Here is a 56,049-nt window from a genome sequence, read left to right on the forward strand (position 1 = left end):
CGCCCGTCTACGTCGTACTCGTCGACAGCCGAGGCCAGATCATGGACGTGAGTGCCAAGTCCGGCGCGGCTGAGGGCAATCAGAAGGTTGCTCTCGCTCAATATCCCGTGGGCGACTCCTATTTCGATCATTGCGATGCTGATCATCGCGGCGAAATCCAGTCACTGCTCAAGCGCAAGCGCAATCTCATCTCATTCGTCGTGCCGTCGCGGCCGAAGCAGAAGCAATGGTTCGTCGTGATCGGAGTTCCTGTGAGCTCAGATCCAGCCACCGGAGCGGTTCTCATGCACGTGGACATCGCCGGGTGGGTTCCCGATTCCAAAGAGACGGATGCGAAAACGAAAGCTCCAGTCACTCCAGCGACGCTCAATCCGGGCCTCATTCAAGACACCATCGTACGCGCGCTTTTCCAGCAGTTCGGTCCTGGTTTCAGCGAGGCGCCCGTTACGCCGATCGTGCCTCCGGACGTGGAAACGCTGAGCCCGCGCCAGCGCGAAGTGCTGATGCTGCTTGGTGCCGGCAAGAGCAATGCCGAGATTGCGGACGAGCTTTCCTGCTCGTTGAATACCGTCAAAAGGCATGTAACGGCCGTCTTGCAAAAGCTGCGGCTGCCCAATAGGACGCGCGCTGCGATGGTTGCCAACCAGCTCAGCCTCCAGACCAAGAATTAGCGCGACTGGTTTCATGGCGCCGGCACGAACATCTTGCCTCGGCCATCAAAGCGCGGCCGTCGCATGTGCCGCCGCTGGCGCCTATTTGGCGACACGACCGCCTCGATAATATCCGGGCTTCTCGTTTCCTTCATGAGATGGACGATCGTTCTGGCCAGAGCACCTTCGTCAGTGGAGGCGTCTTCCGGCGGCGACACGATGGACATGCGCACGCAGGGTGCTTCGCCCAACTGCATCGTTGCGAACTTGGCTGCGAGAAAGGCCGTCGCTATGGGTATACCGGCGGGGCCGGAGGCGGGGCCCACACATATCAAGTGCAGATCACGACCGGCGTACGGCAAGACGGCATCAAGGCAATAGAGCAATCTGCGTGTCCCCAGCTCGATGGCCTTGTCCGGCGTCATGCGCTGCCGCTTCGAGGCGCCCAGTTCGAGGACGACAACATCGATGCGTTCGAACTGCGCAAAGGCGATGTGGAAGAATTCGCTCATCGAGGCTGGACGGTCTAAGTCTACAGGCTGGCAGTGGGCGCCTTCGCGGCCGTCAATTCTCCCGTCGAGCGCATCAAATCGAAGAGGCGATGCACCGAGCGCGACCCGGCCGCCCTCGCACAGGATGAGTTCCGTGATCGCTTCGCCGTACGAGGTGGTCGCACAGGGAATCGCCGCGACTTTCCCCGCCATTTCTTCAGAACACCCGACGAATTCTTCGTACATAGCCCATTGGCCTCCACAATCACCGATTGCGACGTGAGTTAAGTCACCACCCAGATTAAGGCAACTATTGGTTGTACTCATGCTTGCAATTTACGGTGGATTTCTAATTGGTGTTACTGGCTCGCTTTCACGTACGCCGCATACGCAGCCGGGAAGCCGCGCGTCGAAAAAGTCAAATTTAGCGGCTCTTTGGAGGTGCTCTGCACGACAGCAGAGATTTTAGATGCCTTGCCCATTTGGCCCAGCATCGGCTCCGAAACATCGAACGGGGCGAAGCATCCCGTGTGATGGCAGGTGGCGTACGGCAGGGTCAGCGGCGCTGCCTGGTTCTCAAGGCCTAACACCACGCCGGCCTGTAGTGCTACGCCCACCGGCAGCCGCAGCGAGCCCTTGAGCTTGCCTCCATCATCCCTGCTGATCATCAGCACGCCAACGGGCTTCTTCAGCTTCGCGCTTATGAGGGTTTGGGACAGCACGCAGGTTTTCCGGCCTTTCGCCGGCGCCCCACATGTCACCCGCCAGTCCCCAATAATTTCGTTCGTCGCTTGCGCCTTGGAGGTATCAGTTGAAGTCGCGACCCCGGCCTGGGCGGCACTGGCAAGGCCGGCAAGCAGAGCGAAGGCGGTGAAATGTAAAATTCGGGCGTTCATCGAGCATCTCCAATTCATGACTTCAGTGAGCGGCAGAGGGCGACCGGGAGCTGATCGCCCTCTCCCGCCCCCCTTCACCAACCAACCCTGACGCCGACGCTTCCGCCAAACCCGACAAAGTCATCCTTGCCGAATTGCACGTTGCCCTTGGCGAAGCCTGTGATGCCGTCGCCGGTCAGGCTGAAGACGTTCACGCCGCCCGAGACCTCACCAAGCGCGCCTGTCAGGTTGTCTTCGGCCTTCAGCACATAGTTGCCGGACGTCACGTCCGCCGTGTTGTCCCCCAGGAACTCGTAGAGGGCGCTGACCCCGATGAACGGTTCATACTTCGCCTTCTCCCTCGCAATCGAAGTTCCGAGGCGAACGCCGACGCGGCCGCGCAAACTGTCGCCGCCGGAGAAGTCCACCGTCGTACCGTAGAGATCCAACGTATCGATGCTGGCGTTGACGTAGGAGAGCGTCGCGCCAGGCTCGATAAACGTCGTGCCGTAGCTCATGCGGTAGCCGGTATCGATGACACCGCCGAGCGCCGTCACGTTTGCATGTTCGCGCACGGACTGGCTGCCGGAGTATTTGACGCTTCCGAGGTTGGCCATGAACTGGCCGTCGAGGAACCAGCCGCCTTGCAGGTAGGTCACGTAGGCGCCAACGGCTCCGCTTTGGAAATCGGCACTGTTTGCAGAGTGCTCGAAGTTCAAGCTCGATCGCAGATAGCCGCCCATAATGCCGGCCATCCAGACGCCAGTTCCGGCTTCCGTGCTGCGGAGGATGTCGTAGCCTCCCATGAAGCCGCCACCATCGAGCTGGGTGTCAACCGTATGACGCTCACCTGAGAACGAGTGACCTGCCGATCTCGACTCGGAGGATCCGAGCACCTTCGCCCAAACGCCCGACGAAGGCCTTGCGCATCCGGCATTGGGATCCTTGGGATCAAACAGGGCACACGTCTCATTCAGCGCCGTGCGCAAATCCGCCGTCCGGTCGAGCCAAGCACCTGCCGCGTTGTGCCAGATCGATTGAGCCGCAGACGTCAGGCTTGGCAATTCGAAGAACGTTTGATTGGGTGCGCTCGCCAGGACCCATTCGTTGGATCCGTTGAGATAAAGATCATACGTGAACATGCCGGTCTCGATCGGCCCATTCGCGAGGTAAAAGCTTCCTGGCGGCAACGAACCCGACGCGCTCACAACCTCGATGCCCGTCGGATTGTAGGCGCCAAAGCCTTTGCCGACCTTATTGACGTAGATGGCAGTGCTGCCGGTCACGTCGCCATCGATCACGAGCATGTCCGAGGACGACTGCGATGGGCTGCTCAAGAACGCATCGACTTTCAGTGCGCTCTGTCCATCCGCACCGTGATAGGCCAGCGTACCTCCTTCCGTAGGCGCGAGTATGAAGACGTCGCCGGTATAGCCGTCCTGCAGGTCGATCGTGCCGGTCTCGCCGCCGCCTCCGTTGTTGAAGTACTCAACACCCGTCAAGATCGTCGTGTCATTGAAGGCAGGATTATCCGGGTCGGTCGTGTAGATCGTGCCCGTGTTGTTGTAGATGTCCTCGAAACCATCACCGAGATTGCTCGTGCCGGTGAAATGCCAGCTGTCATTGCTGGTATTATTGAAGACGTTTCCAGCTTCCGTGTAACCGGCCGAAGAAAGGTCGATGCGACCGATCATCGTTCCGTCGTTGTTGATGGTTACGGCACCGCCGCTCGCTTCGATGATGAGATCGCCGGTTCGTCCGCGCGCGGTGCGAATGAGGCCATCGGCGTAGTTATTGATCGTCGCACCATCGTCGGTCGATAGCTCGATCGTTGCGCCACGGCGTCCCGAGTTCTCGATCAATCCGGATGAATTGATGGTTGCCGATTCCGATCTGATCGATATTGCGCTATCGCGGCCCTTTATCGTTCCGTCACCGTTATCGATGGTTACGTTGTCATCAGCGCGGACATCGATGCCGTCGCCTCGCCGGCCCTGAATAGTGCCGCCATCATTGTCGATCCAAACATCGTCGTCGATGCGGCTGAGCTTGATGCCATCGTCGCGACCTTTGATCGAACCGCCGCGATTGGAAACTTCGACATCGCCGTCAACATTGCTGACGTCGATACCGTCACCCCGCTCGCCGCGAATCCTTCCGCCGTAATCGTTGTCGATATAGACATCCTCGTCGACATTGCGGATCTTTACGCCGTCATCGCGGCCCGTGATCTTGCCGCCAAAGCGGTTGTCGATTCCCACATCTTCATCGACATCGCGGATGTTGATACCGTTATCGCGTTCGCCTTTGATGCTGCCGCCGAAACGGTTGTCGATGTGCACATCATCGTCGACATTGCGGATCTTTACGCCATCGTCGCGGCCCGCGATCTTGCCGCCGAAACGGTTGTCAATGCTGACGTCATCATCGGCATCGCGGATATCGATGGCATCGCCGCGCTCGCCTTTGATTCTGCCGCCGTAGCGATTGTCGATCGCGACCTCGTCTTCAGCACCGTCTATTTGAATGCCATCTTCTTGGCCAACAATGCGGCCGTGACGCTTGTTGTCGATGCTGACAGAGCCGTCCGCATCCTCGATGGAGATGCCGTGGCCATTCCGCCCGCGAATGCTGCCGCCCGAGCTGTTGGCAATTCTGACATCATCGGTATCTTCGATCTTGATGCCGTCATCGCGCCCCGTGATCCTGCCACCGAACTGATTATCGATGCGAACGTCATCAACATCCTCAATATCGATGCCATCGTCGTGCCATCCGGTGATGACGCCGCCGAAGCGATTATCGATGGCGACATCATCGCGAACATCGCGAATGTGTATTCCGTCCTCGCTGCCGGCAATTTCACCGTCGCGGTTATGAATGTCTACGTCGCCGCGCACGTCACGCACGCGCACGCCGTCCTCACCGCCGGTGATCTTGCCGCCGTCGCTGTCGATCGTCACATCGCCGCGGACATCGGAAACATCGACACCGCTGTCGCGCCGGGCTTCGATCCGGCCGTCGTCGGTGGAGATCGTTACGTCACCGCGGACCCGCGATACGGCGACGCCGGAATCACGTCCGGAGATCCTGCCGCCGGACCGATTATCGATCATGACGTCGTCGCGGACGCCGCTGATATCGACACCATCGCCATTCCGGCCCGTGATGCGACCGCCCCGGCTGTTCTTGATCGTTACATCGTCGTCGACGTCGCGAATTTTGATGCCGTCGTCGCGCCCACTTATCTGGCCGCCGAAGCTGTTATCGATGCGCACGTCATCACCAACATCTTCGATGTCGATGCCGTCGTCGCGCCTGCCTGATATGTTGCCGCCGAAGCGGTTGTCGATCATGACGCGGTCGTCGACGTCGCGGATGTGCACGCCGTCGTCTCGCCCCCTGACCCTACCGCGATAGCGGTTGTCGATCGAAACATCGGATCCGGCATCGTCGATATAGATGCCGTCGTCGCCGCGGCCCGTTATTTCGCCCCTGAAGCTATTATCGATGCGGATGTCGCCGCCGACATCCGTGATCCGCATGCCTTCATCGGAGCCCCAAATTTCCCCGTTGCGGTTTCTGACAGATGCGTCGCGGCGGATGTCGTCAATTCTAACACCGGGTCCATCGCCGTTGACGATGTAATCACCATTGTTGTTCACCCTCGCCCGGTATTTGTCGTGGATATAGACGCCGCCTCCTGGATCGGCTGCTGCCATTCCGCTGCCGATGACAAGTGTGAGCGCCAATGCCGAAATGAAGCATGACGGCGGCGTCAGAATCTGAAGAAGAGGCCGGTCCGGCCGAAAGCCGGGTATCAATGATTTGCCGAGGCCATTGCTTTGGCCGAGTCTGCTGAGCGCAGAGCCGCGCTTGCGATCCATTAAGAAGTCTCCCCAGATGTTCGGAACGCAGCACACGCAGCTTCGCATTCGGAAAAGCGGGCGCCTTTCCGTTGATTTTGTCAGCGCAGTCACCGCAACCGCGAATCGCGCGCTGTAGTTCTTAGGTACTATATGAGTAGTACCTGGAAAAGCGCCTGCGTACGGCCTTTCGGATCACCCTCACAGGAATCGCATCACCGTGAGCAATTTGCGGGGCACCGTGGCTGGATTAGCGCAGCTCAGCGGCGCTCGCGCCTCGCGCCGCAGGCGAATGCCATGGCGGTGCGCCGGCGCAGCCATGGCAGTCAGTGGATGGTGAATCGGGAGAGCGGCTTACCGTTAGAACTTGCGAGCGGCGCGGGCGGGGAGCCTGATGCTCGAACCCTGCTCCACTTTGCGAATTGCGTTCGTCAGTTCGCGCTCGAGAGACCCAGTTACTCGGACGGCGGCAACGGATCCGTCAGCTCCCGTGCCGCAACGTGCGGCCGGCAAGTCCTCCAGAGCGAAGGACGAATACTCGCTTGCAGCCAGGCTCACTGACGTCGACGTCAGAGATACGCGCCACGCGTCCAGTTCCAGACAGAAGCTCGCGACGTCGAACGTTATCCGGCCGGGACTTTCGACCCCGTAGCCTTGCGACCGTTCTGCCGTCAGAAGGGCGCCAGAGCGCCGCCCTATAATCGACCCATGACGCGCAGCGCCTCGGGCAGCCCGAATGTCAGTGTTTTCAAGAATTTCGGAGCCGATTTCAGAAACTGAAGAGGCGCGGCCGGTCGGCCAGGCCACTTGAGTGACGTTGCTTGTCATCTCTGCGATCTCGGCACACACGCGCCTGACAGGAGAAAGAAAAGTTTTCATGCTTTCGTTCTCGCCGGGACAGTCCACGCACCCCTTCCCGGGATGCCGATCGATGACATGGATTATTAAGGGTGCTTGATCATGAGGCGTTCTCTCGGCCACCCTGCCGGGCTGCGCGACTGCGCACCTGCACGTTCGAGCGTCCGGCAGCGACTACATTTGCCTTAGCGGTTGGTGAAAATCGAAGCGCGCCAGTTCGTCCGTGCCTTGCCGGTAGTCGCGCTCCTCCGCGGCCTTGATCGTGTGGCGGCTGACGACTTGCGACAGCTCTTGGATGGTGCGTTTGCGGGCAGCACCCGTCACGGCAAGGACGGTGAGGATATCCTGGATCAATTGCTCCTCGACGGCGGCGTCCTGCCGGTACGCCTCGAGAACAGCCTCAAGCTCTGGTCGCATAAAATTCTCCTCGAATCAGAAGTATTAATCTTAATTAACTAGTACTCGGCGAAAAAATGCAACGATTGGCTCGGTTGGATATTAATAGGTGTGTGGAATGGCCCCGTCTCGCTCCGGTGTAACCTTCCAATAATTTATTGCATAGTACCTAGGGACTAATTGTCTTTCATTCATAGCGGAACGGTGGGACCCCATGCGGCCGATGTCCTTGGCTCGAAATTTCTTGCGACGGCGCGACGAACGCCAAAGGGTGAACTTCACCGCCATCCTGGAGTGCCGCGGCGTATCGCAGACGGTACGCGTCGCCGACTTTTCAGTCTCCGGCTTGCGCGTTGACGGGATCCAAGGGCTGGCCGCGGGAGACCCGATCCAAATCTGCCTGACCCCGGACATGATGCTCGAGGGCGAGATCATATGGGCCGTGTGGCACAAGGCCGGGATCAAGCTTTCGCGCGAGCTCGATGTGACTCATCCCGCGTACCTCTTTCTCACCGAGCAGGCGGCTGGGCTGGAGCAGCTGCGCATTCGTGCGCTTTCAGCCGTCGCGAAGGAGCGCGCGAGCAGCATGGGACCCTCAGGCCGCGGATCGCTTTAGCTCTCGGTCTCTCCGCCTCCGGCGACAGGCTCGCGCAGGGTTGCCCATCTAAATCGGATACGCGCTCCGCACTTTGGCGGTGCTCGATTGCGCTTGTCCGGAGAATAGCAATGAACCAGTGGCCGTCGCTGTCCGATCTGATCGATGCGGACTCCGAGCATGCGCCCGGTCCTCAGAGCAAAGCTTCGCCATTTGACCCTCGTGCGGCATCGGCCACGGAATTGCTGTTCCATGGGCTCGAGGTCGCGCGTGCGGGCGAACTTGATGCCGCGGCGGAGCTTTTCGCGAAGGCGATCTTGAAGGAGCCCGATTCGGCGGACGCCTATGAAGCTCTGGCGACGGTGCTCATCCCGCTCGGCAAGCTGGAGTTTGCGGCGCGGGCCAAGGGCAAGGCCATCAGCCTCGGCTACAATTCCGCCTCGTCGTGGGAGATGCTCGGCGACATCTTGGCCAAGCTCGAACAATTCGATGGCGCTGCCGAAGCCTTTGCTGCTGCACTCGAGCTTGATCCCACATCGACTGTGGTGCAGGGCAAGCTGCAAGGCGTCGTGGCGCGCCGGTCCGCCGTTCAGCCGCCGCCTGCTACGGCCCCTTCTGCGCCCGCTGCCGAACCAGCGGCGCGATCGGATGCGGATCTTTTCGAACTTGATTTTCTGAGCACCGATCTCATTCCGCCCGCTTGGCGGCGCGTCAACCTCGTTACGATTTCTCCGGAAGGCAATCCGCATTCGGCCGGATTTAACGATCTCGCGACTGGGTTTGAGAGCGGCCTGCGTGCTCTTGGCGTCGACGTCGTGCGCAAAACCAACGCGCTCGAGACCTCGGGCATCAATCTGCTGCTCGGCGCTCATCTGATCGATACGCAGGAACTCGCGGATCGCGTTCCATCGAATACCGTCATCATTAATCTCGAGCAGGTCACGGGCTTCGACGTGCGCTCGCGGCCGATTTACCTCAGTCTCTTGAGCCGTCTCGCTGTTTGGGATTACAGCGTCCGCAACATCGATGAGCTGCGGCGGCTGACGGGTAGCCCGTATATTCGCCATGTCAGCATCGGGTACATGCCGGAATTGACGCGCGCGCTTCCGCTAGGTGAGCAACCGGTTGACGTGCTTTTCTATGGAAGCATCAACACGCGCCGGCAGGCGGTGCTTGCTGCTATCGGCGCCACGGGCCTCAACGTCAAGCATCTCTTCAGCGTCTATGGCGAGGCCCGCGACCGGACGATTGCGGAGGCGAAAGTCGTCCTCAATATGCACTTCTATCAGGACAGCATTCACGAGATCGTCCGCACTTCTTACCTCCTCGCGAACCGCAAAGCGGTCGTTACCGAATGCGGGCCGCGCACCGAGATCGATGAGGACGTGAAGAGCGCAATGGTTGCTGTTCCGTATGATGAACTCGTGTCAAGCTGCGTCGCGCTCGTTCGCGATGAGCCGCGCCGGCGCCAGCTTGAGCAGCGCGCGTTCCAAGTGTTCGCCAAACGCGATCAGGCGAAGATCTTGCGCGAGACGATTGCAGCGACCGTTCTACCGGGCGCTCCCTAACTTTCCGAGAAGGGGTGAAATCAGGCGGCGTTGCGGAGGATGCCGCTCAAGGCTGCGAGTTTCGACCAGCGTCCATCAAGCTCGGCGATATCGGCCTGATGCTGCGCGCCGAAACCGTTCTTGACGTCGAAGCTGTCGCGCCGCTCAGAAATCTGCAGCTTGCGCGCCTTGAAGGCATTCGACCACGGACTGAAGCCGTACCATCGGATCGACCCGAGTTCACGGCTGCCATTGCACTGGCGCGGCAGCTGCGAAGAATGCCGTCCGGGCGTGTAGGCGCCAATGGCGTAGCGATGATAGAGCCTGGTGCGAGTCGGAAACGTCAGGCCCGGAATTGCCAGGGAGGCAAAATCGATCTCGTCCTCCCAAATGCCTGTCGGCTTTTGCTCGGTCAAGGGCCGCGACGGATCAGGCGGGTTCTGCGGATTGGTATCGACCATCACGGCACCCGGCAGGCGGACGCCGATCAGGTCGTGCTGCGTGATGAGGCGCTCCATTTTTTCCAATCCTGGAGCGACGAAAAACTCGGTGGTGTTGAGGGCGAGCTTCCAGGCATCGGGAAAGCGCTGCTCGTGCTTCATCACTTCAAAGTCGCAAAGAAGCGCGGCGAACGTTGCGTTCTCTGAAGATACGACTTCCCAATGGGGCACGAGCTCGCGACAGATCGCAACGGAGTCATCGGTGGAGTGGTAGTCGATCAGAACGCCGTGGTCGAAGATCTCGCGATGATGACGAAGCCACCATGGAAGCAGATAGGCCTCGTTGAAGAAGTGAGAGATGACGACCCGCTTCGGCATTGCCGCCTCACCCGATCTCACGAAGCTGCGGAAAATAGATTATGAACTTCGGCGACGCGCCGGCGCTCTGCTGCGTGATCTTGCGGATGAGTTCATCGGCGAAGTTCCACGCTCCGATCACAAACGTCGTATCGGCTGCGAGTTCCGCAGCTTTGCTGAATGGCTCGATCGCATGTTGTGTGCCTGGAACGGTCAAGCCGACCTTTAGGGCCGCTTCGTCGAGGTAGACATCGGGCGCGATTCCGGCGGCGCGGACGAACGTCAGCGCTTTGGCTGCAACGCCCACAAGCGCAATCTTGCGGCCTGCTGCGCGGTGCCGGTTCACAGCTTCCGCTGCGGTCGCCATCGCCCGCTTAGCGCCATCGGCAAATGTTGCATACGCCTTTGAGACTTCAGCGCCGGAGAGGTCGCGCGCGAGGGACGCGGGCACCGGAGACGGCCATGCCGCTGTGAATGGCTCGCCGCCGTCGAAGGAGAACGGCGGGGCCGGATCGTCCGACCGTCGCAAGAAAGAAAGAAGGCTGGTGCCGTGCACGGACGTCAGCTGGGAGGCTTCCACGCGCAGGCCGCAGATCTCGGCCAGGCGCGCCATCGAAGCGACCGTGTAGAACGAATAATGCTCGTGGTAGACGGTGTCGAACTCGCCGTTTGCAATCATCAGAGCCTGGCTGGTCTGGATGATTGCAACGCCGCCGGGTGCCAGACATTCGCGCACGCCGCGCATGAACGTCGCCGGGTCAGGCGTGTGGGCGGCAACGTTCATCGCGATGATGATGTCGAACTGCCCTTCGGGCCGCGCTTCAGGGAAAAAGCCGGTGACCACTTTGCGGCCAGCGGCTGTCGCGACCTTGTTGAGGTTCTCTGCCGGATCGACACCGATCGCATCGAAGCCTCGCGCCTCCAAGCAGCCCAAAAGGCTGCCGTCGTTCGAAGCGATCTCCAGCACGCGCGCGCCGGGCTTGCTCGCGCGCAGCAGCGTATCGGAGAACCATTCAAAATAGGCTTTGAGCGTTCCGCTGGTTCCGCTCGCATAAAGGTAATGCTTGAAGAGCTTCGCCGGATCTACGAAGTGGGTCAGCTGGCCATGTGTGCACTCGGGGCAGATTGCCAAGCCGAGTGGAAAGGCTTCGTACGGCTCGTCAGGCGTTGCGAGCAGCTGATTGGCAGGCGGCTGGACGTCCAGATCGAGCAATGGCTGAACGATGCCATTGCAAACAATGCAGGTCCGCTGTGGTTCGCAGTCTGCAATCATGATGCGGCTTTCAGCTCAGGCCGGTAGCTCTGGCTGAAGCGCTCGCAGCGTTCGGCCATGCTGATTGCGGGTGCCGCGCCGCATAGCGATTGTATTTTCTGACAGTTCATCTGGAACGAGTAGGTCGTTGCGTTTCCGTGGTCGATCACCGGCACGCCGTGGAAGGCAGCGATGCTATCCGCGAGCTGGCCGATACTGATGTTGAGCGAGCCGGTATTGAGGATCGGCGGAAGATCGTCGCGCAGCTCGATGAGCCGAAGAACGTAATGGGCGAGATCCTCAAGGAAGAGGATATTGCGATAGGAGCGGCGGTTGCGGACCTGCACGCATCCGTCGCGCATCGCGGCGATGTTCATCGCATTGAAGATCAGCTCCGGGCGAAGGTACGGGCTCATGCCGCAAACCGTGCCGAGGCGAATGCCCGTTATCGCGTTCGCAAAACAGCGCGCGAGCGCGTCCATCGACACTTTCGAGCAGTCGTACGGATTGACCGGATCGAGCCGCGTCTCGGACTCGTCAAGAGCGGGCGGCGCGATGCCGTTCTCCGACATCATCACCGAATAGACGCTCGCCGTGCTGGCGTAGATCAGTCGCGCATCAAGCCGTTTGCGCCGGGCGAAATGGAGAAGATCGAGGCAGTTGTTGGCGAGCGCGCCGTCGGGATCGCCAAGCGACATGGGAACGCTCGAATGCCCGGCGAACCACAGGATGACATTGAAATCGGCGAGGTCGGAGACCGTCAATTCCTGGTAGCGGCAGCGCATGGCATTCGGCACGCCGGCGAGGCGATCGACGTTCTGATCGCAGACCGACACGTCAAGGCCAGCTTGAACTAGGACCGGCAACAGGTAGCTGCCTACGTAGCCATGGCCGACAAGAAGAATTTTCACGGCACACCCCGTCAGGTCCCACACTGACTGATCTGTTTCAGGTTTGGCTTGCGCGTGCCTTGTGATCGGGCCGGTTTTAGGCGTGTGACACCGGCCCAACAGCGGGCGTGCAGCCGTCTCCAAGGCCGCAGGGGACATCTTCGCTGACTTCCAACTGGAAGGTCGCGTGACGGATCTCGAATTCATCGTGCAGCATTTTCGCTGTTCTTTGCAGGAACGCATCGCCCGGGTGGCCGCTCGGCATGACGAGATGGCAGGTCAGCGCCGTTTCCGTCGTGCTCATCGGCCAGATGTGAAGGTCATGGATGCTGACGACGCCGGGAAGCTCCAGCAGCCGCTTCTGCACTTTTGCGGCGTCGATGGTGACCGGCACGCCCTGCATCGCGAGGCGCATGGAATCCTGCAGTAGCCCCCACGTGCTCCAGACGATCACGCCCGCGATGACGAGGCTGACGACGGGATCGATCCAGTTCAGACCCGTGAGAACAACGGCGATACCGGCGATGACAACGCCGAGCGAGACGGCAGCGTCCGCTAGCATGTGCAGATAGGCGCCGCGGATGTTGACGTCGCGCTCGCTGCCCGAGACGAAGAGCCAGGCGGTGAAGCCGTTGATCAGGATGCCGATAGCGGCGACGATGATCATCGTGCCGCCTTCGACGGGGGCCGGCGTGATCAGACGCTGGATGGCTTCAAGCACGATTGCGCCAACCGCGACGAGGAGCAAACCGGCATTCGCCAGCGCCGCCAAAATCGTCGATGAACCAAAACCGTAGGTGAAACGGGGCGTCGGGGGACGCTTGACGAGCACGCTCGCGCCCCAAGCCAGGACGAGTCCCAGCACATCGCTGAAGTTATGGCCCGCGTCGGCGACGAGCGCCATTGAGTTGGAGAGAAGACCCGTAACCAGCTCGACGAGGACGAAGCCGATGTTCAGCGCCGTGCCCAGCGCGAAGGCAAAGCCGAAATCCTTGGGCGCGTGTATGTGGCCCATGTGGCTATGGCTATGCGCGTGATCGTGGGAAGCGTCATGCTCGTCATGCCGGCTGTGGACTTCGGTCATGCGTCACTCGCAAGGTTTTTACGCGCTCAAACGTAGTGCCTAGCCGGCCGGGCTCAAACGGTCATTTGGGCCAGCGCGGCAATGCCGGAAACGCTCAGGCCCCTTGTTGCGATCCAACGGGTGTGACGATCCCTAGCGTTTGTCGATGCCGCTGATGCGCTCCAGCAGGCGAGGCCGCTGAGGCGGCAGCGGCTGCGGGCTCGCGTTTTCATGAGCTTCGTCAGCTGGGAGTGGCGGCGGCTTGTCCGCAGCTCCCTCGGCCGTGACGCCCGCGCCATTGCCGTTCACGCCATTGCTGTTGAGCGCGCGAATATAGGCTCCGTGGCGCTGCTGCTCTGCAGTTTCGGGTGCGTGGTCGTTCGAGGCTGCTGCTGGCTTCGGGCCGCGGTTCGACGAAATTCGTTCGGCAAGAGATGGCCGCGGCGATGGCGCCTTTTCGGCCGCCGTTTCCCCGGCCTGTTCGGGGTTGATCCGGCGAAGCTCTTCATGGAAGCGCAGGGCTTGGCGCGATAGTCGTTCCTGGCCGGATGCGATTTCCGCGCGAAGCTCGGTGATGACGCGCCGCTGATTTTCAAGTTCGGCTTGCAGCGCGTTCAAATCCGCTTTTTCCGCGAGACTTGGCGGTGCAGCGTCCTTCTCCTCGTAGACTTTGAGCGCCGCCTTCAGCTTCGCCGTCTCGGCGGACTTTGCGTCCACCGCGGTTTGGAGATCGGAGATCCGATCTTCGAGCGCCATCTTCTCCGCATCTTCGCTGCCGATCGAAGACTTAAGAGAGGCGAGTTCTGCTTCCGTCTTTGCAAGCGTCAGCAACAGCCGCTTGATTTCGGCGCTCTGCTCGTCGCGATCGGGCGCTTGGGCCAGTGCGGCTGCCCCTTTCAAGCGCTCGATCAGAGCTGCCTGTTCACGCGTCTTCTCGCGCATGGCCTCGAGTTCGGTGCGCAGCGCGATGTCGCTTTCCGCTGCTGGGCCTCCGGCAATGACGCGATTGCGGACGGCGCGTGTTTCAAGCGTCGTGCGCAGCTGCGCGAGTTCGCGTTCGCGCTGCTTGTTGAGCTGAGTGGCTTCCTCCAGCGCGGCGGCCTGCTTGGCGCTCGTCGCCGACAAAGTCTTGATCTCGCGGTCGCGCACGGCTAGCAGCTTGCGGGTCTCGGCGAGGCGCTGCTCGACCTTGGGCAATCTGTCGAGGATCGCCTGTTCGAGAACGCGGCGGGCATTCTCATGCTCCTCCACGCTCATCTTCTGGTCAGCGATGGCCTCGGTCAGTTCCTGGATATTGGCGTCGCGGCGATTGACCTCGACCCGTTGGCGCGCGGCCGTCAGGCTCGCTTCTTCCAGCTTGGATTCGAGGCGGTGGACCTCCATGGCGAAGCCGGCGCGCAGGCGATCCTTATCGGCGCGGATTTCGGCTTCGGTGAGCGGCAACGTCTGTTTCAGCGCTTCGGAGGTGAAGCGTTCGATGCGCCGCCTGTAGGCAGGCAGAAGCAAAACCACGATCAAGGCCGCGATCAAGAAGCCCAGCACTACGAGCATCGCGGCGGAAAGGGTTATCAAGAAAAGTCGCCCTGAATTGAAAAGCTTCGCGGCCCCCGCCGGCGGTACCATTCCCAAACACGCAGTGAAGCCCGGGTCTGAGCTTCACCGCAATTCCCAACCCGCAGTGCGCTGTCCACCGCCATCAGAATGGGTTCCAGGTCGGGCTTCTTGTATACTTCAAATAGCCGACGTTGGCACCCAGCCTTAAGCCCACACCCGCCCTTATAGGCGCCAATGTAACATGGCCGGATTTCTGCAGCTGAACGCTGACGCCGCCGACGAGATAAGCGCTGCCTTCAACGCCTCCGAATCGATCAAAAATGTCATTAGGATCGCGGAGGTTGTAAACCAAGGTCATGACTTTCGAACCGTCCGCACCGAAATCATAGCCGACGGACGGGCCCTGCCAATAGACCCGGAACGAGCCCGCGTCCTTCGTGTAGAGCGTGCCTTCGCCATAGGCGAGACCGGCTACGAAGGCGCCCGCCGCGTCCTGGCCCAGGATGTAGCCGTTTGGCCTGCCGGCCTTCTGGAAAGCCCATTCGATGGCCGAGGCCAGTCCGCCGCTGACCTTGCCAAAGAAATGCTGGCCGGCACCGATGATTTCGTCTTGCGAATAGGAATTCCGGTCCACCGCTGGCCCGGGATCGTAAGGTCCGTCGCCACGGCCCGCCGTTGGGGGCGGCGGCGCGTATGGGATGCCATAGCCGCCTGGATCGCCTCCCTGGTCGCGTGGGCCATTATAGGGGCCGTAGGGATCGCCGCCTCCCGAACTGCGCGGCGGCGGCGCGGCGTAGCGATCATCTGGCGGAGGCGTGCGGTAGCTGTCGACGCCGCTTTGGCCCGTGTACGTGTCTGCAGGCGGCCTATAGGCGTCGTCCTGCGCGCCCGCGGTCGAGCCGCCCACGATCAAGCACGCAACCATGCCGAGGATGGATGCGTAGGCCGCACCTTTCGTTCGCGTTGTTCTGTCGAAGCCGCGGTGCCGCATCGGCTGAGACCCCTCATTGTTCTTATTCGACAAAATTCTCGTACAGCCGCTGCACGCCGTGCGTGCCGCCCCCGGCCGCAAACGAGTGTTCGCCTCTATTTTACAGATTCGCCGCTATGTGTTGCTAAAGTATGGCCAATCCGCGTTGCCTATGCGCCTGGCGCGGGCAATCCGGCCTCACCGCCCCGCCACAACGGTTGCCGCCCCCAAGCAATGAAGTACGGATTGCGATAGCCGCGATCGAAGTGCCCATACGTCAACGGTGTGCCGTCGATTTTCGCGACCGTGCCGCCTGCCGCCTCGAGGATCGCTTGGCCGGCGGCGGTATCCCATTCGTAGGTTTCACCAAATCGCGCGTAAAGGTCCCCCTCGCCCGCCGCGATCAGGCAGAACTTCATCGAGGAGCCCAGCGGCCTTGCGTCTTTCACGCCAAGCACGTCGAGCAGGCTCGCGCTGGCGCTGCCGGTGCCGCGGCTGTTGAAGGCGACGAGTGCTGAAGGATCTGGTTTGCGCGTTTGCAGGCGCTTCAACTTCAGCGCTGCGAATGGCGTTTCATCGGACGGGGCCATGCGCGCTTCGTAGGAGCCGCCATCGGACCGCGTCACGAACAACCGCTCGGTGGGCGGCACATAGATCAAGCCGAAGCGTGTCCTGCCGTCCTCGACGAGCGCGATGTTGATTGAAAACTCGGGCTTGCCGCGAATGAAGAGCCGCGTTCCGTCGAGTGCATCGACGAGAAAGAAGCGCTTGGCGTATTCGCATGCGCCTCCTGCTGCAATCTGCTCTTCCGCGACGACGGGAACATCGGGCGCGACTTGAGCGAGGGCTGCGAGAAGAATAGCCTCGGCCTCCTGATCGGCGGCCGTCACGGGAGATCTATCGGCCTTCTTCTCGAACTTCACGCCGTTGGTGAAATGCGCCATCTCGAGGCGGCCTGCGGCACGGACTGCGGGAAGCAAGGCAGCGATCAATGCATCGTGATCGTTGACGTCGATTGGCGACATCGCGAAGCTAACCTCAATTCGAATCAGTTTGCACGGAGCGAGCCCGCGATACGAAGAGGTCTACTGCGCCGCAGCTGCACCGTGGCGCGTAAGACCCATGTCTTCCAGGAAAATCCGGGCCTCAGGAGCCCATTGGCCGCAAGACTTGGCAACCGTCGTTCGGCGCATGTATCAGAGCATAGGGCATTATCGCAAGCGGCCCCCGCCAGTTCGCGTCGCGCTGTCGCGCTTGAGCTGACGCACGCTCTGGCCAAGAGCATCTCAGAAAAGGGCTTCCAATGAACCAGCGCGTTCCGCCGACAGATCTCGAACTCGCGGCCATGATCTCAAGCAAGATCTGTCACGACATCATCAATCCGGTCGGCGCCATCTTCAACGGACTGGAGATCCTCGACGAAGAGGAAGACGAGCAGGCCAAGAATTATGCGCTGAACGTCATTCGTAACGTAACGGAGCAGGCTTCCGCGCGACTGGAATTCGCGCGCTTTGCGTTTGGCGCTGCGGGCTCGGCTGGCAGCATGATCGATCTTGCGACCGCGGAGAAGATCTCGCGCGGCTTCGTCAGCATCACGCAGGGCAAGCACAAGCTCATCTGGCGCGGCGCGCCGGGCCTCATCGTCAAAGACAAGGTGAAGTTGCTGCTCAACCTTATTGCGTCTGCCGTGACGGCGTTGCCGCGCGGCGGGGAGATCGACGTTTCGATCGGCGGGTCGTTCGAACAGCCGACCTTTCTCATTCGCTGCAAGGGCACGGCCGCGCGGCCGCCGCAATATCTGACGGACTTCGTTGCGGGCAAACCGCTCGCTCTGGATGCGATTACGATCCAGGCTTACTACACGTGGCGCATTGCGCCATCGGCAGGCATGAGGCTCGAGATCCTCAAGGACGGCGCAGACATCCTTCTCGTCGCGAAGCCTGCGGGGTGAAGCGAAAGGCAGCGATCGGCCATCGCTGGTCGCTGCCCATTCCCGCCATACGTCTTAAGAGCACCTTAATAAATTTGGCGCATTTTTCAGAACATCGTCCGATTGTTTCTGGTCGCCTTGCTGTCGATTGGTGCAGCACTCTGCTCGCGAGACGCCCTGCATATGCTTCATTGCTTTGTCATTGATGATTCAGAGATCATCCGGAAATACACCCGGCTCATTTTCGAGAACCTAGGCTTCAGAGTCAGCGAAGCCGACGGCGCCATCGCAGCGATGGAGCGTTTGAGGTCGGAAGCGCCGGATTATATCCTCGTCGATTGGCGGATGCCCGGCTCAAACAGCCTCGAGCTCATTGCGAAGATGCGCGCGCTGCCGCTCGATAGCCGGCCCTACATCATTTATGTCGTCACTGAAAACGATCCGCTGGAAATCAAGCGCGCGTTCGCGCACGGCGCCGACAATTTCCTTGTGAAGCCGTTCAACCGGCAGATCGTCGAGATGAAGCTGCTCGAGATCCGAACCGCCGCCTGAGATCATCGGCGGTTCGCAATCACTCGCGAGCGGACTGCGCTCTAATTACTGCGCGTCGCCACCCTCTTGCGGCGGCAATGGCGTCGGATAGCCGGCGTCGTCATCGCTGCTTGCCTCCGGCTTGGCAGGCACCGTTGCCGGTGAATCGACGACGGGCTTCTGATGCGTTTTGTGTTTCGCGGCCGTCGCAGGCACTTCAGGCAACGAACCGGTCTCAACTCTGCTCGCACCACCGATGGGCGCAACGGTTGCTTCAGCTGCCGTCGCTTCCGCGCTGTCGTGCGGCGTGGTCGCGAGTTGCTTCACCTCTGACTTCTTCTTGGTGAAGACCGACTTCGGATCCGGCACAGGCTGAGCCGTCTTACGGACAGCTGGTGCTGCCGTATCGGACTGCCCGGCTGCTTGCTTGGTCGCCTTCTTCTTCGCCGGCTTCTCTTCGGCAGGTGCGGTATCGGCTACCGCTTTCGCTGCCGGCGCGGCATCGTCCGCCGATGACTGCTCGGAGCTGGGAAGCGTGGAACCGCCCCAGCAAACGGTCGCTTCGGCGGTGCAGGTGTGCTCATCGAAAACGATGAAATTCAAAAACAGCTCGCACGAGACGCTCTTCTTGCCCGTGCGGTAGTCGCTCACGCCGCGCTCGGCCATCTTCGACTGAATGAGCTTGTCGAGGAGATCCTTGGCGTCTTTGGTCGGACCTTCTTTGCCGTAGTCGTTGACCGTGAAGCCGTAGCGCTTGCACTCCGCATTTGCAGATACCGTCGTTGCAACAGCGAAGGTCGCGGCCAATGCCAATGCGGAAACTAAGTTGACCGAGCGCATAACGTAATTCTCCCTCAAACCCCACCTTGAGCCAGGCTGACTTTCTATTGTCAGCACAATGGGAAGCCGAGGGCGAGTGGCGCAAGCGCACCAGTTGACATGTTTGTCGAGAGTGGTGCGGAGAATTCACAGAAACCGGGCAGCCAAGCGGGCCGCCCAGGCCGTTATGCTCAAGTAAACCAATGGCCTATCGGGTCAGTGCATGTATGGAGAGTTGCCGCCGTAGATACTGCCGACGCCCGAATCGAAGAAGAAGCTGTTGTCGAACGGGCCAGCGATGGTCTGCTCCCGGAAGGACGGGGGACCGACGTGACGGCGGCGCGAGGGCGTGCCGTAAGTGTTTACGGAATCAGCCTTATCGTAGGAATAGCCGCCGCGCTTCTTGCGGATCGCGTAGCTGTCCGGCGGGGGCTGACCGCCATCGGCGGCCATTACGGGGGCAGCGATGCCGAACGCAAAGGCGCTCGCGACGATGGCCGAAATAAACCTGATTTTCATCGCAATAGCCTCTCTTCGCCGGCGTTCAGTAAGTCGCGTCTCTATAGATAATCGAATTATCGCTGCGCCAGTTGAAGAAATGGTTGCCCTTGTCAATTGGCGCAAGGCTGTCACTTCTTAACAACGGCCCGGCCAATAGCGATGCGCTCAGCGAGCGCAGTTCCAGCGATTCTCCCGGCGAGTGTGGTAGGATTCACACGGATTGGGCGTGCGGAAGCAGCTGACCTGCTCATACGGTTGTAGTTCGACCCGAGGCGTCGCGGAGATGGCGGATGAATTATGCTCTCCTGATCCTTCAGCTCATAAGCGGGGCCTTCGGCGGCAATGTCGCCGGGGCTTTATTCAGAAAGCTGAGCCTTGGAACATTCGGCAACGCGATCGCGGGTGTCGTGGGCGGTGGCATCGGCGGACAGCTTCTCGAACTCGCCTTCCCGACGGGTTCAGCGGGCAGCACCCTCGATCAGGCGGCGATCATCACACAGATTTTGGGATGCGGCGTCAGCGGCGGCCTTTTGACGTGATCGTGGGTGCCGTTCGGAATGCGACCGCGAAGGGCTGATAAAAAGTTCGCAAGAAAATACTCGCCGGGCGGGCCGTCCGGCGAGGTCGTTTTCAAAGCCGCTTGATCGGGTCTTAGTCAGAAAAGCTTCGGCTCAGCCGCAGGCCTTCTGACGCGCCGTGCAATGCGGGAGGCCGATCGACGACGTATCGCACTGAACCTTGACGTCCCCGTGCGGAGTCCAGCCATGCGAACTCATCGAGTTCTTGAGCGCGGCGCTCGCCATATACTTTGCGAGATCTTCCGTGACCATGACGGACTCGCCGGCGGCCATGACACAGCCTGCGTGCGCAGAGCCCGAAGCCATTGCCATCGCCGCTGCGAACGCGATGAACCCTGTACGAATGATTGCCTTCATATCTTTCGTTCCCCTGGACCGGATGTGCGAGCCCGTATCCGAGATCTCGCGGAAAAACGCTCAATGATGCGCTTCCCGGCGAGCCGCTCCCCGTCTCGGATTTGTAGGCTTTCGTCACACCACTGCTTGAAGCTTCGGGTTCGAAGCTTCCAATTACGGAACAGACCAAATGCTCCGAAGGTGACCTTCGCATCGTTCGATCTGGCCATACGCATCATAGCGGCAACGCACGCGAAGCGCTGTTTCCCAACTGCGGCAGTGCAGGGATCAAATCGTGTTCGAGCGCTTCAATTCGTACGTCAAAGCGACGCGGAATTTCTCACGGCAATACTAAGCTGACGCCGCAACGCGAGTTGCAGCGCGAGCAATTGGTTGTCGCAACGAACTTCAGCCGGCTCTTTGAAGATCGACGGCTTTCGGACCTTTGCCGCGCTTATCGGGCTCGGTCTCAAATGAAATTCGCATCCCCTCATTGAGCTCACCAATTCCGGATCGCTCAACTGCGGTTACATGCACAAAAACGTCATTGCCCCCTGCATCCGGCTTGATGAAGCCGTAGCCTTTCTGGGAATTATAAAATTTAACGGTACCTGTCTGGCGCATACATCGTCTCCTGGCGGCCCGGCATACAATGGAAGCTTGCTCCAAGCTTCGCATCGACACCGCGGCGGACCTCGGAGCCAAATGTTCCCATGCGCATCTACCGGGTCGCGAAAAAAGCGCCGGTTCTTTTGAACGCGCCGGGAGCTACCTTGCCGCTGCCCGCCTTAGCGTGCGGCAATTTATCCTTTAAATACGGGCACCTTGCAAGACGAAATGCTGCGTAGCGATCATTCTTAGCATTATTGAACAGCTGAGTTCAAAGCAAAGCTCGCACCTGAACCCTCCGCCAGCTGATCTCTCAGAACAGGCATGATCGTTTCGAGTTCGGATTTGAGCGTGTACGGCGGATTTATCACGAGAACGCCGGAAGCCGTCAGGCCAAGGCCCGCGAATGATTTCATGACGGCGAGCCTGACGTCGAGGAATTCGAGCCCAGGGCGAGACGTGGCCGTAGCCACGAAGCGGTCCGCCGCCGTTTCATCCTTCAGCGGGTACCAGATGACATAGGTGCCGGAGGCAAAGCGCGTCATAGCCTCATCTAAGGCGGTGGCAAGATCCGAAAATTCATCGCGCTCTTCGAATGGCGGATCGATCAGAACGACACCGCGCCGTTCCTTCGGCGGCAGCAGCGACTTCACTGCGTGGCGGGCGTCGATATTGAGAACGCTCGTTGCCTTGAAACGGCGAAGCTCCGCCTTCAACCGGGCGAACTCCTCAGGATTGAGTTCGTTCGCGATGAGCACGTCGTCGGGCCGCATGAGATGGCGCGCAATGAGCGGGCTTCCGGGATAGTAGCGCAGCTCCTCCTCATTCAGTGCGCGGACGGTTTCGAGATAGGGCGCCAGCAGTTCGGCCACGGGCGCGGGCAGCTCGGCGTCGTAAAGGCGCGCGATGCCCTCCTGCCATTCGCCGGTCTTCATCGCTTCCGTGCCGGCGAGATCGTAGCGCCCAGCCCCGCCGTGCGTATCGATGACGCGAAACGGGCGCGGCTTCTGCTTCATGTAGGTCAGGACGCGCGCGAGGATGACGTGCTTCAGGACGTCGGCAAAATTGCCGGCGTGATAGTCGTGGTGATAATTCATGCTTCGAGGACCGCGTTCGTCATCCGCAACACCCCGCGCTGCGGCGGGGTGGCGGTTTCAAGCCTTCTGTTCCCATCGCCCCGCCGGCGACTGCTGCCAATAGGTGACCGCGCATCCCGCCGCTTTCGCAGCTTTCCATTGGGCGCGCGCGATGGCGACGGCATCGGGATCGTGTCCGTCGAAGACATAGACAAACCGTTCGGCTCCCTTGAACTCGCGCGCCTCAGCGCCATCGACGAGAAATCGTACGCCCGCGCCGTTGGGCGTCTCGTCCGTCATCGTCAGATAGACCGGCTGCTCGCTCGCATGGCCTATGCGCGCGGTTCCGTGCGGCAGAAAGCTGTCGTCGGCATAGGTCCAGAGCGCCTGATCGAGCGCTTCCAGGCGCTCCTCGCTGCCGACCTGGACTACTGCACGCCATCCGCGCGCGAGCGTTTTCTCCAAAAGACTCGGGAGAACGCGCTCAAGCGTTTGTTGCTCGAGATGGTAGAATAGGACGTCCATGCCGCTTGCATGGCGCAGCGGAGGCTGGAACGCAACCTTTTGCGAGAAAGCTGGAGCCGTGACTCGACGGCCAGGTCTTGAACCGCGGCCGGGGGTCCCTATCTAACCCCGTCCGGAGCGGCGCCAGTTGATCGGCTGACGCCCGTGCGGGCGGTGAGCATGGCGGCTTTCATGATGCCGCGCGCTCCCGCCCGCTGCGATCTTTTGGGCTTACTTCTTCTTGAGATATTTCGCCGGGACTTCGCCAGCGTCGATCAGAGCCGTCACGCAGGTGTGCGTCAGGCCCTTTCTGTTACTCTCCATGCAGCGGCGGAGTTCAGTGCTGTCAGGCGAATACTGAGAGCAGAAGTTCTGGTAGTCACCCGCGCAAGCCTGTCTGACCTTGGCGTTATAGGCAGCGGCAGCCGCACCGGCAAAAAGAGCAGTGCCTGCTGCCAGCACGACTGACACCAGCGCCGCATCAAGCTTTTTCATAAGTCTTCCCTCGTAGTTACGTGATTGGCGTCCTCTACGCGAACGAACCCGATTCGAAAATTAACTTTTTTCCTCCGCGTGAGCACGAGGAATTGCTCACGCGAGTTGAATTTGCGGGAGTGATGTTGCGCTGAGTTCGCTCTACCGCTTCTTCGGCGCGTAGGGATTGTCGCCGGCGCGGAGACTGAAGCGTATGGGAACGCCAGGAAGATCGAACGTCTCGCGAAGCGAGTTCGTCAGGTACTTCACGTAGGACTGCGGCAGCGCTTCCGCGCGCTGCGAGAATGCAACAAACGTGGGCGGGCGAGTCGAGGGCTGCGTGACGTAGCGAATCTTGATGCGGCGTCCGTGAACGGCGGGCGGCGAGTGGCGACTCAGTGCGCCGTCGAGCCAGCGGTTGAGTTGAGGCGTCGAAACACGGCGATTCCACGTCTCGTAAACTTTCGCGATGGCCTGCATCAGGTGGTCGAGCCCGCTCTCCGACCGGGCCGAGATCGTGACGACCGGAACCCCCGGCACTTGAGCCAAGCTCTCGGCTACGCGTGCCTTCAGTTCCTTCAGCGTTTTCTGCTTTTCGGGAATGAGGTCCCACTTGTTGATCGCGACGACGAGGGCGCGGCCCTCCTCGGTCACGCGGTGACCGATCGTCAGGTCCTGGTGCTCGAACGGCCGCTCGGCATCAATCAGAAGCACGACGACCTCGGCGAAACGGATCGAGCGCACGGCGTCGCTCGCCGAGAGCTTCTCGGCGGTTTCGGTGATCTTGGCCTTGCGGCGAAGTCCGGCGGTATCGAACAAGCGGATCGCTTGGCCCTTGTATTCGAAGTCGCTCGAGACGCTGTCGCGCGTCAGCCCCGGCTCGGGCCCGGTGATCATCCGGTCCTCGCCGAGCAGCGCGTTGACCAGCGTCGACTTGCCGGCGTTGGGACGGCCCACGATGGCGACGCGGATGCGCTTTTCGCGTTGCGGCTTTTCTTCCGGCTTCTCTCCTGCCGGCTCGGCGTCGGCCGACCGGCGCTTCCGCTGCGAGGGCGCAGATTTCAACCCCAGCGCAGCCAGCACGTCGTCGGCGAGATCGGCGATGCCCTCGCCGTGTTCAGCGGAGATAGCGATCGGCGCGCCGAGCCCGAGCCCGAAGGCATCGAGCACGCCGTCGGTGCCCTTATGGCCTTCGGCCTTGTTCGCGACGAGGACGACGGGCTTGCCCGACTGCCGCGCGATGCGGGCAAATTCCTTGTCCGAGCCGGTGACACCGGCGCGAGCGTCCATGACGAAAAGGACAAGATCGGCCGTGGCGATGGCCTGCTCGGACTGCTTGCGCATGCGGTCGGCGATCGAGCCGCGCTGCGCCTCTTCCAGGCCGGCAGTGTCGACGAGGCGAATTTCGTTGCCGAAGAGGTCCGCTGTCCCTTCGCGGCGGTCGCGCGTCAGGCCCGGTAGATCGGAGACGAGGGCCGCGCGCGTTCCGGTCAGCCTGTTGAAGAGGGTCGACTTGCCAACGTTGGGGCGTCCGACGATGGCGACGACGGGAGTGTGATCAGAGAGGTTCAAAAGAGAGCCGACAAGAATTCGATTGCTGGGGGAACGTTGCCTCTCCGCTCACAGCGGCAAGCCAACGCTGACCTCCTAGCCCAATTCTCAGTTGAGGGCGACGAGTTTCGCGGAATCCGTCAAAACGAACATTCTGCCCTGCGCCACGATGGGCGGAATATAAACCGTGTCGCCGACGCTCAGCTGGCCGCCAATCTTGCCGGTTGCGGCATCAACGCTCACCACTTCGCCCTTGCTGGAGACGAGCCAGAGCGTCCCAGCAGCCATGACCGGCCCCGCATAGCTCTTGGCCGCGGGCAGCTGCGTCGTCCAACGCGTCTTGCCGTCGGTGCGGTTCAGCGCCATGAGGCGGCCACCGGTATCGACGACGTAGACGGCGTCGCCCGCGACCCAGGGTGCCTCGGAGCTTGGAATGGTGGCCGACCAGAGCCGATCCCCCGACTTGGCCTGGGTGGCGACCATGCGGCCGGCATGACCGACTGCGTACACTGTCCCATTTTCAATCGCCGGACGCGCGACGTCGCTCATGGAGGCGATCTGCGAGGTCTGACGGGTACGCGAGAGATTTTCGGTCCAAATGGTCGAACCGTCGGACAGCTTGAACGCCATGATGTCCCCTGAGGGGTACGGCACGACGACGACGTCCTGATCGACGGCGGGGCTCGAGGAGGTCATCAGGCTGGCCGTTTGCGGCAGTCCGCGCGCCGACCAGATTTCGGCCCCGTCAACTCCGCTCAAGCAGTAGAACCTGCCATCCACCGTAATAACGTAAAGGCGGTCGCCGGCGGCGGTCGGCGAGGCGCGGACTGGAACGCCAAGGCTTTTGGTCCAGATCGACTTGCCCGACGCCGGATCGAGAGCTGCGACCACGCCATAGCCATTGGCGACATAGAGCCGTCCGTTTTCGGCGGCGAGGCCGCCGCCGTATCCGCCCAGCCCGACAGTCGTCTCGGGCTTCGTGGAAATCGAAAATACTTTTGAGCCCGACAGCGAGAAGGCAGCGACGTTCGCGGCGGCGTCGAGCGTGTAGATGCGGCCGTCGTAAACGATTGGGCTTGCCGTCACGCGGCCGGTTTTCGACGAGCCTTCGCCAGCACTCGCACTCCATGCCTGACGGAGTGGGCCGTTGAGTGCGAGGTTACCGGGCGCGTTGCCCGGTTCGCCGCCCGGCTGTGACCATGAATCGTTAGCGCGTGGCGATGGGATTACGATCGGCCCATTCGCATCGGCCAGATTGGAAGAAATGCTTTCCGTCGTCTCGACGATCGGAATGCGGCGCCCAGGCAACGGCGTCTGCTTTTCCTTGAAGGGATTGAGTTCGCTGATCTTAGGCAGGGACGGACCATCGCTGGCGCAGCCGCCGAGCGATATGGTGGCGATGATCGCAAATAGCGACGACGCGCCCGCTCGTATCTGGTGTCCCCCTTTGCCCAACCCCATTCTCCCCTCACCGCTTCGCGGTTCTACTTTTTATCAGCGCCCGCTTCCGTCTTAGCAGGTTCGGCCGGTTTGCCGGCGTCGGCCGGCTTCTGAGCCTCGGCCCCGGTTGCGGCCGCCGATGACGGCGGCGCGGCCGACGGAGCGTTCGCGCCGACTTCCTCAGCAGCTATGCTCGCCATGACGATCTTAACGCGCTGCTGAAGATCATCCGAGGCTGTCGGATCGAGAAGCAGAGGTTCGAGATTTTTTCGCGCCTCGTCATACTTCTTCGCCTTATAGGCCGCGATGCCCAGCAACTCGCGCGCGGTCTTATCGAAAGGTTCGCCCTCGCCGATAAGTGGCGTCAGACGATTCTGAATCTCCTCATAGTCTGCATCTGCCATCCGAAGTGAGGCGGCTTGCAACTGAGCGAAGCTTTTCAACAGATCATCGGCACCCGACTGCTTCACGAGCGAGTCATAGGTTGCAACGGCATCCGCAGTTTTGCCGTCCTTGGCCTGGGTGCCGGCAAGCTGCAGCTTAGCCAGGGCGGCATATCCGGCCGGACCGCTTTCCGCGATCGCCTGGAAAGCCTTCTCGGCCTCGTCTTTCTTCTTCTGATCGCTCAGGTTCTCGGCAGCCGCAAAATTGGCGCCGCCCGTTTCGGCGGCTGTGATGCGATGGGACTCAAGAAGCTGATAGCCGATCACAGCAAGGAGGAAGAGCACCACCGCGCCCACGATCAGGACGTTGTAGCGCTGCCAGATTTTCTGCAACTGCTCGCGGCGGAGTTCCTCGCGGACCTCGCGAAGCAGACTGTCATTTTGGTCGGCCATTAACTCTCAAACCTCATTCAGACGCCGGAGCTCAAGGAGAATAGTCTCACAATCAGCCCGGCTGGCGGGGGCATAGATACCGGAGCGTGCGCTCCCGGCAAGCCCTCGCCCGAAGTTTCCTTTGCGCAACCGTTTATAAACCTGGACCCAATCCCGCTAAGTGCTCGTGGTCTTGGGCTTTTTCGTGGCTCGAGCGGCCGCCAGAGCGGGTTCGGCCTCGTCGTTCTTCAGGTTATATATGTGCTCCTTGCCCGGAAACGTCCTGGCGCGAACCTCCTGAGCGTAGGAAGCAATTGCGTCGTCGATCGCGGCTCCGATGGCACCAAACTTCTTTACGAACTTCGGCACGTGTGGCGAGAGGCCCAGCATATCCTCCATGACGAGGATCTGGCCGTCGCAGCCGGCGGAGGCACCGATGCCGACCGTCGGAATTGGAATAGCCTTGGTGATCCGCTCGGCAAGCGGAGCGGTCATTGCCTCCAAAACGACGGCAAAAGCTCCCGCTTCGGCGACAAGGCGCGCATCCTCCTCGATGGCCTGCCACTGATCGATGGTGCGGCCTTGTGTCTTGAAGCCGCCAAGTACGTTCACGGCCTGCGGGGTGAGGCCGATATGCGCCATCACGGGGATGCCGCGCTCGACGAGATATCGGATCGTCTCGGCCATGCGCCTGCCGCCTTCGAGCTTCACGGCGCCGCAGTCGGTTTCCTTCATGACCTTCGCAGCATTGCGAAAGGCAACCGCAGGGCTCTCCTCGTAGGTGCCGAACGGCATGTCTACGACGACGAGAGCCCGTTTTGATCCGCGCACGACGGCTTGGCCGTGCATGATCATCAGCTCGAGCGGAACCGGCACGGTCGTTTCGAAGCCGTGCATCACCATGCCCAGGCTGTCGCCGACGAGCAGAAAATCGCAATGGTTGTCGGCGATCGCGGCAGTGTGCGCGTGATAGGACGTGAGCGCAACGATGGGCTCCCCGCCTTTTTGGGCGGCGATGTCGGGCGCCATGAGCCGGCGGCGCTTGACGTGGATAGACATTTTACTCCAATCGGCGCACGCGCCTGGCATTCCAACGATCAGTTCCGGGAGATCCAACCCCGGCGATGATCCTTTAAGAACGCAGTTTACGAAACCTATCGCCTCGCCGCCAGCTCTGGCGGCTTTCAGGAACGCGGACAGTTGGTAAATTTCTCCACTGACCATCCACAGCTAATCAGTTAATCTGGGCGAAAGAGTTGAATTAGCGCCACATCTCCGCCTCCGAATCACCAGCGGTGCGGCACTGTGGTTGCGCCTTCTGACGGGGCTCTGATAGCCAATTCCTACCGTCGGCAGAGGGGAGATTCCCGATGCCGGTGCTCTGACGGTGTTGTCATTTCGGCGTCGGGTGGGTCGCGTGCGTCGTTCGAGCAAGTTCCAAGGCAGAGTTTCGCCGGCGTTGCGCTCAATCGCGACAGGCGCCTTCGTCTTAAGCATCTTCCTCAGCTCATCTGCCGTCGATGCCAAATCCCGATCCAGCATCCTCAAAAATCTGAAATCTCCCGGACCCGGCGCGGTCATCACGCCGCCTTCGTCGCCGCTCCTGCTCGTCGTATCGATCAAAAAGCAGAAGATCCGCGTCTACGATGCGGACGGCGAAATCACCTCGTCGCGCATATCGTCCGGCATGCCTGGTTTTGATACGCCCACCGGCGTCTTCTCCGTCCTGGAGAAAAATGTCTACCACACGAGCAACATCTACGCCGGCGCGTCGATGCCCTATATGGAGCGCCTCACGTGGTCAGGCATCGCGCTCCACGCCGGCGTGGTGCCTGGCTTTCGCGCGTCTCACGGCTGCGTTCGCCTTCCCTTCGCCTTTGCAAAGAAACTCTTCGGACTGACGAAGATCGGCACGAGAGCCGTCATCACCACCGAGGAAGTAGAGCCCATCGCGTTCGACAGTCCCAAGCTCTTCAAGCCCCTGCCCGCCGATGAAGTATCGGCGCTGAAGTCCGAACAGGCGAAGCCCGCGCAGATCGCCGTCAATAGCAATCAGGCGGACGACGGGTCCGCATCTGATGCTCAACAGGGATTGCCGCTGTTCATCGGCGTCTCTCCCGCGCTCATTCGAGCGGTCGCGGATATGCCGCGCGATCTGCAGCGCCGTCCGGCAACACGGGCCGAAGCCGATCAGATCATGCAGGAAAAGCTCAATCGTGCGCGAGCGTCGCTGAAGACCGCGCAAGCGGCGCTCGCTGCTGCTCAGGAAAAGGTGGCGACGACAGTAAAAGATTTCGAAGCGACGAGCGCGCGCTACGAAATGGCCCGGCGTTCGGTCGCCCCGGTCAAGGAAGCGCTGGCCGCAGCCGAGGCACGGCAGCAGGATGCGATCAAAGCGTTCGAGGCCTACATGTCAGGCTCGGCGCCGCAACCGAAAATGGTTGCTGATCTGCGATCGTCCGGCAGCGACGTTGATGGCTCATTCGACCGCGAAAGCGTACTTGAGGACACATTGCTCGATCTGACGATCGAAGCCGATGCAGCGCGGGCGCGCGCCGCGCAGAGCGAAATGAGCTTTGCCGAGGTTCAGGCTGCATATTCTGCCGCGCAAACCGCACGCGATCGCGCTGCCGAGGCCCTGCGCGATGCGCAAACGGATTTGACGTCTGCTAAGGCTTCGCTTGCCGATGCCGATCGAGAAATGCGGCTGAGGTCGAAGCCGATCTCGGTTCTCGTCAGCCTCCGTGCTCAGAGACTCTACATCCGCCAGGGATTCGACCCGCTACTCGAAGCGCCTATCGAGGTTGCGCCGTTGCCGCATAAAGTCGGGACGCACGTCTTCACGGCAATGCGGTATGGCGCAGATCCCAACACCTTCGACTGGCGGCTCGTCAGCGCTCAGACCCCTCTTCCGGGCCATCCGTTCGATGACGGCAAAAAGAAGAAGAGCAAAACGGCAACTGCTCACGGCCGCGCCAACAACGTTCAAATGGCGACCGAGGCTCTCAACGCCTTTACGATTCCCGATGATGTCCTTCAGACCATTACCGAGCTTGCCCGGCCAGGTGCGTCCCTGATCATTTCCGATCGCGAGCTGCCGGCCCATGAGAACGGTGGCGGTACGGAATTCGTCGTTCTGACCCGTTAGCCACAGCTCGACACTGTTTCGCATATTCGCGACGGCATTTGCACGCGGCGCCGTTCCAGTCTCGTTGACAGGGGAACGAGGCGCCTATACCCCACATGCACTTTCCGGGGGGACACTTATTTCGATGACGATTCCCAGCACAAGAGCCTTTGCGAGCTGGGCGGCTTGGACCCCTTGGGCAATGCTCGCTTGCTCAATAGGCCTCATGGCCGTGCTGTTTCATAAGATGTCACCGCAGCACGAACCCTGGACGTTTGCATTCGACGTTCCAGTCACGCCGGTGATCGGCTCTCTTGATAATCGAGTTGAGGTCATCACCGCCGCGGACGAGAAGCAATTCGTGCATGGGTCTTCGGTCATCGCGACTTCGGACGGGCTTTTGGCGACGTGGTACCGCGCTCCTTATGAAGGCGCGCACGATGCTGAACTCGTTTCCTCGCGCTTCAACGGTTCAACCTGGTCGCCTCAGTCGGTCGTCACGGACAGCGCGCAGGTCAGCCGGGACTTCGGCATCACCATCAAGTCCCTTGCCAACCCCGTATCCTTCCGCCGCTCCGACAGCGAAATCTGGCTGTTTTTCGCCGCCTCTCGATTGAGCGGCTGGGCGACTTGCGAGATCGGACTTATCCGGAGCCACGACGGCGGCCGCACATGGGGGCATGCTGAGAGGCTTCAGGCATCACCCTTCCTGAACATTTCACATCTGACCAAGTCGGTCCCGATCATGTTTTCCGACGGGCGTATCGGGCTGCCCGCCTATCATGAGATGAACCGCAAGTATCCTGTTCTGCTTGTGCTCGATCAAAGCGGACGCGTGGTCGACCGGCGGCGCATGGGCAGCGGCGGCAAAGTCGGATTCCAACCATCGATTGTTCCGACCGGGCCGTCGACTGCGATTGCTTTCGTGCGCCGGTTGCGTCAGCCGCAAAGCGTTCTCATCACGCGGACATCGGACGGAGGAAAGACGTGGTCTCATTCCGCACCGGTCGATCTTCCCAACCCTGGCGGGCCGATATCGGCGGTGCGCTATGATTCAACGCACATTCTGCTGGCGTTCAATGACGATCCTCTCCTGGAGCGCAACATCACGCTGGCGCTGACCGATCTTGAAGGCAAAGCTTTCCAACGCGTGGGAGTCGTCGCGCGGATGGATGGCGAGAATAGAAAGAGCGCAGTTACGTATCCCTATCTCATCGCATCGGCGCCCGGCCAGTTCGACATCGTTTATTCGCGGCCGCTGAAGTCCATCAACCACGTTCGCTTTTCCAGCGCCTGGGTACAACAACGCATGCAACCGCAGACGGCGCAGCAACGATGATGACTATCGACTTCCTGCTGAACCGCGCCAGCGCTACCCTGGTCATCTTCCTTGTCTCGGCCGCGATTGCCGGCCTGTTCACAAGGTCGCCTGTGTGGCGCGCCGTTTTCGGCCTCGCCGGTATTCTGATCGCTCTCGTGATCGGGATCTCCACCCGGTCTCTGCTGGAATGGACGACCTCAGCTATCGAGCGGCCGTCCCTGCCCGGTCTCGTGGTGCTCATCGTTCTGGCCATTGCGACCATCGGTGACTGGAAGCCTGGAGCATCGGCAGAGTTCCGTTTCGCCACGCTGATGCTCGCGATTGCCGGAACCATCCTCTATCCGGCCGCGGTGGGCTTCTTGGATTACGACACCTACGTGCTCGGCTACAGCGGCTACGTGCTGCCTTTGGCACTCGCAACCATTCTCGCTTACGCAATCTTCCGCCGGTATTTGATCACGGCGCTGGTGCTCAATGTTGCGATCGCTGCCTTTCTTCTGGGCGCGGGACACAGCGTCAATCTGTGGGACTATGTCGTGGATCCCGTTGCTTGGCTCATTGGCATGGGCACGTGGATTGCGCTCGGCGTGAAACGCGTGATGGCGCGCTTTACGCCGGCGAAGACCCTGGCCGCCGCTTAGCGAAGCTCAAAATTCAGGACAGCTGCGGGATCGGCGCGACGCCGATCAACCATTGGTGGCCGCCGAGCAGAAGCCAGGCATAAAGAGCCACGCCAATCACGATGACGGCGACATCATTGAGCGCGCTCGTGGGCTTTGCCGGTGCGATCGCCGCGAGAGATACCCGCTTCTTGATCGAGATGCGGTCGTAAACCGCGAAGGCCAGGAACGACCCGAAAAGCAAAAGCGAGCCCAAATCGCCATTGGCAAGCAGGTGCGCGAGTGCCCAGATCTTGATGGCGATCAGCATCGGATGGCGCGTTGCTGTGCGGATGCGGGACGGGATGAGCGCGGCGACGAGCAAAATGATTGCGGGCAGCATCAAGGTGGCTGCGAGATGGCGCGTCCAGACGGGGGGATCCCACAGAACAGGATTTTTGCCCGGATGAAGCTGGAGCTTGTGGAAGCCCAGAATGATAACGACCAAGCCCACGAACGATAGAACGCCGAACAGAACGCGGTAGGGCCCGGCGCCGATGCGCTCCCTCAAGCCGTCGCGCAGTTCAGGTTGGGTCGGAAGCAAATGAACGCCAAGAAACAAGATCAGTCCGACGATCAAAACCATCATGGCGTTCGCTCTCCCCTCGTAGTCGCCCGCCCGCATAGCATCAAAAGCGGGCTCTCGCCAATGCGGTCGCTTACGGGATGTAGCCCTTGTCGAGGGAGAGCGCTTGGCGCGCTATGACCTTGCCTTGCGGATCTTTGTGAAGCGCAGTCCAGCCAAGATCGGTGCCGGCTTCCTCCGACGAACTGGAGCGAAGATCGATCGCGACGACGTCGCTGGCCTTCGCATCGATCGGCGCCAGCAGCGGGAAGTACAGCTGTTCCCAATGGGTCCTTGGTGACAAAGGCCCCGTCGAAAACCCGATACCAGGCACCAGTTCGGCTTTCCACCAGGTCGCGAAGCCAAAGATCTTCGCCGGCCGCGGAAGCCGCCACTCGGCATCGCCGCGCCGTTTCGATTTCGTCTCTGTCGTCAGATCGACCTCATCCCACACCATCGCGCTGCGGCAGCCGTCGAGGATTTCTGCCGGCGGCAAATGCCGGACGTAGGCGTTGTTGAACGACATCGTCTGCGCGACGCCGAGATCAAGGCCGTGGCCGACGCGTTCCCAGGCGCGAAGCTCCTCATCGATGCGCGGTGAGACAACCGGTGCAACGTATTGAATGATTCCGTTGGGAATGACGTGGCCGCCCGGCTTCAGGAAGCGGCGGCGCGCATCGGCAAGCGTTGCGATGATGTTCTCTTCAAGCGCGTAGTTGCCGAGCGTCTCTGAGACGATGATGTCAGCTGCGAGCTTGTCGCGGAACTCGGTCGAGTGGCAGGGAATGAGGTGGCAGTTCTTGGCCTTGTTGGCTTTCAGAACCGCCGCCGCCACGCTCGCGACCTCGGCTGTTTCGAAGAGAAAGACTTCGCGCGCGCCGAGCTTCGACGCCATGAGGCCGAGCAATCCGGTACCAGCGCCAATGTCGGCGACAACGGATTTTCCAGGCACGATGACGGCCTTTAGCGCCGCGAAGAAAGCTTCGTTGCGGACCTGATCGGCGATCAGCGTGCGATGATATTCGATGCGCATATCAAAGCTTCAGATGTGGGCCGCGGACCTGATAGAGCATCAGCGCGGTGGCAATGGCGAGGTTGAGCGAATCCAAGTCACCGGCCATGGGAATTTTGACGAGGTTCGTACACGAAGCTGCAGCTCCGGGAGAAAGCCCCGGCCCCTCGCCGCCCATGACGATGAGCACCGGATCCTTGTAGTCGACTTTGCGAAAATCTTCGCGCGCGTCGAGATGCGTGCCGATGACGTCGCCCGGCCACGCGCGCGCCAGGCTGATGAAAGTCTGCTGATCCATTTTCACGAGCGGGACCGCGAAGATCGAGCCCATCGTCGCGCGGATGGCGTCGATCGCGTAGGGATCGCACGTGGTGCCGACGAGGATGACGCCGGCGCAGCCCACGGCGTCCGCCGTGCGAATAATCGTTCCGAGGTTGCCGGGATCGCGCACTTCTTCCAGCGCGAGCCACGTTTCCTGACCAAGCTTCTTCGTGTCCGGCGGATCGACGAAGCGCTGACGGAAGACGCCGAGCAGCGTTTGCGGATTGTCTTTCGATGCGAGCTTGCCGAGCACGGCTTCGGAGACTTCGAGCACTTCGGAGCCCGCGTCGAGCGCGTGCCGCACGAGGCCGCGGGCGATGCCGCTTGTGGCCGTGCCCGTCTGATAGACGAGCGTTTCGGGCACGAAGCCATGGTCGCGCGCCGTGACCAGGAGCGATGTGCCTTCGGCGACGAACAGTCCAGTTTCCTTGCGCACCTTGCGCATGTCGAGCGCGCGGATTGCTTTGACGCGGTCGTTCGTCAGGCTGGTGATCTGCTTCGGCGCGTTCATGCGGTCTGCTTCCAGCGCACGAAGAGCGACGTCGGCACGAGCGGACCGGTTTGCGAACGGATCGCCAGTTCGCCGCTATCGAACGCGCCGCCACGGCCTTTCAACTCCTGACGCAGGAGCTGATCGAAGGCGAGCGAGGACGCGCGAATGGCGTAGATCGTCAGGACCATCGCGGCATTCTCGGGCGCGAGCAACTTGGCGAGATCGGCCAGCAGTGCGGGTAGATTCTGGAAGAGGTCCCAGATCTCCCCTTCGGGTCCACGCCCGAACTTCGGCGGATCAACGAGGATCATGTGATAGGTCTTGCCGCGGCGAACGTCTCGCGCGGCGAATTTCGCGGCATCGTCGAGCAGCCAGCGGATTTTGGCAGCGCCGAGTTTCGACGCCTCCTGATTTTCCCGGCCCCACTGGATGGCTTTCTTCGAGGCATCCACGTGGGTGACTTCGGCGCCCGCGGCGGCGGCGAGCAGCGATGCGGCGCCCGTGTAGCCGAAAAGATTGAGAACGCGCGGCGGCTCACCTTTCACGCTCGCGAGATGCTCGAGCATCCATTGCCAGTGCGGCTCTTGCTCGGGGAAGAGTCCCAGATGCCAAAGCCCCGCGAGCTTGCAGAGCATGGTCACGTTCTTTGATGAACTGGGCGTGTGGCTCCCCACCCCTAGCCCCTCCCCGCGAGGGGGAGGGGAACTTCTGGAGGCATGACCGAGGGCGAGCTTTACGGGCCAAGCGTCCGGCACCGGCTTGTCGATGCGCCACTTGCCCTTTTCGTCATCCTCTCCGGAGGCTGAGAACACGGCGTTGGCTTTCGCCCATTCCGCTTTGCCGAGCTTGCGGTTCCAGAGCGCTTGCGGCTCGGGCCGGTCGACGATGATTTTTCCGAAGCGCTCGAGCTTCCGCCCCGCGCCTGAATCGAGCAGCGCGTAGTCGGGGAAGCCGTCGGACGTGATGAGGTGCAGGTTATCGAGCGGTGGCATCGGCAGAGGTTTCGAATGAAAGGTCGTCCGCGCTTTAACACGAATGCCGCTCATGTCGAGAAATCAAACCTTGCCGACGCTATAACCAGGCAGACATTTTGCCCTTGTCCGCCTTGGCCTTCCTCAGGCTGCGAGGCCCGCAATGGAGGACTGGGCGGCCTCAATAGACTTGGCGCGCTGATCTGGGCCCAGCGCCACGCCTTCGGCGCGGATGAACGTCACGTCGGTAATGCCGAAGAAGCCGAAGATATTGCGCAGGTAGGTTTCCTGGTGATCCAGGAACGCGATGGGCGTCTGGGGTCCATAGAAGCCGCCGCGCGTGGAGGCGACGATGACCTTCTTGCCGCCCAGGAGGCCCTCGGCGCCCTTTTCGGTGTAGCGGAAGGTTTTGCCCGCGACGGCGAGGCGGTCGATCCAGGCCTTCAGCTGGCTGGGGATGGCAAAGTTGTACATCGGAGCACCAACGACGATGATGTCTGCGGTCAGGAATTCCTCAAGCGCGGTCTGCCCGGCCGCCACGTCGGCGCTCAGCGTCTGAGCTTCCGGCACTGCGCCCTGAGATGCCGCCAGATGGGCTCCGGACAGGTGCCCGACAGGTTCGGATGCCAGATCGCGGTAGACGACTTCGAGACCCGGGTGCAGCGCCTTTTCGGCGGCCACAATCTCCGCCGAGAGCTGCCGGCTGACTGAGCCCGGGCCCAGAATGCTGGAATCGACGTGCAGAAGTTTCATTGAGGATCTCCATCCGCGAAGTTGGTGGAGGCTGGGCCCGGTTGACAGGACACCTAGCCAGTCACATTTTGTGACCGGAGCTAAATTGTTCACCGCTGCGGGCCGCACAAGGAGGCACTTTTTTGGAAGCCAGTCACAAAGAGGGAACCGCCTGCCGTGCAGTAGCCGATGTGCTCGCCCGGATCGGAGACAAATGGACGGTTTATGTCGTGGGGCTTCTGTCGGACGGGCCCATGCGCTTCAACGAGATCCGCCGTTCCGTCGATGGCATTTCGCAGCGCATGCTCACGTTGACGCTTCGTGGTCTTGAACGCGATGGCCTCGTCACGCGGACCGTCTATCCGACGATCCCGCCGCGCGTCGATTACGAGCTGACCGAACTCGGGCGGACGCTCATTTGCATTCTCGGGCCACTCGGCCAATGGGCGGTGGAGAATCGAGCGACCGTCGAGCAAGCCCGGGCAAGATTTGATGCCCAGGCAGAGACGTCATCGGCGGCGAGCGCCACTAAAATTGCCCTTAAGAAGCGGCTGCCGAGCTTCTGGCGCAGCATGCCTTAAAGCGGCGCCTCCAAGGGGACGGGCGTAGTAGGGATGCCACACTGTTTTGAAAAGCAGTTTTCGGCCTAGATCCCTCCGCAAATTGCAGATAGCCGACAAGAAAAGGTGTTCCTCTGAACACGATTCTGGAGGTTTCAATGCGATTCAATCGAGGTATTGCCGTCGCAGCTGCGCTGTCGGCGATTTCGATTTCTGCCGGAGCCCACGCCTTCGAGACGACGTCCATCGGCGGCACTAACTCAGACGGCTCGATGCGCTATCAGGACCTCGACGAGGCCGCTGCGCTGCTGTCGGGCTCGGCAGCTTCCACTACGGGGTCGGATCAAAGTTGGAAGACGCCGCTCGGATCGACGGGCTTCAACTTCTCCGCTTCGCAGAAGTCCACTTCGTCTGAGCCGAGCACGCCCTTCAACACTCCGCTGCTGCGCGAACGTAACTGACGTTCCGGCGGATAGGGTACAAGAGAAGCCGCTCCGCGCGAGCGGCTACTCCAAGTCCTCCACGGTTACGGTCTCGCCGCCACCCTTGATCCGCTGTGACAGAGCCGCTTCGATGAACGGATCGATGTCACCATCCAAAACTTCATCCGGGTTTGTCGACTGGGCGCCGGTGCGCAGGTCCTTCACCAGCTGATACGGCTGCAGGACGTACGAGCGGATCTGATGGCCCCACCCGATATCCGTTTTCGCGGCCTGTTCAGCATTGGCTTTGGCTTCGCGACGCTTCAGCTCCATCTCGTAGAGACGCGCCTTGAGGCGCTTGAACGCGATGTCCTTGTTCTGATGCTGCGAGCGCTGTTCCTGCGCGAAGATGACGATGCCCGAGGGCTTATGGACGAGGCGAACAGCGGATTCCGTTCTGTTGACGTGCTGACCGCCGGCGCCTGACGAACGCGCGAACGAGATGTCGACGTCCGCCGGGTTGATCTCGACATCAATCGTGTCGTCGATGACCGGATAGACCGTGACGGACGCGAAACTCGTATGGCGGCGGGCGTTGGAATCAAACGGCGAGATGCGCACGAGACGGTGCACGCCCGCTTCCGTCTTCAGCCAGCCGTACGCGTTCTCGCCTTCGATCTCGAACGTCGCCGACTTGATGCCCGCTTCTTCGCCTGGGCTTTCGTCGATCAGCTTCACCTTGAAGCCGCGGCGCTCGGCCCAACGCACGTACATACGCGCGAGCATCGAGGCCCAGTCCTGGCTTTCGGTGCCGCCGGCGCCGGCGTGTACCTCGACGTAGGTGTTCATTGTGTCGGCTTCGCCCGACAACATCGCTTCGATCGACCGGCGCTGCGCCTCGTGATCGATGCGCTGGAGAGCGGATTCGCCCTCGCGCACGCTCGCCTCATCGCTCTCGGCTTCGCCGAGCTCGATCAAAGTCAGAGCGTCGTCATAGTCGCGTTGCAGACGCTTGAACTCAGACACGGCGCGTTCGAGCGATTGCCGCTGGCGCATGACCTTCTGAGCGTTTTTCGCGTCAGTCCAGAGACTGGGGTCTTCAGCTTTCGCGTTCAGCGAGGCGAGACGGTCTTCGGCCGTCTCCCAGTCAAAGAGACCTCCTCAGGAGGGCGAACGCCTCCTCGATGCCGTCGGAAAGTTTTTGCGCTTCAGCGCGCATAGCTGCCTCCGAAGCCGGAACGTGCCGGCGAAAAGTGATGGCTCAAAAAAACAGGTGCGGACCTATAGAGATGTGCGAGCGCGCTGTAAACGCGCAGCGACGCTACGCGGCAATCGGCGCCAAGCCCATTACCACAATCCGTTGGGCGAAAGAGATCCGTTGTCGGGCCGCGATGAGGGCGGCGCCGGGCGGGCCATGCGGCCACCCATCGGCGGTGGCATGGGCGATGCGTCGGCCGTCGCGCTGGTGATGCCGATCATGGCATATGCGTCATCTGGCTCTTCGTCCGGCTTGAAGGCTTCCATGATCGAGCCAGGCTGGTCGGCGGAGGCTCTGAGACCCGTTTTCGGGTCGATCCGCACGAACTTGATGCCGGGCGGAACGCGGAACGGTGCAGGCGGCGTCTCACCCATGGCGTCCTTCACGAACTCGCCGAACATGGGAGCCGCGATCGCGCCGCCGGTGTTGCCCTTACCCAGCGGCTTTGGCGTGTCGTATCCGACGAAGACGCCCACGACCATCGTCGGCGTGTAGCCGAGGAACCAGACGTCCTTCTCTTCATTCGTCGTGCCGGTCTTGCCGGCGACCGGCCGGTTGAGAGATTTCAAGACCGAGGCCGTTCCGCGCTGGACGACGCCTTCGAGAATGCTCGTCATCTGATAGGCGGTGTGCGGATCGATGATCTGACGGCGGCCGTCGACCAGTTCGGGTTCCGGCTGGTTTGCCCAATGATCTGCGGTACAGCCCATGCACTGGCGCTCGTCGTGCCGCCAGATCGTGTGGCCGTAGCGATCCTGGATCCGGTCGATGAGCGTGGAGGTCACTTCCTTGCCGCCGTTCGCCAGCCTGCAATAGGCCGTCGCCATGCGCAGCAGTGTCGTCTCGCCCGCGCCGAGCGACATCGAAAGCACCGGCAAGAGATCGTCGTAGATGCCGAAGCGGCGCGCGTACTCGGTAATGACCGGCATGCCGAGGTCCTGCGCCAAACGCGCGGTCATCTGGTTGCGCGAATGCTCGATGCCGAAACGCAGCGTTTCGGGACCGGTTGCGCTGTTCGTCTCATAGTTCTTCGGCCGCCAGACGTCTTGGCCCGGGCCCTGATCGATTTCGATCGGCGCATCGAGAATGATCGATGTCGGTTTATAGCCGTTGTCGATGGCCGCTGCGTAAACGAACGGCTTGAACGACGAGCCCGGCTGACGCTTCGCCTGGATGACGCGGTCGAACTGGCTCATGTCGTAGGAGAAGCCTCCCGCTACGGCCAGGACGCGGCCCGTGTAGGGGTCCATCGCGACAAGACCGCCGCCGACCTCGGGAATTTGCATTAGGGACCATGCGCCCTGAATGTTGTTGGGGTCCTTCGGCGCGACGTAGACGACGTCTCCGGGCTTCAGGATGTCCGCCGTTGACTTCGGATCAACCCTCTTGGCGCCCGGGCGTTTGCCGGCCCATTTCATTTCGTCGAGCGAGACCTCGACGGCCTCGCGATCCTTGACGAAGGTCGCGTCCTGCTGGCGCTGCGGCTTGAACCCGATAATCGCCTTCGTCTTCTGCGTTTCGAGCACGACGCCGAGCCGCCATGGCTGAATGTCGGACGGGCTCGGAATCTTGCCCAGCGCCAAGCCCCAGTCGCCGGAGATATCGATCCTGGAGACGGGGCCACGATAGCCCTGCGTCCGGTCGAACTTCACGAGACCGTTGATCAGCGCCTTCTTGGCGTACTGCTGCAACTGCGGATCGAGCGTCGTGCGGACCGACAAGCCGCCGCCGTAGAGCTTATCCTCGCCGTACTTCGCAAGGAGCGAGCGGCGTACTTCCTCGGCAAAGAATTCGGCCGTCGAGATATGGATGGCGTTCGGGCGCAGATTGACGGTCAGCGGTTTCTTGCGCGCAGCCTCCGCCTCTTCTTTCGTGATGTAGCCGTTCTCGGCCATCTGACCGATGATCCAGTTCCGGCGGTCGGTCGCCTTCTCCTTCTGGCGGAACGGATGGTAGTTGTTCGGCGCTTTGGGAAGCGCTGCGAGGTAAGCGGCTTCCTCGATGTCGAGATCTTTGAGCTCTTTATTGAAATAGGTCAGCGCCGCGGCACCGACGCCGTACGAGTTCATCCCGAGGAAGATCTCGTTCAGGTAGAGCTCCAAGATGCGATCCTTGGAATAGGCGCCCTCGATGCGGACCGCCAGGATCGCTTCCTTGATCTTGCGCTCTATCGAACGCTCGTTCGTCAGCAGAAAGTTCTTGGCGACCTGCTGCGTGATCGTGGAGGCACCCTGCGCGCGCTTGTTGGAGCCGTGGAGCTTGGACTCGATGGCGGCGTAGACTGCGCGCATGATGCCCTGCAGGTCGATGCCGCTGTGGTCGTAGAACCGGCGATCCTCGGCCGAGAGGAAGGCGCCGAGCACGCGCTTGGGAACCGTGTTGATGGGCACGAAGATGCGGCGCTCGCGCGCGAACTCGGAAATGAGTGAGCCATCATGGGCGTGGATGCGCGTCATCACTGGCGGCTCGTACTTGGACAAGCTCTCGTAATCGGGCAGGTCCTTGGACGCTTGCCAGATCAGGAACCCGGCGCCCGCCGAGCCCGCGATGAAGATCAGAACGAAGGTCCCGAATGCGAAGCCAAGGAAGTTGAGCAGCAAGCTCCGCCGCCGCTTCTTACGTCTTTTGGGCACCGTGGGTGGCGGCTGCATTGGCGCGCGCATCAATTCGCAATTCCGTCAGTCTGACGCTGGGTTCGTTAATTTCGGGCGGAGGCGCTTACGTCTATTGCCGCATCGCAGCAATGACAATCCCCCTAACACGCTGCGCACATTAGCACGGAATGTGGCAGTACGTCGTCCATAGCCCACGCATCACGGCTGAGAGGCCGTTCTTTTGTTGAAGTAAATTTGCACCGCATCACTAATCGCGGCCGCGACTTTTGACTGCCATTCGGCGGTCAACATCTGCTGTTCATCCGTTTCGTTGCTGAGGTAGCCCAATTCTACCAGGACGGAGGGAGCGTGCGTCTGCTTCAAGACCTTGAACGCTGCTGACCGGCGGGGAATGCGCGACATCGCAATCGTCTTGCCCAGCCGCTTCGCCAAGACCTGGGAAAAATCGGCCGAGAAGTTGGAAGTCTCCCTTTTGAGGAGATCGATCAGGATGTTCTTCACCTGGTCGCTGCCCCCGCGATCGAAGTTTTCGATGCCGGCAATGAGGTCGGATGCGTTTTCCTTTTCCGCCATGACGCGGGCCTGCTCGTCGGAGGCATGGCTGGAGAGCGTATAAATTGTCGCGCCGCGAATGGACATTCTCGCGGTTTTCTCCTCGATGGAATCTGCGTGCAGCGAGATGAAAAGGTCGGCGGCGTTCTCGGCCGAAAATGCGAGCCGCCTATCGAGTGAGACGAATACGTCGTCCTCCCGCGTCAGCTTGACATCATAGAGGCCGGTTTTCGCCAGCTCGTTGCGTAGCTGGATCGCGACCGCGAGCACGATCGTTTTCTCCGTCACGTTGTTGTCACCCAGCGCACCCGGATCGATGCCTCCGTGCCCCGGGTCGATGACGATGACGGGCTTGCCATGGGGCTTGCGGTCGGCCTCCGGTTTTCCCGGATCGATCGAAGCGAACGGCTCATTGCCAGCGGCTGGGGTCGTCGCGCCAGTGCCCGCGCCGAATGTTTCGGCATCCATGGGCATGAGGGCGATGGCGAGCTTTACGGCTGAGGAGCCTTTGAGCCGCGTCATGTTGGCCGAGTTAATTTTGACCGGCCCCTTGGTGTCGATGACGACGCGGGATTTGCGCTCGGCGAACTGGCCATAACGGAACTCGGATATGAGCCCGGCGCCTTTCTTGCCGGCCGAAGGGTCCAGCCGGAAGACGAGATCCGGCAGATCGATGACGACACGGTAGGGGTTGGCAAGCGTGAAGACTTCCGCCGTCACGCCCTCGCTCATCGTCAATTCGAAGATTGTGGACCGGCCGGTGACGGTCAGATGCGCATCCAGAGCTTCGGCTGCCTGAGCCCCTGCCCCCCGCACCAGAAGGCAGATGAATGCCGCAAAGAGGGCGTTCCGCACAAATTCCGCCGGCCGGAGCATCGCCGCACAGTTCCCCTTCGTCACCCCGATCGCCTCAGGCCGGCGTATCGTTAAATATTTGTTTTCATTCGTATTATAAAGTGCTCGTCCGTGCCATTGAGGGCCATCCTGCCTGAAGGTTTATAGCACTTGCCAGGGCGGGGGGGACCTCGTACAGTTTCAATTGTATTCGGTGGCGTTCGAGACACACGCCTGGACGGTGTGAGTCAGTTGGCGCCTGCGATGTCCAGTCTGCCTGCTGCGGGATCAAAAGCCCTGCTTTTTCAGGTGATTGGGCAAGCACGGATGGCACCTGCTCGAGGCTAGCGTACGGGAGTATCACGTCGCTCAGCAGGTTCGATGGCTTCAACTTCAGGGCCCACGCGGCTCTATTGGCGGAGCTTCAGACTTTGTGCCGGTCGCCCCGATTTGTCAGTCGGGTAACAGCGCGCATTGCCGGGCGACCACGATTGATTCACCGCGATGCCGGAAGGCGTCGGCAAATTTCCCCCGGCCAACGTCCCTCAATTCGGACATGCAGCTGGGCTTTACACGACAGGCCATGACGAAAGCTTGCATCATCCATAGCGGCGCTCAGCGGACCCCGGTCCGCGCGGCTCCCTCATGCGTTCCCGCGCGCCTTTCGCGCACAGGCGGGACCGGGATGACGCAGAACCCGGCGCGGCCGCCCATCACCTTTTCAGCGCCATCAACCCACAGCACGCGCCGCCGCGCGAATCTCGCAAGCCGCTCCGTTCTTCGCGGTTCGAGATGCGAGCCGCCGCCCCGGCGCGCCGAGGAACTCAAGCAATGTCCAACACGAAAATGCTCATCGATGCCACGCACCCCGAGGAGACTCGGGTCGTGGTTCAACGAAACGGCCGGGTAGAGGAATTCGATTTCGAAAGCGCAGCGCGCAAGCTGCTTCGCGGAAACATCTATCTTGCAAAGGTGACGCGCGTTGAGCCGTCACTTCAGGCTGCGTTCGTGGATTACGGCGGGAACCGTCACGGCTTCCTCGCCTTCAATGAAATCCATCCCGATTACTATCAGATCCCTGTCGCGGACCGGCAGGCGCTTCTCGATGAGGAAGCGGCCGCGGAAGCCGAATTGGAAGCCGCCGCAGACCGCCGCGCGGAAGCTCTCGCCAAGCGCGCAGCCGCGCGCGGAGGCCACGGCTCCAGCGAGCGCGGCGAAGGCTCAGCCGGCAGCGACGAAGAATTTAGCGACAACGGTTCGGATGATGCCGTCGAGATCGCTCACATCGTCGACGTCGAAGAAGACGACGAGCACATCGAAGAAATCGGCGGCGAGGGAGACGAGGAAGAAGCAAGCTCCGTCGCTGCGTCCGTCTCGGCATCGAACGATGACGTGATTTCGGAAGAGGCTCCGGTCAAGGAGCGATCAGAGGCACCGGCCGAAGCCCGCAACGATAATGATGCGCCCGAGGCAACGCTCCAGCGCGATGAAGCCCAGGCGGAGGATTCCGCCAGCGCCGAGGACGAGCATGATCACGTGCATGATCACGACGACCATGGCCACGACGATCATTCCCACGATGACCACTCGAACCACCACCACTCCGAACAGCACGCCTCGCATGACGAGCGCGGCGCCGATGTGGAGGAAGGTAACGGCCGCGAGTATCGCGACGAGGCCCCGCAGCGCCAGCGCCGCCGCCCGCGCAGCTACAAGATTCAAGAAGTCATCAAGCGCCGCCAGATCATCCTCGTTCAGGTCGTCAAGGAAGAGCGCGGCAACAAGGGCGCCGCTCTCACTACGTATCTGTCGCTTGCCGGCCGCTACACCGTTCTGATGCCCAACACCGCCCGCGGCGGTGGCATCTCGCGCAAGATCACCAACCCGCAGGACCGCCGCCGTCTCAAAGCGATTGCCCAGGAACTCGAGGTTCCGGAGGGCATGGGCCTCATCATCCGTACGGCAGGCGCCGCGCGGACGAAGCAGGAGATCAAGCGCGATTTCGAATATTTGCTCAGACTGTGGGAGAGCGTGCGCGAGCTGACGCTGCAGTCAACCGCGCCGAGCCTCGTCTATGAAGAGGGCGACCTCATCAAGCGGTCGATCCGCGATCTTTATAACAAGGACGTGGAAGAGATCGTCGTCGCCGGTGAAGCGGGGCACCAGGAAGCCGCCGACTTCATGAAGATGCTGATGCCGAGCCACGCGAAGAATGTCGTTCCTTACCGGGATCCGACACCGCTCTTCACGCGCTACGGCGTCGAGCGCCAGCTCAACGCGATGTTCCTGCCGCAGGTGACGCTGCGTTCCGGCGGCTACATCGTGATCAACCAGACGGAAGCGCTGGTTGCCATCGACGTGAACTCCGGAAAATCCACCCGCGAGTTTTCGATCGAAGAGACGGCCCTCGCGACGAACCTCGAGGCTGCGGATGAAATCGCGCGCCAGTTGAAGCTGCGCGACCTTGCCGGTCTCATCGTCATCGACTTCATCGACATGGAAGAGAAGCGCAACAACCGCGCTGTCGAGCGGCGGTTGAAGGACGCTCTCCGTTTCGATCGCGCACGCATCCAGCTCGGACGCATTTCGCACTTCGGCCTCATGGAAATGTCGCGGCAGCGGCTGCGGACCGGTGTGCTGGAAGGCTCGACTTCGCAGTGCCCGCACTGTCAGGGCACCGGCATCATTCGTTCGACCGAGAGCATTGCGCTTGCCGTTCTGCGCGGGCTGGAAGATGCCATTACGGCTGGCGCTACAGGCCCGCTGACCGCCACGACGACGCCCGCGGTCGCACTCTACATTCTCAACAGCAAGCGCGCCTATGTCACCGACATGGAAGCCCGCCACGGCCACTCGATCACCGTGCTCGGCAGCGACCGCGTCCAGGGCGCGAATTTCACCGTTGAACGCGGTGGTGTTGCAGCTCCCATTCGCCGCGCCGAACGCGCTGCGGTCAACATGGACTGGGGCTTTGACGGCGAGGAAGATGCACCGGCCTTCGAGGGCGGTGAGATCGAGATCGCACCCGACAGTGAGGACGGCGACGAGGCTTCCGTCGGCCGCGAAGCTCGTGGCGAAGGCGAAGAAAACGGCAACCGGCGTGGACGGCGGCGGCGGCGCCGCGGGCGCGGCGGACGCGATCGCGGCGAAGGCCAGGGCCGCGAACGTTTCGGTTTCGAGCCGCGTGCCGATGGTGATGTCGCGACTTCTGAAGGTGCGCATCCCGACGGCGATGAAGACGTCGAAGCCGTTCATGGCGATGACGAGGATGCTGACGGCCAGCCGAGCGTCGAAGGATCGGCGTTCGGAGACCAGGCGGGCACGGGCAATGGCGACAAGCCAGGCCGGCGCCGGCGCAGGGGCCGTCGCGGCGGGCGCCGTGGCAGAGACCGCGCGAACCGCGAGGAGACGGGCATTGCTGCCGAAGGCAGTGAAGGCGACGACTTCGGCGGCGATCAACCGGATGTCGAAGACACCAACACAGATGCTGCTCATGAGGCCCAGGAAGCTCACGAGCCGGCAGAGAACGAGGCTGCGCCCCGCGCCGAGAACGGCCGGTCTGAAGCCCGGCAGGCTCCGTCCGAGAAATCGGGTGGCGCAGGTCAGCGCCCGCGGCGCATCTGGGACGCTCCTGCTTCCGCAGACGACGCTTCGTCGGGTGACGAGAGCGGCGTTGTAGAGGAAGCTCCCGTTGCTCCCGTGAGCCCCGCCGTTCCGGCCCAGGTGGAAGAGCCGACCGCCGCAGTCGGGGCGCCTCGCGCCGCCGCGCCGGAGGAAAGCGCGCCCGTCACGCCGCTTCGCCGCCGTCACGAAGTGGGATCAAGCGAGCCGCGCATCGAACGCGTCGTCGTCCGCCCCGGCGAAGAAATCGACACGACGGTTGCTGAGGTCGCCGAAGTTCAAGCCGCTCCGCAGCGCAAGGGCTGGTGGCAGCGAAAGTTCAGCAGCGAATGAGAAATTGAGAGGCCAGAGCGGTTAATTCTGGCCTCTCCAACTTACACTCGGCGTCGCCCGATCAGCGTTCCGCCGGGCAGCGCAAATGTTCCCGCAACATTTGCTATTCTCGGTTGTCACTCTGATGCCCTAAAGTGATGACTGATGCGGATATCATCCGTGTCGTAATCGACCCAGCGGGGCTGGCTGCCCGGTTCAACCGCGTGCGGCGTCTCGACAAGGTTCATCGAGATCGGGGCACACTCAATGCCTGAACTTCCGAGGACTTTTCCGGCGTTCTCGGCCGTGAAAGTCAGCCTGCTTGTAGCTGCCGTGGCAGCAGTTTCGTTGCTCACGCCGGCCCAGAGCGCGCGTGCGCAGGGCTTGCCGCTCATCCGCGACGCCGAGATCGAGGCGTTGCTGCAGGATTACGCGAAGCCAATTTTCCAAGCGGCGGGTTTCGGCAGCGGACGCGTGACTGTGCGCATCGTCAACAACGATGCCTTCAACGCGTTCGTTCTCGATGGCGGCAACGTCTTCGTGCATACCGGCACGCTGATGCAGGCCAACACGCCGAACGAAGTCATCGGCGTCATCGCGCATGAAGCCGGTCATATCGCCGGCGGTCACATGGCGGCTCTCAGGTCGCGGATTGCCAAAGATCAAACGCGGGCATTGCTGACTCAGGTTCTCGGGATCGGCGCCATGGTCGCCGGCGGCGTGGCCGGCGGCGATACCGGGCGCGAGACGATGCAGGGCGGGCAAGCAATCCTTCAGGGCGGCACTTCGGTCATTGTGAAGGGGCTGCTCGCGGAGCGCCGGTCGCAAGAGTCCGCGGCTGACCAAGCGGGCATCAAGTATCTCGATGCGACGAAGCAATCGGCAAAGGGCATGCTCACGACCTTCGAGCGATTCAAGGAGCAGGAGTACCTGACGGATCAATTCCAGGATCCGTTCGTGCGCTCGCATCCGCTTTCCGTCGACCGCTTGGCGCGGCTGAACCAGCTGGCGACGACGAGCCCATATTACGCTCAGAAGGATCCGCCATCGTTACAGCTGCGTCACGATCTGATGCGAGCAAAGCTCTCGGGCTATCTGGAAAACCCCACGGCGGTGTTCAACCGCTACCCAGCGAGCAACACGACGCTTCCCGCCCGCTACGCCCGGGCTATTGCGAAGTTCTTCAAGGGCGGTCCAGGCGCGCTCGAAGCGGCAGTGGCGGACGCGGAATCCATGATCCGCGAGAACCCGTCCTACCCCTACTTCCATGAACTCAAGGCCGACTTCCTTATGCGGTCGGGCAAAATGGCCGCGGCTGTGCCGAGCCTGCGCGAGGCGCTTAAGCTCGCTCCGAGCAGTCCCCTCATCCGCGTTGAACTCGCGAGCGCTCTGCAAGGCACCGACAGCGCCGAGGCCCGAAAGGAAGCAGTAGATCTTTTGCGGAAATCCCTCGTAGACGATCCTGAAAATGGTCGCGCATACAGGCTGCTCGCAAACGTCTATTACAAGCAGGGCAAAGCCGCGGAAGCCGATGCCATGACGGCGCAGGCCTACTTCTACGAAGGAAACATCAAGCAGGCGCAGCTTTTCGCAAAACGCGCGCAGCTGAAGCTACGGGCGGGTTCACCCGAATGGCTGAAAAATGACGACATCATCAATTACAAACCGCAGACGTAAACGCCTTTACGCCTGCGACAACGCGAGATTGGATCAATGACCTTGAAGAGCAACTTCTGGAATTCCGCAAAGCTGGTTGCCGCCAGCAAACGGCTCGCAGCCGGCGTGCTCGGATTGGCGTTGCTGGCGTCGGTCGCCGGATATCACTTCGGTCAGGACAGCGTTCGCGCCGAGCCGACGCCGCCTACGGCGGGCGGCTCCGCTTTCACCGACGAGCAGAAAAAGGCGCTCGGCGAGATCATCAAGGACTATCTCGTCAAAAACCCGGAAGTGATGTTCGAAGTTCAGAGTGCTCTCGAGGAGAAGACGCAGAAGGAGCAGGAAGCCCGGCTCAAGGCCTTCATGGCGGAGAACGCCAAGTCGATCTTCCGCGGGCCGAACAGCTCGGTCGCGGGCAATCCCGATGGCGATATTACTGTTGTCGAGTTCTTCGACTTCAACTGCGGTTACTGCAAGCATGGGCTTGCCGAGGTGCAGAAGCTGATCGCCTCCGATAAGAACGTGCGCGTTGTCTTCAAGGAGCTTCCCATCCTGTCGAAGGGATCGGAAGAGGCCGCCAGGGCTGCGCTCGCCGCCAAGCGGCAGGGCAAGTACTGGGAATTCCATCAGGCGATGCTGGGCTCCAAGGGTCAGGCGAATGAGGCTTCGGCGCTGAAGGCGGCCGAGGGTCTTGGTCTCGACATGAACAAGCTCAAGGCCGACATGGCCAGCGACGACGTCAAGAAGGAGTTGCAGGAGGATCTGACGCTCGCCAAGACCATGGGCGTCAACGGAACGCCGCACTTCCTTGTCGGCGACAAGTCTATCCCCGGGGCGCCGGAAGACCTTCACGATCAGCTGGAGGCGCTGGTGACGGATTTCCGCAAGGACAAGTGCACAAACTGCTGAGTGGCTCGGCCGCAAATATCTTGTTGTCGCAGGCAGTTAACAAAATTCGCACAGCAAAGTGCGCGGCCATGTCCGCGCACTTTGCGCATTCGCGGAAAGCTGATAGACCCAAATTTCCGCAATTGGTTCGGGCCCCTGCCCGGTGCCCGAACGGCCTCGAAGTATGACAGCCCTCATCTACGTTCTTAACGGTCCCAATCTGAATATGCTCGGTGTCCGGGAGCCAGAAGTCTATGGCACCGAGACCCTTGACGATCTTCGCGTGCGCACCGAGAAGGCTGCGGCGAAGCATGGGCTTTCGATTGATTTCCGGCAGTCGAACCTAGAGGGGGAGATCGTGAACTGGGTGCAGGAGGCACGCGGTAAGGCGAAGGGCATCATTATCAACGCTGGAGGGTATACGCACACCTCCGTCGCCATTCTCGATGCTTTGCAAGCCGTCAGCCTCCCCGTCGTCGAGGTTCATCTCTCAAACATCTTCCGGCGGGACGGGTTTCGACAACATTCCTACGTTTCACTCGCTGCGACGGGCGTGATTTGCGGCCTCGGCGCGAAAGGCTATGAGCTCGCCATCGAGGCCATGGCCGGCATCGTGAATAAATCCACAAGCAAAGCGTGACGCCGGACCCCGAGCTTACGCTATAAGACGCACGCCAACAAAATTGAGGACACGGGACTGATGAGCGCAAAAGACCAAGGGCCGAAGACCGCAAGCGCCGAAGGTCAGATGATCCGCGAACTCGCAGAGCTTTTGAACTCTACGGGCCTGACGGAGATCGAAATCGAGAAGAGCGGTCTTAAGGTTCGTGTCGCCAAGAATATCTCGATCACGGCGGCCGCGCCGCCGGTCTACGCGGCGGCTCCCGTTGCTGCTCCTGCTGCCCCCGGTGGCGAGGCAAAGCCCGCTGCGGGCGCGGCCGGCGATCTTTCGAAGCATCCCGGCGCCGTGAAGTCGCCAATGGTCGGCACGGCCTATCGTTCGCCGGAGCCAGGCGCGCCGGCGTTCTGCGAAGTCGGCAGCAAGGTCAATCAGGGAGATACGGTGCTGATCATCGAAGCCATGAAGACAATGAACCAGATTCCGGCTCCGCGCGCCGGCACCGTCAAAGCCATCCTCGTCGAGAACGCACAGCCGGTCGAATACGGCGAGCCGCTCATCATCATTGAATAAGCGCTACCGGCCACGCCGGTGAAGCCGCTGGAGTACAAATGTTCGATAAGATTCTGATTGCCAACCGAGGTGAGATCGCGCTGCGGGTACAGCGGGCCTGCCGCGAGCTTGGCATCGCGACGGTTGCCGTCCATTCGACGGCTGACGCGGACGCCATGCACGTGAGGCTCGCTGACGAGAGCGTTTGCATCGGGCCGCCTCCAGCGCGCGACAGCTACCTCAACATTCCGGCGCTCGTGACGGCTTGCGAAATCACCGGCGCGGATGCCGTGCATCCGGGCTACGGCTTCCTTTCGGAGAACGCGCGTTTCGCGGAGATCCTCGAAGAGCACAAGATCACCTTCATCGGCCCGACGTCCGAGCACATCCGGATCATGGGCGACAAGATCGAGGCGAAAGAGACCGCAAAGAAGCTTGGCATTCCGGTCGTGCCGGGTTCAGCAGGATCGGTCACGAGCGAAACCGAGGCGATGAAGATCGCTAAGGAGATGGGCTTTCCCGTGCTCATCAAGGCGGCCGCAGGCGGCGGCGGGCGCGGCATGAAAGTGGCGGCATCGGCCGCGGAACTGGGCGTAGCCCTCTCGACCGCGCGGTCTGAGGCGAAGGCCGCCTTCAACGACGATTCCGTCTACATCGAGAAGTATCTGCAGAAGCCTCGGCACATCGAGATTCAGGTGTTCGGCGATGGCAAAGGCAATGCCGTGCATCTCGGCGAGCGCGACTGCTCTCTGCAGCGGCGCCACCAGAAGGTGCTCGAAGAAAGCCCTTCGCCCGCTCTCAATGCGGCCCAGCGCCAGAAGATCGGCACGACAGTCGCCGAGGCGATGAAGAAGCTCAAGTACCGGGGCGCCGGTACGGTCGAGTTCCTGTTCGAAGACGGCGAATTCTATTTCATCGAAATGAATACGCGCCTGCAGGTCGAACACCCCGTCACCGAGATGGTGACCGGCACGGATCTGGTGCTCGAGCAAATCCGCGTGGCGGCCGGGCTGCCCTTGAGCTTTACGCAGGAAGATATCGAGCTTCGCGGGCATGCGATCGAGTGCCGCATCAACGCGGAAAATCCGAAGGACTTCCGTCCCTCGCCCGGCCAGATCACGTACTGGCACCCGCCGGGCGGCCTCGGCGTCCGGGTCGACAGCGGCGTTTACCAGGGTTACCGGATACCGCCTTATTACGACAGCCTTATTGGCAAGCTCATCGTGACGGGCAAAACGCGCAATGACGCGTTGATGCGCCTGCGCCGCGCCCTCGCCGAGTTTGTCATCGACGGCATCGATACGACGATCCCGCTGTTCCAGGATCTCGTCAAAGACCCAGACATCGTAAATGGCATCTACGATATTCACTGGCTCGAAAAACATTTGGGGATGAAGTAGACTTTGCCACTGCGCGATATGTTCCGCGCGCGTCCGAGAGTTCGCTTGGCAATTGGCAGCATGGCGTCGCGCGACGACCCGATGTTCGAGATCACGCCGCAGGTTCTCCTGAAAGCCTATAGCTGTGGCATTTTTCCTATGGCGGAAAGCGCCGACGACCCGGCGCTTTACTGGATCGAGCCGCAGCAACGTGGCGTGCTGCCGCTCGATGCGTTGCATATTCCGCGCCGCCTACTCCGGACGGTCCGGACGACGCCGCTGAGGGTTTCCGTCGATACCGACTATGAGGGCGTCATCGACGGCTGCGCGGCACCGCGCGCGGGGCGCATGTCGACCTGGATCAACACACGTATCCGCACGCTCTACCGTGAGCTCTTCGACATTGGCGCCTGCCATACCGTCGAGGTTTGGAAGGGCGATGAACTGGTAGGCGGCCTTTACGGGGTGGCTCTCAAGAGCGCGTTTTTCGGCGAGAGCATGTTCTCGACCGAACGGGACGCCTCCAAGATCGCCCTCGTGCATTTGGCTGCCCGGCTGATCAAGGGCGGCTTCACGCTGCTCGACACGCAGTTCGTCACCGAGCATTTGCGGCAGTTCGGGACGATCGAACTCGACCGGGCAGCGTTCCAGAGGCAGCTCGAAATCGCGCTCGAGAAGGACGCGGACTTCTACGCCTTGCGACCCGACGCTTCAGGCGCCGAGGTCGCTGAGATTTTCTCTGCCGGACGCTCGGCCGGCAAATAGGCTTCCAGGGTCTACACGGATGTCAGCCGCGCGTTCATTGCGTTTGGGTGCGCGCAATCACCTTTATGCGGCCACGCTGATCAGTTCCTCACTCTTCGCCCAGAGCCGCTTGGCTTTTTCGGCATCGAGCGCGTACGACTTCACGCCGTCCGCGAACGGATTGGGCGTGTCATCGATTTGCGCAACGGCGCAATCTTCGAGATAGCGACCTCCGATCTCGTCCTTGTCAGCCACGACTGCAGCCCACACTGACGTTGCGGCTGCTTGTCCGATGTTTTTCAATTCCGCAGGAGGAAGGCCCGCGTCCGCGCGCGCTTTGCCGACGGTTTCGAGAAGGCCCTGCAAAGCTTCCGGAGAGAGATGGCGCGCGAGATCGGTGAAGCTGTTGCCGGGCATCACCGATGCCGCCCGGACACCGCGATCGCGATGCCGCCGGTCGAATTCCACTGCCAAAAGAGACGTCGCCGTTTTCGAGCGGGCATAGGCGAGCCACGGGTCATAAGCCTGCTGCGCGAAGTTCGGATCATTCAAATCAACATCGGCGCCGCGATGCGCCTGGGACGACAGCACGACCAAGCGCCCATTTTCGGCGAGCAGCGGTGCGATCCGATCTATCAAAGCGAAATGCCCCAGATAGTTGGTTCCGAACTGGAGTTCGAAGCCATCGGCCGTGCGGCCGAACGGCGTCGCCATGACACCGGCGTTGGCAATGATGGCATCGAAGTGCCGGCCGTCCGCCAACAGTTGCGCTGCGCAGGCGCGAACGCTCTCGAGCGACGCCAGATCAAGCGCGATCAAATCAAGCGTGCCGCCTCCTCGTGCGGCGGCGTTGCGGACGGAGGCGCTCGCCGTCTCTGCCTTGGCCAAATCCCTCAACGTGCCGACGACGCTTGCGCCGTGAGCAGCGAGCGAGCGCGCGGTTTCGAGGCCGATCCCCGATGATACGCCCGTGACGAGAAAGCGCTTTCCCTTGAGATCGAGCCCCGACAGCACTTCGTCGGCGGTGGACTTTGCGCCCAACGTCTTGGTCATTTCTTTTTTCCTTTTCGATTGGGCCGATGATCAGATCTGCACGCCGCCGCCGATGTCGATGACGCCGCCGCTGATGTAGCCGCCGTTGGGACCCGCCAGGAAAGCGACCATCGCCGACACTTCTTCGAGCGTCGCGATCCGGCGGATGGGGTGCAGGTCCATGATCGCGTCGGGGAGGTTGTCGACGACGCCGGCCGCCATGTCGGTCGGCATGATGCCGGGCTGCACGGTGTTGACGGTAATGGAGCGTCTACCGAGATCGCGGGCGACGCCCTTGGCGTAGCCGGAGATCGCGGCCTTCGTTCCCGCATAATCGGCCACACCTGGGAACGGCACGCGACTGCCCAAGATCGAGCCGATGAAAATGATGCGGCCGCCATCCGACAGCACCGGCGCCGCCGCGCGCGTGGTGGCCACCGCGCCCATGACGTTGACCTGCCACTGGCGATCGAGATTGACCGTGTCGAGATCCGGATCGTCGACCGTTTTGCCCTGCACGGCGATCGCCGCGTTGTTGACGAGGATGTCGAGCTTGCCGAAGTACGCCACGACCTTGTCGATGAGCGGTTTGGCTGCAGCGGTGTCGCCCTGGTCGCTCTGGATGGCTAGCGCGCGAACGCCCTTGGCCTTCAGTTTCTTGACCACGGCTTCAGCCTTCTCGGCCGAGGCGACATAGCTGATCGCAACGTCCGCACCCTGTTTGGCAAGCGCCTCCGCCGTCGCCGCGCCAAGCCCGCGCGAGCCGCCCGTGACGAGAGCGACCTTACCTTGCAACGTATTGGACATGAGAAATTCCCCTTCCGGTAACTGCCCGGGCGACTCTAAAGGCCCGGCAGTGCATTTCGTAACGTTTGTTACTATAACGTTCGGTATGGAATTAGACAGCGGCCGTCAAGCGGTTTAATACTGGTCGTTATGAAAAACTGAGGATGGCTGATGGGTCGTCATCGCGAATTTGACGTCGAGAAAGTGCTGGACGCTCTCTTGTGCGTCTTCTGGCGCAAGGGGTACGAGGGCGCGTCCTACGCCGACCTGACTGAGGCCGCTGGCGTCGAGAGGCCGGCGCTCTATTCGGCGTTCGGGAACAAGGAAGCGCTCTTCCGGCGAGCCCTCGATCGCTACTACGAGCGGTACATGGGTTTTATTCCAGAAGCGCTTCAGCTGCCGACAGCGCGGGAGGTTGCTGCGCACCTTCTCTACTGTTCCGTCGACCTCAACACGCGTTTTCCCGACCACGCGGGATGTCTCAACATCAACGGGGCACTTGCTGGATCGGATGAGTCGGAAACAGTGCGGCAAGCCTTGATAGACGTGCGCGCGGCCGGCGAGGCGCAGCTTCGCGAACGGTTCGAGCGGGCAAAGGCCGAGGGCGACTTACCCGAGACGGCCAAACCCGATGCTCTTGCGGCATTCGTGATGGCGATCCTTCACGGCATGGCGGTACAGGCCAAAGCCGGCTTCAGCCGAGAGATGCTCAACGCTGTTGTCGAGCAAGCGCTTTCCACATGGCCGGTAGGTGCTTCTAGGACCACCGCGACGGCAAAAGCCTGAATTCGGACGTGCCCTCGCGCGAAGGCACAAGCTCACGACTCCAGCAGATGCCGCACGCCTATGCTCGCCGTCCGAGCTATCGCGACAAGACGCGATTTGCTCATGCCCTCGCGCGCGGTCGCCGATAGGCCGGACATGGTGCTCGCTACGAAGTCACTGACAGGTCCTGCGACGTGCGGGTGCGTTTGCGCGACGAAGGTGCGGATTTGACCGCGGCGCTCCTCCACCGCTTCGCGCGCCAGTCGAACGCTTTCCGCTTCAGCCCCGCCCCGGCAAGCTTCCAACACCAGGCAGCCGCGCGCGTCAGGATCGCGTGCATAGAGTTGCACTGCCTTTTCCAGGAGTTCGGCAAGCGCCTCGGCCGGATGACGCCCCTCGCGCAGGATATCATCGAGCGGCAGAACCGAGGCCGAGTAGCGCTCGACGACACGACCGAAGAATTCGGCCTTGCTTCCGAAAGCCGCATAGAAGCTCGGCGGCTTGATCGCGAGCGCCTCAGTTAATGCCGAAAGCCCAACCCCGTCATAGCCGTGCTCGTGAAACAGCCGCTGGCCGGTCTTCAGCGCTTGCTCAAGATCAAATTGGCGGGGGCGCCCGCGCACGGGCATTTCTTTATCGCTCACTACATTATTCCTTGACGGCGTGCGGCCATATCTGTATCGATCGCTATAAATATAGCACGGAGATCTAAAATGCCAAACTTCAGCGGCAAAAGAATCATGGTCATCGGCGGCAGCCGCGGCATTGGAGCGGCGATCGTCAAAGCCTACGCGGCAGAAGGCGGGGACGTTCTCTTCACGTATGCAGGTTCGCGCGAAGCTGCCGAAGCACTGGCGAAGAGCACGGGTGCCCGGGCGATCCACTCGGATGCTGCTGTCCGTGACAGCCTCGTGGCAGCGGTGCGCGACGCCGGGCCTATCGATATTTTCGTCTACAATGCCGGCCTGCTGGTCGCCGGTGATCCGCTAACGCTCGATCCCGACGCGATCGATCGCATGATCGACGTCAACATTCGCGGCGCTTACCACGCGTCCGTCGAGGCGGCGCGCGCAATGCCAGATGGCGGACGAATTCTCATTATTGGCTCTGTGAACGGCGACCGGATGCCGTTTGCGGGACTTGCAGGATACGCCATGACGAAGTCGGCGCTGCAGGGAATGGCGCGGGGGCTCGCACGGGATTTCGGAGCGCGCGGCATCACCGTGAACGTGATCCAGCCGGGTCCGACGGACACCGACATGAACCCGGCAAACGGCCCGCTCGC

General features: G+C 61.4%; 54 protein-coding genes (2 of these 54 cut by a window edge). 20 read left to right on the forward strand and 34 right to left on the reverse strand.

The genetic code is table 11. The features are described 5' to 3' along the window. Positions 1-671, forward strand: partial view of a response regulator transcription factor gene (locus VFG26_RS08005; protein WP_325024041.1) — the 3' portion only. Its footprint begins 25 nt before the window's first position; the window shows 671 of its 696 coding nt (coding positions 26-696); its start codon lies beyond the left edge, outside the window; the stop codon is at positions 669-671. Between the two features lie 11 nt (positions 672-682). On the opposite strand, the gene VFG26_RS08010 is transcribed toward VFG26_RS08005, so the two are convergent. From VFG26_RS08010 to VFG26_RS08030, 5 genes are all read right to left on the reverse strand, one after another. Continuing rightward, complete coding sequence (locus tag VFG26_RS08010) at positions 683-1,387, reverse strand: hypothetical protein (RefSeq protein WP_325024043.1); 705 nt, start codon at positions 1,385-1,387, stop codon at positions 683-685. A 113-nt stretch (positions 1,388-1,500) separates the two neighbouring features. Next, entirely contained in the window at positions 1,501-2,037 is a 537-nt protein-coding gene (locus VFG26_RS08015) for an invasion associated locus B family protein (protein ID WP_325024045.1), read from the reverse strand. Between the two features lie 74 nt (positions 2,038-2,111). Continuing rightward, positions 2,112-5,903: an autotransporter domain-containing protein gene (locus VFG26_RS08020; RefSeq protein WP_325024047.1), complete on the reverse strand. Its 3,792-nt coding sequence runs from the start codon at positions 5,901-5,903 to the stop codon at positions 2,112-2,114. Positions 5,904-6,242: 339 nt separating this feature from the next. After that, positions 6,243-6,761, reverse strand: coding sequence for a hypothetical protein (locus tag VFG26_RS08025; protein ID WP_325024049.1), 519 nt, complete (start codon positions 6,759-6,761; stop codon positions 6,243-6,245). 153 nt (positions 6,762-6,914) lie between these two features. Then, the gene (locus tag VFG26_RS08030) at positions 6,915-7,157 is read right to left on the reverse strand and encodes a hypothetical protein (RefSeq protein WP_325024051.1); all 243 of its coding nucleotides are present in this window, start codon (positions 7,155-7,157) and stop codon (positions 6,915-6,917) included. A 202-nt stretch (positions 7,158-7,359) separates the two neighbouring features. On the opposite strand from VFG26_RS08030, the gene VFG26_RS08035 reads away from it, so the two are divergent. Together VFG26_RS08035 and VFG26_RS08040 are read left to right on the forward strand one after the other, a co-directional pair. Further along, on the forward strand, positions 7,360-7,752 hold the full coding sequence (locus tag VFG26_RS08035) for a PilZ domain-containing protein (RefSeq protein ID WP_325024053.1): 393 nt from the start codon (positions 7,360-7,362) through the stop codon (positions 7,750-7,752). Between the two features lie 110 nt (positions 7,753-7,862). Next, positions 7,863-9,299, forward strand: a complete 1,437-nt coding sequence (locus tag VFG26_RS08040; protein ID WP_325024055.1) for a tetratricopeptide repeat protein — start codon at positions 7,863-7,865, stop codon at positions 9,297-9,299. Positions 9,300-9,319: 20 nt separating this feature from the next. Here the strand turns inward: VFG26_RS08040 and VFG26_RS08045 are convergent, their stop codons facing one another. The 7 genes from VFG26_RS08045 to VFG26_RS08075 form a co-directional block, all read right to left on the reverse strand. Then, a complete protein-coding gene (locus VFG26_RS08045; RefSeq protein WP_325024058.1) occupies positions 9,320-10,096 on the reverse strand; it encodes a glycosyltransferase family 2 protein in 777 nt (258 codons plus the stop codon). Between the two features lie 7 nt (positions 10,097-10,103). Then, a complete protein-coding gene (locus tag VFG26_RS08050; RefSeq protein WP_325024060.1) occupies positions 10,104-11,348 on the reverse strand; it encodes a class I SAM-dependent methyltransferase in 1,245 nt (414 codons plus the stop codon). Continuing rightward, the gene (locus VFG26_RS08055; protein WP_325024062.1) at positions 11,345-12,238 is read right to left on the reverse strand and encodes an NAD(P)-dependent oxidoreductase; all 894 of its coding nucleotides are present in this window, start codon (positions 12,236-12,238) and stop codon (positions 11,345-11,347) included. Before VFG26_RS08055 ends, VFG26_RS08050 begins: the two co-directional genes overlap by 4 nt. Before the next feature lie 76 nt (positions 12,239-12,314). Continuing rightward, positions 12,315-13,301 carry a cation diffusion facilitator family transporter gene (locus tag VFG26_RS08060; RefSeq protein WP_325024064.1) on the reverse strand — a complete coding sequence of 329 codons (987 nt, stop codon included), beginning with the start codon at positions 13,299-13,301 and terminating at the stop codon, positions 12,315-12,317. Positions 13,302-13,433: 132 nt separating this feature from the next. After that, the gene (locus VFG26_RS08065; RefSeq protein WP_325024066.1) at positions 13,434-14,852 is read right to left on the reverse strand and encodes a hypothetical protein; all 1,419 of its coding nucleotides are present in this window, start codon (positions 14,850-14,852) and stop codon (positions 13,434-13,436) included. Positions 14,853-14,976: 124 nt separating this feature from the next. After that, positions 14,977-15,825, reverse strand: a complete 849-nt coding sequence (locus tag VFG26_RS08070; RefSeq protein ID WP_325024068.1) for a DUF1134 domain-containing protein — start codon at positions 15,823-15,825, stop codon at positions 14,977-14,979. 149 nt (positions 15,826-15,974) lie between these two features. Beyond that, a complete protein-coding gene (locus tag VFG26_RS08075; protein ID WP_325024070.1) occupies positions 15,975-16,829 on the reverse strand; it encodes a 3'(2'),5'-bisphosphate nucleotidase CysQ in 855 nt (284 codons plus the stop codon). A gap of 278 nt (positions 16,830-17,107) precedes the next feature. Here VFG26_RS08075 and VFG26_RS08080 point away from each other — a divergent pair, with 278 nt between their 5' ends. Both VFG26_RS08080 and VFG26_RS08085 read left to right on the forward strand, forming a co-directional pair. Next, positions 17,108-17,755 carry a histidine phosphotransferase family protein gene (locus VFG26_RS08080; RefSeq protein ID WP_325024072.1) on the forward strand — a complete coding sequence of 216 codons (648 nt, stop codon included), beginning with the start codon at positions 17,108-17,110 and terminating at the stop codon, positions 17,753-17,755. Positions 17,756-17,917: 162 nt separating this feature from the next. Further along, positions 17,918-18,286 (forward strand): response regulator, encoded by a 369-nt coding sequence (locus tag VFG26_RS08085; protein WP_325024074.1) that lies wholly within the window; start codon positions 17,918-17,920, stop codon positions 18,284-18,286. Positions 18,287-18,331: 45 nt separating this feature from the next. Here VFG26_RS08085 and VFG26_RS08090 read toward each other — a convergent pair whose 3' ends face one another. Together VFG26_RS08090 and VFG26_RS08095 are read right to left on the reverse strand one after the other, a co-directional pair. Continuing rightward, positions 18,332-19,105: a hypothetical protein gene (locus VFG26_RS08090; protein ID WP_325024076.1), complete on the reverse strand. Its 774-nt coding sequence runs from the start codon at positions 19,103-19,105 to the stop codon at positions 18,332-18,334. A gap of 195 nt (positions 19,106-19,300) precedes the next feature. After that, complete coding sequence (locus VFG26_RS08095; protein WP_325024078.1) at positions 19,301-19,603, reverse strand: hypothetical protein; 303 nt, start codon at positions 19,601-19,603, stop codon at positions 19,301-19,303. Between the two features lie 272 nt (positions 19,604-19,875). Between VFG26_RS08095 and VFG26_RS08100 the strand changes: the two genes are divergently transcribed. After that, a complete protein-coding gene (locus VFG26_RS08100) occupies positions 19,876-20,124 on the forward strand; it encodes a hypothetical protein (RefSeq protein ID WP_325024080.1) in 249 nt (82 codons plus the stop codon). A gap of 132 nt (positions 20,125-20,256) precedes the next feature. On the opposite strand, the gene VFG26_RS08105 is transcribed toward VFG26_RS08100, so the two are convergent. From VFG26_RS08105 to panB, 9 genes are all read right to left on the reverse strand, one after another. Further along, positions 20,257-20,520 carry a hypothetical protein gene (locus VFG26_RS08105; RefSeq protein ID WP_325024082.1) on the reverse strand — a complete coding sequence of 88 codons (264 nt, stop codon included), beginning with the start codon at positions 20,518-20,520 and terminating at the stop codon, positions 20,257-20,259. Positions 20,521-20,907: 387 nt separating this feature from the next. After that, positions 20,908-21,123 (reverse strand): cold-shock protein, encoded by a 216-nt coding sequence (locus tag VFG26_RS08110; protein WP_013948788.1) that lies wholly within the window; start codon positions 21,121-21,123, stop codon positions 20,908-20,910. A 239-nt stretch (positions 21,124-21,362) separates the two neighbouring features. Beyond that, positions 21,363-22,205, reverse strand: a complete 843-nt coding sequence (locus VFG26_RS08115) for a 23S rRNA (adenine(2030)-N(6))-methyltransferase RlmJ (RefSeq protein WP_325024087.1) — start codon at positions 22,203-22,205, stop codon at positions 21,363-21,365. Between the two features lie 57 nt (positions 22,206-22,262). Then, positions 22,263-22,709: a DNA polymerase III subunit chi gene (locus VFG26_RS08120; RefSeq protein ID WP_325024089.1), complete on the reverse strand. Its 447-nt coding sequence runs from the start codon at positions 22,707-22,709 to the stop codon at positions 22,263-22,265. Positions 22,710-22,919: 210 nt separating this feature from the next. Beyond that, entirely contained in the window at positions 22,920-23,183 is a 264-nt protein-coding gene (locus tag VFG26_RS08125) for a hypothetical protein (RefSeq protein WP_325024091.1), read from the reverse strand. Positions 23,184-23,324: 141 nt separating this feature from the next. After that, a complete protein-coding gene (gene der / locus VFG26_RS08130) occupies positions 23,325-24,734 on the reverse strand; it encodes a ribosome biogenesis GTPase Der (RefSeq protein WP_325024092.1) in 1,410 nt (469 codons plus the stop codon). Between the two features lie 87 nt (positions 24,735-24,821). Then, on the reverse strand, positions 24,822-26,174 hold the full coding sequence (locus tag VFG26_RS08135; protein WP_325024094.1) for a PQQ-binding-like beta-propeller repeat protein: 1,353 nt from the start codon (positions 26,172-26,174) through the stop codon (positions 24,822-24,824). Between the two features lie 23 nt (positions 26,175-26,197). Further along, positions 26,198-26,989: a tetratricopeptide repeat protein gene (locus VFG26_RS08140; protein ID WP_325024096.1), complete on the reverse strand. Its 792-nt coding sequence runs from the start codon at positions 26,987-26,989 to the stop codon at positions 26,198-26,200. A gap of 156 nt (positions 26,990-27,145) precedes the next feature. Continuing rightward, on the reverse strand, positions 27,146-28,027 hold the full coding sequence (gene panB, locus VFG26_RS08145; RefSeq protein WP_325024099.1) for a 3-methyl-2-oxobutanoate hydroxymethyltransferase: 882 nt from the start codon (positions 28,025-28,027) through the stop codon (positions 27,146-27,148). Positions 28,028-28,427: 400 nt separating this feature from the next. Here panB and VFG26_RS08150 point away from each other — a divergent pair, with 400 nt between their 5' ends. The 3 genes from VFG26_RS08150 (at position 28,428) to VFG26_RS08160 (ending at position 32,057) form a co-directional block, all read left to right on the forward strand. Further along, positions 28,428-30,116, forward strand: a complete 1,689-nt coding sequence (locus VFG26_RS08150) for a L,D-transpeptidase family protein (protein ID WP_325024101.1) — start codon at positions 28,428-28,430, stop codon at positions 30,114-30,116. Between the two features lie 205 nt (positions 30,117-30,321). After that, entirely contained in the window at positions 30,322-31,434 is a 1,113-nt protein-coding gene (locus tag VFG26_RS08155) for a sialidase family protein (protein ID WP_325024103.1), read from the forward strand. Continuing rightward, positions 31,431-32,057: a hypothetical protein gene (locus tag VFG26_RS08160; protein ID WP_325024105.1), complete on the forward strand. Its 627-nt coding sequence runs from the start codon at positions 31,431-31,433 to the stop codon at positions 32,055-32,057. Before VFG26_RS08155 ends, VFG26_RS08160 begins: the two co-directional genes overlap by 4 nt. Positions 32,058-32,070: 13 nt before the next feature. Here VFG26_RS08160 and VFG26_RS08165 read toward each other — a convergent pair whose 3' ends face one another. The 5 genes from VFG26_RS08165 to VFG26_RS08185 all read right to left on the reverse strand — a co-directional run bounded on the left by VFG26_RS08165 (position 32,071) and on the right by VFG26_RS08185 (position 36,190). After that, entirely contained in the window at positions 32,071-32,664 is a 594-nt protein-coding gene (locus VFG26_RS08165; protein ID WP_325024107.1) for an NnrU family protein, read from the reverse strand. Positions 32,665-32,734: 70 nt separating this feature from the next. Next, positions 32,735-33,673, reverse strand: a complete 939-nt coding sequence (locus VFG26_RS08170; protein ID WP_325024109.1) for a 50S ribosomal protein L11 methyltransferase — start codon at positions 33,671-33,673, stop codon at positions 32,735-32,737. Between the two features lies 1 nt (position 33,674). Then, complete coding sequence (locus VFG26_RS08175; RefSeq protein WP_325024111.1) at positions 33,675-34,484, reverse strand: RNA methyltransferase; 810 nt, start codon at positions 34,482-34,484, stop codon at positions 33,675-33,677. Next, a complete protein-coding gene (locus tag VFG26_RS08180; protein WP_414653269.1) occupies positions 34,481-35,458 on the reverse strand; it encodes a class I SAM-dependent methyltransferase in 978 nt (325 codons plus the stop codon). Before VFG26_RS08180 ends, VFG26_RS08175 begins: the two co-directional genes overlap by 4 nt. 123 nt (positions 35,459-35,581) lie before the next feature. Continuing rightward, a complete protein-coding gene (locus tag VFG26_RS08185; protein WP_325024115.1) occupies positions 35,582-36,190 on the reverse strand; it encodes an FMN-dependent NADH-azoreductase in 609 nt (202 codons plus the stop codon). 122 nt (positions 36,191-36,312) lie between these two features. Between VFG26_RS08185 and VFG26_RS08190 the strand changes: the two genes are divergently transcribed. Next, entirely contained in the window at positions 36,313-36,750 is a 438-nt protein-coding gene (locus tag VFG26_RS08190) for a helix-turn-helix domain-containing protein (RefSeq protein ID WP_325024118.1), read from the forward strand. A gap of 137 nt (positions 36,751-36,887) precedes the next feature. After that, entirely contained in the window at positions 36,888-37,190 is a 303-nt protein-coding gene (locus VFG26_RS08195) for a hypothetical protein (protein ID WP_325024121.1), read from the forward strand. A gap of 45 nt (positions 37,191-37,235) precedes the next feature. Here the strand turns inward: VFG26_RS08195 and prfB are convergent. The 3 genes from prfB to VFG26_RS08210 form a co-directional block, all read right to left on the reverse strand. After that, positions 37,236-38,370 (reverse strand): peptide chain release factor 2 gene (gene prfB / locus VFG26_RS08200; protein ID WP_325024123.1). Its coding sequence is split into 2 segments (ribosomal slippage): positions 37,236-38,300 and positions 38,302-38,370, totalling 1,134 coding nucleotides; the frame shifts between segments, so codons are not numbered across the junction. 128 nt (positions 38,371-38,498) lie between these two features. Then, positions 38,499-41,060: a penicillin-binding protein 1A gene (locus VFG26_RS08205; RefSeq protein WP_325024125.1), complete on the reverse strand. Its 2,562-nt coding sequence runs from the start codon at positions 41,058-41,060 to the stop codon at positions 38,499-38,501. Positions 41,061-41,222: 162 nt separating this feature from the next. After that, positions 41,223-42,476: an N-acetylmuramoyl-L-alanine amidase gene (locus tag VFG26_RS08210; protein WP_325024127.1), complete on the reverse strand. Its 1,254-nt coding sequence runs from the start codon at positions 42,474-42,476 to the stop codon at positions 41,223-41,225. 765 nt (positions 42,477-43,241) lie between these two features. Here VFG26_RS08210 and VFG26_RS08215 point away from each other — a divergent pair. From VFG26_RS08215 to aat, 7 genes are all read left to right on the forward strand, one after another. Beyond that, complete coding sequence (locus tag VFG26_RS08215) at positions 43,242-46,364, forward strand: Rne/Rng family ribonuclease (RefSeq protein ID WP_325024130.1); 3,123 nt, start codon at positions 43,242-43,244, stop codon at positions 46,362-46,364. A gap of 246 nt (positions 46,365-46,610) precedes the next feature. Continuing rightward, a complete protein-coding gene (locus VFG26_RS08220; protein ID WP_325024132.1) occupies positions 46,611-48,020 on the forward strand; it encodes a M48 family metalloprotease in 1,410 nt (469 codons plus the stop codon). Positions 48,021-48,056: 36 nt separating this feature from the next. Next, complete coding sequence (locus VFG26_RS08225) at positions 48,057-48,908, forward strand: DsbA family protein (protein ID WP_325024134.1); 852 nt, start codon at positions 48,057-48,059, stop codon at positions 48,906-48,908. 163 nt (positions 48,909-49,071) lie between these two features. After that, the gene (gene aroQ, locus VFG26_RS08230; protein WP_325024136.1) at positions 49,072-49,527 is read left to right on the forward strand and encodes a type II 3-dehydroquinate dehydratase; all 456 of its coding nucleotides are present in this window, start codon (positions 49,072-49,074) and stop codon (positions 49,525-49,527) included. A gap of 60 nt (positions 49,528-49,587) precedes the next feature. Next, on the forward strand, positions 49,588-50,079 hold the full coding sequence (accB, locus tag VFG26_RS08235) for an acetyl-CoA carboxylase biotin carboxyl carrier protein (protein ID WP_325024138.1): 492 nt from the start codon (positions 49,588-49,590) through the stop codon (positions 50,077-50,079). A gap of 38 nt (positions 50,080-50,117) precedes the next feature. Further along, complete coding sequence (accC, locus tag VFG26_RS08240; protein ID WP_325024140.1) at positions 50,118-51,458, forward strand: acetyl-CoA carboxylase biotin carboxylase subunit; 1,341 nt, start codon at positions 50,118-50,120, stop codon at positions 51,456-51,458. A 60-nt stretch (positions 51,459-51,518) separates the two neighbouring features. Next, positions 51,519-52,202, forward strand: a complete 684-nt coding sequence (gene aat / locus VFG26_RS08245) for a leucyl/phenylalanyl-tRNA--protein transferase (RefSeq protein ID WP_325024284.1) — start codon at positions 51,519-51,521, stop codon at positions 52,200-52,202. 63 nt (positions 52,203-52,265) lie between these two features. On the opposite strand, the gene VFG26_RS08250 is transcribed toward aat, so the two are convergent. Continuing rightward, positions 52,266-53,234: an SDR family NAD(P)-dependent oxidoreductase gene (locus tag VFG26_RS08250; RefSeq protein WP_325024142.1), complete on the reverse strand. Its 969-nt coding sequence runs from the start codon at positions 53,232-53,234 to the stop codon at positions 52,266-52,268. A gap of 30 nt (positions 53,235-53,264) precedes the next feature. After that, complete coding sequence (locus VFG26_RS08255; protein ID WP_325024144.1) at positions 53,265-54,020, reverse strand: SDR family NAD(P)-dependent oxidoreductase; 756 nt, start codon at positions 54,018-54,020, stop codon at positions 53,265-53,267. A 150-nt stretch (positions 54,021-54,170) separates the two neighbouring features. On the opposite strand from VFG26_RS08255, the gene VFG26_RS08260 reads away from it, so the two are divergent. Next, positions 54,171-54,785 (forward strand): TetR/AcrR family transcriptional regulator, encoded by a 615-nt coding sequence (locus tag VFG26_RS08260; protein ID WP_325024146.1) that lies wholly within the window; start codon positions 54,171-54,173, stop codon positions 54,783-54,785. Positions 54,786-54,817: 32 nt separating this feature from the next. On the opposite strand, the gene VFG26_RS08265 is transcribed toward VFG26_RS08260, so the two are convergent. Further along, positions 54,818-55,408, reverse strand: coding sequence for a TetR/AcrR family transcriptional regulator (locus VFG26_RS08265; protein WP_325024147.1), 591 nt, complete (start codon positions 55,406-55,408; stop codon positions 54,818-54,820). A 69-nt stretch (positions 55,409-55,477) separates the two neighbouring features. Between VFG26_RS08265 and bdcA the strand changes: the two genes are divergently transcribed. Next, positions 55,478-56,049, forward strand: partial view of an SDR family oxidoreductase gene (gene bdcA / locus VFG26_RS08270; protein WP_325024149.1) — the 5' portion only. It continues 142 nt past the right edge of the window; only the first 572 of its 714 coding nucleotides appear in the window; the start codon lies at positions 55,478-55,480; the stop codon falls past the right edge of the window.

Source organism: Hyphomicrobium sp. (assembly GCF_035687085.1).
GTDB lineage: Bacteria > Pseudomonadota > Alphaproteobacteria > Rhizobiales > Hyphomicrobiaceae > Hyphomicrobium_B.

Bases quoted from the DNA above. Each gene is read 5' to 3' on its own strand.
- VFG26_RS08010 (WP_325024043.1), bottom strand. From the start codon at position 1,387: ATGTACGAAGAATTCGTCGGGTGTTCTGAAGAAATGGCGGGGAAAGTC.
- VFG26_RS08015 (WP_325024045.1), bottom strand. From the start codon at position 2,037: ATGAACGCCCGAATTTTACATTTCACCGCCTTCGCTCTGCTTGCCGGC.
- VFG26_RS08020 (WP_325024047.1), bottom strand. From the start codon at position 5,903: ATGGATCGCAAGCGCGGCTCTGCGCTCAGCAGACTCGGCCAAAGCAAT.
- VFG26_RS08025 (WP_325024049.1), bottom strand. From the start codon at position 6,761: ATGAAAACTTTTCTTTCTCCTGTCAGGCGCGTGTGTGCCGAGATCGCA.
- VFG26_RS08030 (WP_325024051.1), bottom strand. From the start codon at position 7,157: ATGCGACCAGAGCTTGAGGCTGTTCTCGAGGCGTACCGGCAGGACGCC.
- VFG26_RS08035 (WP_325024053.1), top strand. From the start codon at position 7,360: ATGTCCTTGGCTCGAAATTTCTTGCGACGGCGCGACGAACGCCAAAGG.
- VFG26_RS08040 (WP_325024055.1), top strand. From the start codon at position 7,863: ATGAACCAGTGGCCGTCGCTGTCCGATCTGATCGATGCGGACTCCGAG.
- VFG26_RS08045 (WP_325024058.1), bottom strand. From the start codon at position 10,096: ATGCCGAAGCGGGTCGTCATCTCTCACTTCTTCAACGAGGCCTATCTG.
- VFG26_RS08050 (WP_325024060.1), bottom strand. From the start codon at position 11,348: ATGATTGCAGACTGCGAACCACAGCGGACCTGCATTGTTTGCAATGGC.
- VFG26_RS08060 (WP_325024064.1), bottom strand. From the start codon at position 13,301: ATGACCGAAGTCCACAGCCGGCATGACGAGCATGACGCTTCCCACGAT.
- VFG26_RS08070 (WP_325024068.1), bottom strand. From the start codon at position 15,825: ATGCGGCACCGCGGCTTCGACAGAACAACGCGAACGAAAGGTGCGGCC.
- VFG26_RS08075 (WP_325024070.1), bottom strand. From the start codon at position 16,829: ATGTCGCCAATCGACGTCAACGATCACGATGCATTGATCGCTGCCTTG.
- VFG26_RS08080 (WP_325024072.1), top strand. From the start codon at position 17,108: ATGAACCAGCGCGTTCCGCCGACAGATCTCGAACTCGCGGCCATGATC.
- VFG26_RS08085 (WP_325024074.1), top strand. From the start codon at position 17,918: ATGCTTCATTGCTTTGTCATTGATGATTCAGAGATCATCCGGAAATAC.
- VFG26_RS08090 (WP_325024076.1), bottom strand. From the start codon at position 19,105: ATGCGCTCGGTCAACTTAGTTTCCGCATTGGCATTGGCCGCGACCTTC.
- VFG26_RS08095 (WP_325024078.1), bottom strand. From the start codon at position 19,603: ATGAAAATCAGGTTTATTTCGGCCATCGTCGCGAGCGCCTTTGCGTTC.
- VFG26_RS08100 (WP_325024080.1), top strand. From the start codon at position 19,876: ATGAATTATGCTCTCCTGATCCTTCAGCTCATAAGCGGGGCCTTCGGC.
- VFG26_RS08105 (WP_325024082.1), bottom strand. From the start codon at position 20,520: ATGAAGGCAATCATTCGTACAGGGTTCATCGCGTTCGCAGCGGCGATG.
- VFG26_RS08110 (WP_013948788.1), bottom strand. From the start codon at position 21,123: ATGCGCCAGACAGGTACCGTTAAATTTTATAATTCCCAGAAAGGCTAC.
- VFG26_RS08115 (WP_325024087.1), bottom strand. From the start codon at position 22,205: ATGAATTATCACCACGACTATCACGCCGGCAATTTTGCCGACGTCCTG.
- VFG26_RS08120 (WP_325024089.1), bottom strand. From the start codon at position 22,709: ATGGACGTCCTATTCTACCATCTCGAGCAACAAACGCTTGAGCGCGTT.
- VFG26_RS08125 (WP_325024091.1), bottom strand. From the start codon at position 23,183: ATGAAAAAGCTTGATGCGGCGCTGGTGTCAGTCGTGCTGGCAGCAGGC.
- VFG26_RS08135 (WP_325024094.1), bottom strand. From the start codon at position 26,174: ATGGGGTTGGGCAAAGGGGGACACCAGATACGAGCGGGCGCGTCGTCG.
- VFG26_RS08140 (WP_325024096.1), bottom strand. From the start codon at position 26,989: ATGGCCGACCAAAATGACAGTCTGCTTCGCGAGGTCCGCGAGGAACTC.
- panB (WP_325024099.1), bottom strand. From the start codon at position 28,027: ATGTCTATCCACGTCAAGCGCCGCCGGCTCATGGCGCCCGACATCGCC.
- VFG26_RS08155 (WP_325024103.1), top strand. From the start codon at position 30,322: ATGGCCGTGCTGTTTCATAAGATGTCACCGCAGCACGAACCCTGGACG.
- VFG26_RS08160 (WP_325024105.1), top strand. From the start codon at position 31,431: ATGATGACTATCGACTTCCTGCTGAACCGCGCCAGCGCTACCCTGGTC.
- VFG26_RS08165 (WP_325024107.1), bottom strand. From the start codon at position 32,664: ATGATGGTTTTGATCGTCGGACTGATCTTGTTTCTTGGCGTTCATTTG.
- VFG26_RS08170 (WP_325024109.1), bottom strand. From the start codon at position 33,673: ATGCGCATCGAATATCATCGCACGCTGATCGCCGATCAGGTCCGCAAC.
- VFG26_RS08175 (WP_325024111.1), bottom strand. From the start codon at position 34,484: ATGAACGCGCCGAAGCAGATCACCAGCCTGACGAACGACCGCGTCAAA.
- VFG26_RS08180 (WP_414653269.1), bottom strand. From the start codon at position 35,458: ATGCCACCGCTCGATAACCTGCACCTCATCACGTCCGACGGCTTCCCC.
- VFG26_RS08185 (WP_325024115.1), bottom strand. From the start codon at position 36,190: ATGAAACTTCTGCACGTCGATTCCAGCATTCTGGGCCCGGGCTCAGTC.
- VFG26_RS08195 (WP_325024121.1), top strand. From the start codon at position 36,888: ATGCGATTCAATCGAGGTATTGCCGTCGCAGCTGCGCTGTCGGCGATT.
- VFG26_RS08205 (WP_325024125.1), bottom strand. From the start codon at position 41,060: ATGCAGCCGCCACCCACGGTGCCCAAAAGACGTAAGAAGCGGCGGCGG.
- VFG26_RS08215 (WP_325024130.1), top strand. From the start codon at position 43,242: ATGTCCAACACGAAAATGCTCATCGATGCCACGCACCCCGAGGAGACT.
- VFG26_RS08220 (WP_325024132.1), top strand. From the start codon at position 46,611: ATGCCTGAACTTCCGAGGACTTTTCCGGCGTTCTCGGCCGTGAAAGTC.
- VFG26_RS08225 (WP_325024134.1), top strand. From the start codon at position 48,057: ATGACCTTGAAGAGCAACTTCTGGAATTCCGCAAAGCTGGTTGCCGCC.
- aroQ (WP_325024136.1), top strand. From the start codon at position 49,072: ATGACAGCCCTCATCTACGTTCTTAACGGTCCCAATCTGAATATGCTC.
- accB (WP_325024138.1), top strand. From the start codon at position 49,588: ATGAGCGCAAAAGACCAAGGGCCGAAGACCGCAAGCGCCGAAGGTCAG.
- accC (WP_325024140.1), top strand. From the start codon at position 50,118: ATGTTCGATAAGATTCTGATTGCCAACCGAGGTGAGATCGCGCTGCGG.
- aat (WP_325024284.1), top strand. From the start codon at position 51,519: ATGGCGTCGCGCGACGACCCGATGTTCGAGATCACGCCGCAGGTTCTC.
- VFG26_RS08250 (WP_325024142.1), bottom strand. From the start codon at position 53,234: ATGACCAAGACGTTGGGCGCAAAGTCCACCGCCGACGAAGTGCTGTCG.
- VFG26_RS08255 (WP_325024144.1), bottom strand. From the start codon at position 54,020: ATGTCCAATACGTTGCAAGGTAAGGTCGCTCTCGTCACGGGCGGCTCG.
- VFG26_RS08260 (WP_325024146.1), top strand. From the start codon at position 54,171: ATGGGTCGTCATCGCGAATTTGACGTCGAGAAAGTGCTGGACGCTCTC.